Genomic DNA, 56,371 nt, shown 5'->3' with positions numbered 1-56,371 from the left:
AGGACGCCCCATGGCGGTGCGCCCGAGGCGTCAACATGGAGCACGCGCAGCGCAGCGAGCATGAACGACGTTGACACCGACCAGCACCGCCAGACCCTGGCCACCGAGGAAGGACCCACCCACCCCGATCACGTGCATAATGCCGCTGAGTTCGCGCATGCCAAATCAGCCGTAGCCTCAGGATATGAAGATCGAGAGGATCGACCCCCGCGATACTGAGTGGGAGGACGATCGGCCGGTCTACCGGGTGTACTTCTGGCACCAGCCTCCAGCACCACCCGGGATTCCTCAGGGCCAGATGGGCTATCACAGCGACGAATATCGCCTCAGTGGGGCCGAGGACGTGCACGCGATCCTCGCCTGGGCAGCGGACACGGCGCGGCCAGAGCAAACCTGCACGCTTTACATCGAGCGCATAGAGGACGGCTCCCCGGGGCTCATCCACCTAGCAGGTAGCGACCCAACGGAGGATGACTGATCCGCCCTCCTCTGCCGCTGGAAGTGCGGTGACGTGTGCCGATGTCGGCGCAGTCAACACGGTCAGCCCGATTGCCCAGGCGCTCCCGTCAGACCGGGATGGGACACTTCCACGGTGGAGACACTCGAGCTCGACGGCCGCCGGTTTAACGTCGCTCGCGCGAACGAGTCGGATATCCCGGCCTTGGCCGCCCTGTTAGCGGATGATGTCTTGGGTTGCAAGCGTGAGTCGACCGACCTGGAGCGCTACGCGGTGGCGTTCCAGGAGATCGACCGCGATCCAAACCACCTCCTCGTCGCGGTCCGCGATGCCGAGGACAACCTCGTCGGGACCATGCAATTGACTCTCATCCCCGGCCTGACACGCAACGGGGCCAAGAGACTCCAGATCGAGGGGGTGCGCCTTGCGTCCGGCACGCGCGGCACCGGACTGGGAACAGCTCTGTTCGAGTGGGCTCACGAGTATGGCCACCGGCATGGCGCGACCCTGGTCCAATTGACCACCGACAAGACGCGCACCGATGCCCACCGCTTCTACGACAGGCTTGGCTACCAAGCCACCCACGAGGGCTACAAACGACCCCTGTGAACATCCGGAATTGCCGCCATGGCGAACAACAGTCGACGCCACCGAAGTGAGCGGAGCAGACGTCTCAGTGATGCTGCTCGCGAACGGCTCAGTGCGGCGGCAGCTGTTGCGAGGACCCGCGGAGCACAAGAGCGAAATCTCGGACCTCAAGGTCTCCAACACCCGGTGCTCATGCATCCCGGCGGCACACTCTACGGAGACCCTGCAGTTATCTCTCCTCAACACATGCCGTTCGCAACGGAGGACTGAGAGCCGGAGCATGCTGGCGGCCCTCAGCGGACGGTGACCACGCTGTCGTGCACCTGCCCACGGTCGCGGCGCTCCTCCAGGCGGCGCTTCTGCGGGCCAACGGTGTATTTCGGGTCCGTGGCGGACTCGATCCCGGCCTCCACGATCCCGAACCGGGTCAGCGAGGAGGCGCTTGCCAGCGCCAGGCCGGAGGCGACAGCGGCGACCCGGCTGCGGCCGGCCAGCAGGGTGCCCAAGCCGCCGGCGACCGTCAGCGCCCTGGCCAGTCGCAGCTTGGACCCGCCCGCTCCGGTGCGGACCGGCTCGTCCAGGTCCAGCTCGGTCAGGTGCTCCTCGAGACGGTGCATGGCGAGCAGCTCGGTGACGACTCCGATGAGCGCGAACCGCCGGGCGGGGCCGGTCTGGTCGGTCGGGGTGAGCACCAGCTGGACCCCGGCGGAGGCCAGGGCGGCCGACCCGACGAAGACGAAGGGGAGCTCCCGCCGGCTCTCCAACCAGACGGGAATCACCGTGTCCGACAGGAGGACCGACGTGTAGGCAGCCAGCGGCGCCGCGAACAGCGCCTGCCCGACGCTCGCCGGGTTGTCAACCGCCCGCACCAACCGCGCCAGGACACCGACAGGACCACGCTCGGGCAGCGGCAGCATCCGGGCCACCTCCGAGGCGGTGGTCGCCCCCGCGAACGCGGCATAGCCGGACAGGATCCAGGTGCCGACCGACATCGGCGAGGTGAGCTTGACCGTGCGCATCATGTTGAGGAAGCGCTCGGGCCGACCCAGGTCGGCCACCAGCAGAGCCCCGCTGACCGCGACCCCGGCCATCGCGGTGAGGCGGCTGTTGCGCCGGAGCAGCTCCCTCCCGGTGGCTGCCGCGCCCGCCGCGATGATGCCCGACCCCGCCGCCACGCCGCCGACGAACAGGTAGGCGGGTATCTCGTGCTTCCACGGGACGGGTTTGATGATGGCCCGGCCGTAGTAGCTGGAGAACTCCGCGTCCGGGACGGCCGGGGCCTCGCGCCGACCGCCGCCGTCACGGTTGAGCCAGCTGGTCCGGCCTCTGCCCATCCCACGGGACGCGTCCGAGACGGCGCCGCTGACCGCACCGCGCACGCCACTGCGGCGTCGTCGTCGGCCACCCTCCTCGGGCGGCCGGTAGCTGTCGAACGGTGAGGTGGTCACCGGCGGCCACCCAGGAAGGCCACCGCTCCCGCGGCGAGCAGGCCCAGGCCCGCGACCCCTGCCGCGCGGAACATCTCGGGCAGCTTGGACGTGGCGCAGACCGGGTCGGGCGGCAGCCCGTAGACCTCCGGCTCGTCCAGCAGCAGGAAGACCGAGCCGGTGCCGCCGACACCGTCGTCATCGTTGGCGCCGTAGAGGCGGGCCTCGGTGAACCCCTGCTCGTGGAGCTGCGCGACACGGTCCTGCGCGGCGGCGACCATGTCGTCACGCGCGCCGAACCGGATCGAGGTCGTCGGGCAGGTCTGGGCACAGGCCGGCTCCTGGTCGTGCCCGATCCGGTCGTAGCAGAGCGTGCACTTTTGTGCCACACCGATATTGGGCACGTGACCGTCGCCCGTGACGGACACGGACGAGTCCGTGCGACGCTCGATGACGCCGAACGGGCAGGCGCCCACGCAGTAACCGCAGCCGTTGCACACATCCGCCTGCACGACGACCGTCCCGTGCTCACTGCGGAAGAGCGCGCCGGTCGGGCAGACGTCGAGGCACCCGGCGTGGGTGCAGTGCTTGCACACGTCGGAGGCCATCAGCCACCGGAACTCCGGCAGCGGTCCCACCATCGGGGTGCCCTCGAGCGTCGTGCCCAGGTCGCCGTTCTCCGCGGACGCCTTCTGCGACAACAGCTCACCGAGCGAGGGGCCGTGCTCCTCGGGCGGGGCGGGCAGCGTGCCGTAGCCCGCCGGCACACCCCGGGAGGCGGGGGCAGGTGAGGGGGAGGGAGAGCCGACTGTCGGCATACCGAGGTCGACCAGGCGCCTGCCCGACTCCCGGGCGGCGGTGATCCGCTCCTGGCTCTGCTCGACGAAGGCGACGTGGCGCCACGTGCTCGCGCCCAGGCCCCCGGTGTTGTCGTAGGAGTTGCCGGTCAGGTCAAGGGCCCCGTCCATGGGCAGCGCGTTCCACTCCTTGCACGCCACCTCGCAGGCCTTGCAGCCGATGCAGATCGAGGTGTCGGTGAAGAAGCCCTTGCGGCTGGGCGGGTCCGACCAGCCGGCGTCCGCGGCGGGGTCGGTCCGTCCGGCCAGCTGGCGGGCCAGGTATCCCATCACCGGTCTCCTTGCGTGAGTCGGGCGTTGCCGGTCTCCACGGTGGCACCCGAGCGGGACTGGTAGTCGGCGACGAGCCGCCGCAGGGCCTCGCCGCGCGGCCGCCTCCCGGCCCGGATGTCACACGATCCCACCTTCGACTCCTGGATCTGCACGTTGGGGTCCAGGACGATGCCGAGCAGGTCGTTGGCGCCGTCGCCCTCCACGACGGCGTCACCGCCGACACCCCAGTGGTAGGGCAGGCCGATCTGGTGCACGGTGCGCCCCTGGACCGTCAGGGGACGCATGCGGTCGGTGACGAGCACCCGCGCCTCGATCGCGCTGCGGGCCGAGATGATCGTGGCCCAGTCACCGTTGGTCAGGCCGCGCTCTGCGGCGAGCTCGGGGGAGACCTCGCAGAACATCTCCGGCTGCAGCTCGGAGAGGTAGGGCAGCCAGCGGCTCATCCCGCCGGCGGTGTGGTGCTCTGTGAGCCGGTAGGTGGTGAAGACGTAGGGATAGACCTCTGCCCCCGGCTCGGCCCCGGACGGGCTCCACAGGTTGTCCTTGCGCGGGTAGGTGAGCCGGCTCGGGTTGCTCTGCTGGGCGTAGAGCGGGTTGGTGACGGGTGACTCCTGGGCCTCGTAGTGGGTCGGCAGGGGACCGTCCACCATGCCCCTGGGCGCGAACAGCCAGCCCTTGCCATCGGCCTGCATGATGAACGGGTCGTCGCCGGCCAGCGCCGCCGGGCCGCCCACGTCGGGATCGGGACGGAACGACGGCTCCCGGTCCACGGGGAAGTCCGGGATGTCCTTGCCGGTCCAGCGACGCGCCTCCTCGTCCCACCACACGTAGGCCTTGCGCTCGCTCCACGGCCTGCCCTGCGGGTCGGCGGAGGCCCGGTTGTAGAGGATCCGGCGGTTCAGGGGCCAGGCCCAGCCCCAGTCGTGGGCGACCTCGCCCTGGTCCCTCCCCGGCACGCGGTTGGCCGACCGGTTGACACCGCCGGCATAGACGCCGGTGTAGATCCAGCACCCGCCGGAGGTCGAGCCGTCGGGCCGCATCTGCGTGAACGAGTCGAGCAGCTCACCGGCGCGCTCACCGGTGAGGTGGTAGCCGTTGATCTCGCGCAGCACGGCCTCGCTGTCGGTCTCGCCGTGCGCGTCCTTGGGGTAGTCCCAGGTGAGGTCGAGCAGCGGCCGGTCACGCTCGTCGGTCGACCCGGCCAGCCGCGCCCGGACCCGGACGCCCAGCTCGTGGAAGAACTCCAGCTCGCTCTGGGCGTCACCTGGCGGTTGGACGGCCTGGTGGCGCCACTGGAGCATCCGCTGGGTCTGGGTGAAGGTGCCGGCCTTCTCGACGTGGTTGGCCGCCGGGAAGAAGAACACCTCGGTGTCGATGTCCTCGGTGCGCAGCTCGCCGGTGGCGATCTCGGGGGAGTCCTTCCAGAAGGTGGCCGTCTCGACCAGCTGGAAGTCCCGCACCACCAGCCACTTGAGGTGGGCCAGCGCCAGGCGCTGCATCGTGCCGTGGGCCGACCCGACCGCAGGGTTCTGCCCGACCACGAAGTAGCCCTCCACCTCGTCGTCGAGCATCGCCAGCACGGTCTGGTAGGTCCCGTGGGCTCCGGTCAGCCGCGGCAGGTAGTCGTAGCAGAAGTCGTTCTCGGGGGTCGCCGCGTCGCCCCACCACGCCTTGAGCAGGCTCGCGGTGTAGCTCTCGGCCTCCGTCCAGTAGCCCTTCTGCAGTGGTGAGGAGATCTGGGCGAGGTAGTCCTGCAGGGTGTCGTGCTCACCGACGATCGGCATCGGCAGGTAGCCGGGCAGGATGTTGAACAACGTCGGGATGTCGGTGGACCCCTGGATGCTGGCGTGGCCGCGCAGCGCCATGATCCCGCCCCCCGGTCGACCCATGTTGCCCATCAGCAGCTGGAGGATGGCGGCGGTCCGGATGAACTGTGCACCCAGGCTGTGCTGGGTCCAACCGAGCGCGTAGGCGAAGCAGGTGGTCCGTTCCCGCCCGGAGTTCTCTGTCAGGGCGCGGGCGACCTCGTGGAACTGCTCGACGGGGATACCGCAGACGTCTCGCACCATCTCGGGCGTGTACCGCCGGTAGTGCTTCCTGAGGATCTGGAAGACGCTGCGCGGATGCTGGAGGGTCTCGTCCCGGAGGACGTTGGCGTGGGAGAGGGCCGGACCGGCGGCCCCGTGCTGACCGCCGGCTGCCCGGGCACGCCGGCTCGCGCCGTGCTCGTCGCCCGCCGGGCTCTCGATCCCGCCGTCCGGGGACGCGTCGTCGCCCGCCGGACCACCGGTCTCCGGTGACGGTCCCTCGGGGGCCTCGCGCTCGGCATACGACCAGGAGGAGGGGTCATAGGTGCCGGTCTCGGGATCGAAGCCGGAGAAGATGCCGTCGAGGTCCTCCGTGTCGACGAAGTCCTCGCTGACCAGGGTCGCTGCGTTGGTGTAGGCAACGACATAGTCGCGGAAGTAGAGGTCGTTGCTGAGCACGTGGTTGATGAGCGCACCGAGCAGGACCACGTCGGTGCCCGCCCGGATCGGGACGTGCGTGTCAGCGATCGCGGACGTGCGGGTGAAGCGCGGGTCGACGTGGATGACCCGGGCGCCGCGGGCCTTGGCCTCGGAGACCCACTGGAACCCCACCGGGTGGCACTCGGCCATGTTGGAGCCCTGGATGATGATGCAGTCCGCGTTGGCCATGTCCTGCAGGGACTGGGTGGCGCCGCCGCGCCCGAACGAGGTCCCCAGACTGGGAACCGTGGAGCTGTGTCATATGCGGGCCTGGTTCTCGATCTGGATCGCCCCCGCCGCCGTGAACAGCTTCTTCATGAGGTAGTTCTCCTCGTTGTCGAGGGTGGCTCCCCCGAGCGAGGCGATCCCCATGGTGCGGCGCAGCCGCCGGCCCCTGTCGTCCAGCTCCTGCCAGGTGTCGGCGCGGCTCCGCACGAAGCGGTCGGCCACCATGTCCAGTGCCTCGTCGCGGTCCATCCGCCGGAACTCGGTCGCCCCGGGGGCCCGGTAGAGGACGTGGGTCTGCCGGGTCGGAGAGTTCACGAGCTGCTCGCTCGCCGCGCCCTTCGGGCACAGCCGGCCACGACTGACGGGGGAGTCCGGGTCACCCTCGATCTGGACGACCTTCTCGTCCTTGACGAAGACCTTCTGGCCACAGCCGACGGCGCAGTACGGGCAGACGCTCTGCACGACGCGGTCGGCGGTGACCGTGCGGGGCTGGTGCTCGCGCGTCCGACGCGAGGTCGCGGCCGCACCGCGCCCCAGGAGGTCGCCGGTGGCCAGCTGTCGCAGCACGGGCCACCCGAGGAAGGTCGAGTCCCTTGGGGCCATGGACCTCAGGCTACTTCGCCGGGATAGACCACGCCCACCTGTCGCCGGATCTCGTCGGTGGTGGTGAGTATGCCGATCGTCTCGTCCGGGGGAAGCAGCGGCGACTCTGTGGTCCCGTCGGCGACGAGCTGGGCGAGGTGGGCAGCCTGGTAGACGAGCCCCTCGTGGCCCCGGATCGGCCCGGGGTCGGCCGTCAGTCGGGTCCTGCCGTCCGCGGATGTCAGTGTCAGGGGCACGGGCAGGTAGAAGTCTCCCGGCAGGTCCACCCGCGCGAGCTCACCGACCACGGCGGCCCTGGTGTGCGTCCGCTCGGCCAGCGTCGTGGTGAGGACGGCCTCCGCCCCACCGGCGTGCAGGACCGCGCGCACCTGCTCGTCGACACCGCTCGATGTCAGGGTGCCGGTGGCCGTGACCTCGTCGGGTGGACCGAGCACGAGCGACGCGAAGGAGACCGGATAGATGCCCAGGTCGAGCAGGGCACCTCCGGCCAGGGCCGGGTTGTGCAGACGGTCGGCGTCCTGCGCGCCGATGAGCTGTCCGTGGTCCGCCTCGACCGTGCGGACCGCGCCGAGCGCCCCGTCGGCGAGCAGCTGCCGCAGCACGTCGGCGGTCGGCAGGAAGCGGGACCACATCGCCTCGAGCACCACGACGCCGGCCGCGCGGGCAGCCTCGGCGACCTCGCGAGCCTCCGCCGCGTTGCGCGTGAACGCCTTCTCGACCAGGACGTGCTTGCCCGCCGCGATCGCCAGGAGGGCGTGCTCCCGGTGGTGGGAGTGCGGGGTCGCGACATAGACGACCTCGACGTCCGGGTTGCTCACCAGGGCCTCGTAGCCGCCGTGCACGTGGGTGATGCCGAACTCGGCGGCAAAGCCCCGGGCCCGCTGCACCGTCCGTGAGCCCACGGCCACGATCTGCTGGTGGGAGTGGGTGAGCAGGGCTCCGGCGAAGGCACGGGCGATGGTCCCGGGGCCGAGGACTCCCCAGCGCAGCGGGGGAGCGTCGGCAGGATCCGGGACCCGGCTGAGCGGCACGGAGGAGAGCACGCGCTCACCGTAGTCGCCTGTTCCGATCCTCCCTCAGAATGCGGATGCGACGTTCCGATCCTCCCCAAGAATGGGGGTCGGTAGGATCGGCGCGGTCGCGCGCTCGCTCGGCCCACGGCATACATCTGAGGTGCCGTCACCACCACCCTCGAGGAGACCAACGTGAAGCTGTGGACCGTGCACGGCGACGGCTACCGGATCAAGCCGGGCCAGGTGGTCTCACCCGGCGAACGCCTGGCGTGGGTGCCCACTATCGGCATCGGCATGCAGCACGTCGTGGCGATGTTCGGCGCGACCTTCCTGGTGCCGCTCATCACCGGCTTCCCGCCCAGCACCACGCTGCTGTTCAGCGGCATCGGCACGCTGCTGTTCCTGCTCATCACGGGCAACCGGGTGCCGTCCTACCTCGGGTCCTCCTTCGCCTTCCTGGCGCCCATCGCGGCCGCGCAGGGCCAGCACGGCCCGGCCGGTGCCCTCGGCGGCGTGGTGATGGCGGGCGCGACGCTCTTCCTGATCGGCCTCATCGTCCAGGCCGTGGGGCACGCGTGGATCAGCCGGCTCATGCCGCCGATGGTGACCGGCGCGATCGTCGCGCTGATCGGGCTCAACCTGGCACCGTCGGCGTGGAACAACGTCGAGCAGGCGCCGGTGACCGCCTTCGCGACGTTGCTGGCCATCGTCCTGTGCACCGTGCTGTTCCGCGGGCTCATTGGGCGCCTGTCGATCCTGCTGGGCGTCGTCGTCGGCTACGCCGTGGCGGCGCTCCGCGGCGAGGTCGACACGGCCGCGATCGGTGAGGCGGCCTGGGTGGGGGCTCCGGAGTTCCTGCTGCCGGACTTCCACTGGAACGTCGCCGGGCTCTTCCTGCCCGTGGTGCTGGTGCTCGTCGCGGAGAACATCGGCCACGTGAAGTCGGTGGCCCAGATGACGGACAGCTCGTCTGAGGCCCTGGACCCCTACATCGGGCGGACCCTCATGTCCGACGGCCTGGCCACCACCCTGGCCGGCGCGGGCGGCGGGTCCGGCACCACGACCTACGCCGAGAACATCGGCGTGATGGCGGGGACCAAGGTCTACTCGACCGCCGCCTACTGGGTGGCCGGCCTCACCGCGATCGGGCTGGCGTTCCTGCCCAAGTTCGGCGCCGCGATCCAGACCGTGCCGGTCGGGGTGCTCGGCGGTGCCGCGACCGTGCTCTACGGCATGATCGGCGTGCTGGGCTTCCGCATCTGGGTCGAGCACCGCGTGGACTTCAGCAACCCGATCAACCTGACCACGGGCGCCGTCGCGCTGATCGTGGGCATCGCCAACTACACGTGGGTCGTGGGAGACCTGGCCTTCGAGGGCATCGCGCTCGGCACGGCTGCGGCGCTGGTGCTCTACCACGGCATGCACGGCATCAACCGTGTCACCGGCGCGGTCGCCAGCGAGGGCGACCACCTGCAGGTCGGCGGCTCGACCCACCCGGCGCCGGAGCTGGCGACGCCGGACTGGAACGACCCGGGCCCGTCCCCGCGTTGAGGGACCACGCCTGACGCCACCCGGGACGCGGGTGGACGGTGACGGACTGCCCTGCCCTGAGCGTGGGCGGAGGGGGCGTCAGGCGCTGTGCCGCTCCGCCGCGCGGCGCAGCTCCGCCTCGTGGTTGGTGCGCTGCAGGTAGTCCCGGATCGTGTCGCGGCTGCGGGTGAGGCAGGCGATCCGCTCCTCGATGGGGACGAGCTCTGCGGCCAGCAGCTCGGCCGTCTCCTGCGGGCACGTCGGTTCGTCGTGGGCGGCCGCGTCCTCGGCCTCGATCAGGACCTTGACGAGCCGGGTCGGCAGTCCGGCCTGCACGAGGCCGGCGACCCGCTGGATCCGGTCGACGTGCTCCTCCCGGTAGCTGCGGTAGCCGTTCGACATGCGATCGGCCTCGAGCAGCCCCTGCTGTTCGTAGTAGCGGATGAGCCGGGGCGGCACCTGCGTGCGTCGTGCCACGTCACCGATCCTCACGGCTCTCACCTCATCCTTGACATTGACATTAGTGTCAAACTCTACCGTCGAAGGATGAACTCCTCCACCGGCCGCACCCGCCCCGCGAGCCCCCTCACGAGGCCCGTCACGCGCACCACCGGACCCGCGCCCCGGCTCCCGTGGCCACCACTGCTGGCGCTGGGCACCGCCACGCTGGTCATGGTCACCGCCGAGATGCTCCCCACCGCGGTCCTCGTCCCGATGAGCGAGGGCCTGGGGGTCGCGGAGTCCCGGATCGGCCAGCTCGTGGCCGCGTGGGCGCTCACGGTCGTCGTCGCCAGCATCCCGCTCACCCGCGTGACGCGGCGTCTCGACCGACGCGCCCTGATCCTCACCGGACTGGCCGTCGTGGCCGCCTCGTCGTTCGTCACCGCCACCTCCCCCACCTACGAGATCGCCTTCGCGGCCCGCCTGGCCGGCGCTGCGGCCGTCGGTCTGCTCTGGGCCACCGCCAACGCGCACGTCGCGGACCTGGTGCCCGGGGAGATCCTCGGGCCGGCGGTGGCGGTCCTGCTGGGTGGGGCGACCTTCGGACTGGTGCTGGGCACGCCCGCCGCCCGCCTGGTCGCCGACCTGTGGGGGTGGCGCTCGGCCTTCGCGATGCTCGGCGCGGGGGCGCTCCTCACCCTCGCCCTGGTGCGGTGGACGGTGCCGGCGCAGCCGCGGAAGGTCCCCGAGGTCCGTGCGGTGGACGGTGTGCGGGCACCGCTGACTCCGATTCTGGCCGTGACGGGGCTGGTGGGCATGCTGCTCGTCGGGTTCTACGGCACCTACACCTTCATCACGCGCCTCGGTGAGCCGGCGGCCGGCATCGTGCCCGGCGGCATGAGCGGCCTCCTCCTCGCCTTCGGCGTCGCGTCGGCCCTGGGGGTGGCCGCCGCCGGGCGGGTCAGGGGGCACGCGACCTGGCTGGCAGTGGCCGGCGCGGCGACCGCGCTCGCGCTGTTCGCCCTGCACTGGGCCGACCGTTCCCCGGTGGGTGTCGCGGTCGTCATCGGGCTCGGCCTCGTGACCGGTGCACTGCCCCCGCTCGCCCAGACCGAGATCCTGCAGCGTGCCGGTGAGGCACACCGGGATCTCGCCGCCGTGCTCATCCCGGTCGTCTTCAACGGAGGCATCGCCGTCGGTGCGGCGGTGGCGAGCCTGCTGGTCGCGCAGCACGGCACCTGGGCGCTGCCCGGGCCGGCCGCCCTCACGGCTGCGGTCGCCGCCCTCGGGTTGTGGGTCGTCCGTCGCAGACCGGGTCCGTGACCGTCCACGGGTCGCGCGTGACACACGCTGTCAGGAGGTGGCCTCGGCCAACAGCTCCAGGACGTGGCGGTAGGGCTGGCCGGTCGCGCGGGTCATCCCGATCTCGCAGGTCCGGTTGCAGGAGACGTATGCCGTCTCACCCGGGCGCTGCGCCGCGGCCAGGGCGACCTCGGTCGCCTCGGCGGCGGTCGCCGAGGCGGTGAGCTCGGGGTGCAGCAGGCCGCGGTCCCCGGCGAAGGCGCAGCAGCCCCAGGCCACCGGGACCACGACGTCGTCGGACACCGCTCGGGCCAGGTCGATGAGCGCACCGGTCGTGCCCGCACGCTCGGTGGAGCAGGTCGGGTGGACGACAACCGACGGACGCGAGCGCGTCACCGAGAGGCGGGGGAGCACGGTGTCGCGGACGAACTCCACGGCGTCCACGACCCTCAGCTCCGGGGCGCGCGAGGTCAGCATCGTGACCAGGCCCTCCGCGCAGGACGACGCCTCGACGACGACGGGCAGACGGCCGTCGTCGGTGGCGGCGCGCAGGGCGGGCACGACGCGGTCGGCCATCAGCTCGTAGCCGCTCGTCAGGCCCTTGGACTTCCACGGTGTGCCGCAGCAGAGCCCGCCCAGACCCTCTGGCGTGCGCAGCGGCACCTCGGCCCGGACACACAGGTCCACCAGGGCACCGGTGGCACCGGAGCCGTGGCGGTGGACCGGGGCGCCGGGCTCCGTGCCGAACATCTCCCCGATGCAGGCGCTGAACAGGACGGCCTCCGGGGCCTGCGGTGACAACCGCGGACGGGACGTGCCTCCCCGAGGCAACCGGGCGTCATACTCGGGGACCCGGTCGTGGCTCACCACGGTCCGCACCGCGCGGGTCGCACTGACCGGCAGGCCGGAGGGGAGGATCTTGGCGGCGGTCAGGGCCGCGCCACCGAGCGGACTCAGCGCGCCCCAGGAGCGGGCCGCGAGGGCCCAGGCGCGGTCGGCGAGGCGCGACTGCGACTCCCGCCGCAGTCGTCGCGTGAGGTCGCCGGTGTCGATGAGCACCGGGCACGCGGTCTGGCACATGCCGTCGACGGCGCACGTCTGGTTGCCGTCGTAGTCGTAGTCGCGCTCCAGGGCGTCGGCGAGGGCGTGGTCGCCGGAGGCCCGGGCGGTCTGGATGTCGCGGCGCACGACGATCCGCTGCCGCGGGGTGAGCGTGAGGTCCTTGGAGGGGCAGACCGGCTCGCAGTAGCCGCACTCGACGCAGCGGTCGACCTCCTCCTCGACACGCGGGTTGGGCTTGAGGTCGCGCAGGTATGACGTGGGGTCGTCGGAGAGGACGGCGCCCGGGTTGAGCAGTCCGCGGGGGTCGATGAGCCGCTTGAGCTGCCACATCACCTGGTAGAGCTCGTCGCCGTACTGGCGGCGCACGAACGGCGCCATGATGCGACCGGTCCCGTGCTCGGCCTTCAGGGACCCGCCGTGGCCGAGGACCAGGTCGACCATGTCGTGCGTGAACGCCTCGTAGCGGCGCAGCGAGGCCGGGTCGTCGAACCGCTCGTTGAGCATGAAGTGGACGTTGCCGTCACGGGCGTGACCGAAGATCACCGACTCCTCGTAGGAGTGCGCCGCGAACAGCTCGGTCAGGGCGACGCAGGTCTCGCCGAGGACGTCGACCCCCACGACGACGTCCTCCAGGAGGGCGTTCGTGCCGGCCGGGCGGGCGCCGGCGACGGCGGAGAACAGTCCCTTGCGGACCCGCCACAGGCCGGCCCGCGCCGAGGTGTCACGGGTGAGCTCGAGGGCGGTGGAGAGGGGCAGGTCCTCCAGCGTCGGCGTGGCCGCCGCGACCGCGTCCTCGAGCTCCTCCCCGGTGCTGCCCTGCCACTCGACCAGGAGGGCCGCGTGGTCGACCACCGAGAGCGCGGCGATCTGTGCGGGGCAGGTGGGGTCCTGTTGCGCCACCTTCAGCGAGGCGGCGTCGAGCAGCTCCGCGGTGCCGGTGCCCGTGCCCACGAGGGCGGGGACGGAGCCGGTGGCGGCGGCGACCGAGTCGAACACCAGCAGGCCCGTGCTGACGTGGGGATAGACCGGGACGGTGCGGAAGGTCGCCGAGGCGACGAAGCCGAGGGTCCCCTCGCTGCCGATCATCAGGTGCACGAGCATGTCCAGCGGGGACTCGAAGTCCACCAGGGCGTTGAGGCCGTAGCCCATGGTGTTCTTCATCGCGAAGAGACGCGTGATCGTCGCCACCGACTCGGCGTTGTCGAGGACCCGTCGCCGCAGCGCGAGCAGGCCGGCGACGAGCTCCGGCTCTCGGGCGGCCAGCTCGGCCTCCGCGTCGGGAGCGGCTGAGTCGATCGTGGTGCCCGTCGGCAGGACCAGCACCATCGACTCGAGGGTGGCGTAGGTGTTGAGCTCCGTGCCGCAGTGCATGCCGCTGGAGTTGTTGGCGACCACCCCGCCGATGGTGCAGGCGCCCTCGCTGGCCGGGTCGGGGCCGAGCTTGCGCCGGTACGGCGCCAGCCGGGCGTTGACCGCCCGCACCGTGACACCCGGCTGGACACGCACGCGGGCGCCGCCGTCCAGCACCTCGACCTGCGTGAAGTGACGTCGCGTGTCGACCAGCACGGCGTCGGTGATCGCCTGCCCGGACAGGCTGGTCCCTCCGGAGCGGAACGTCACCGGCGCGCCGGCGACGTCGCAGGCTGCCAGCACCGCGGCCACCTGCGCGGTCGAGGTCGGCCGGACCAGGAGCTCCGGGGTCAGCAGGTAGTGCGAGGCGTCGTGCGCCATCGCGTGCAGGTCCAGCGGTCGCCGGCTGACGGCCGCCTCACCGAGCACCTCGGTGAGATCGGTCGCCAGCGTGGTGAGGTCAGGCGCCGCAACGACTGCTCGTGGGGTCATGATCGCGTATGCCGACAGTCGCCTCAGCCGAGCGCCGCACCGCCGCAGACGCGGAGCGTCTGGCCGGTGACGTAGCCCGCGCCGGGGGAGGCCAGGTAGGTCACGGCCGCGCCGATCTCCTCCGGCGTGCCCATCCGCTGCAGCAGCTGCTGGCTGAAGTCGTAGCTCACCGTGCCGGTCATCGGCGTGGCCACCGGCCCCGGGGCCACCGAGTTGACGGTGACACCGTGCCTGCCGACCTCCTTGGCCAGCCACGTGGTGAGCGCGATGATGCCACCCTTGGAGGCTGCGTAGGCGGGACCGGAGCGACCACCGCCCTCACCACCGGACGTGGGACCGCCCATGATCCCGCTGATCGAGCTGATGTTGATGATCGTCCCTGCCCCGCGCTCGACCATGTGCGGGTGCAGCGCGGCCTGGCAGAACAGGAACGTCCCACGCAGGTTGGTGTCGATGTCGCGGAACCACTCCTCGTCGGTGAACTCCGGCAGGCCGCTGCGACTGGCCGTGCCGGCGTTGTTGACCAGGATGTCCAGCTGACCGAACTGGGCCACGGTCTCGTTGACGACGGCCTCGACCTCGGCCCGCTCGCGGACGTCGACGACCCGTCCCTCGAAGGTGCTCGACGGGTAGGCGGCGCGCAGGGCCTCGACGGTCTCCGCCGGGTCGAGCACGTCGACCACGACCACACTGGCGCCGCGCTGGGCCAGCTGCTCGGCGATCGAGCGCCCGATGCCGCGGGCGGCGCCGGTGACCAGCGCCACCCGGCCGGTCAGGTCGAACAGGTCGACGGGTGCGACCCGCTCAGGTGCGGTGGTCGTCATGTCAGACTCCTAGGAGGTCGGGTAGCCAGTTGGACAGTGCCGGGATGAAGGTCACCAGGGTGAGGACGATCAGCACGGCGGACAGGAAGGGCATGATGCCCTTCACGACCTCGGACAGGGGTGCTCGGGCGATGCCGGCGGCGACGAACAGGTTGACGCCGACGGGTGGGGTGATCATGCCGACGGCCAGGTTGACGACCATGAGCACGCCCATCGTCGTGACGTCCACGCCCACGTGCAGCAGGACCGGGGCCAGGAGCGGCACGAAGAGGTAGAGGGCGGAGACGGCGTCGATGAACATGCCGACGATGAGCAGCAGGACCATCACGATGAGCAGGATGAGGTACTTGTTCTCGGTGATGCCCAGGAGCGCGTCGGAGACGGTCTGGGCCACCTGCTGGCGGGTGATCACGTAGGCGAACACCGAGGCGCAGCCGACGATGAGCATGACGACGGCGGACTGCACCGCGGCGACGGTGAACACCCGCGGGAGGCGGGTGATCTTGATCTCCCGGTAGATGAACAGGCCGACGATGAGCGCGTAGACCGAGGCGACGACCGCGGACTCGGTGGGGGTGAAGATGCCGCCGTAGATGCCGCCGAGGATGATGATCGGGACCAGCAGGCCGGGGATGGCCCGCAGGAACGCGCTGGCCCAGTGCTGTCGGGCCGTGCCGTCGCCGACGTGCTCGGCGACCTCTGCCTCGGCCTCGGAGAACGGCTCGGCCTCCGGGGCGGTGTAGGCACCGGCGCCCAGGCCGTCGGTGTCGGCAGTAGCCGGGGTGTCGCTCGTGCCGGTGCCACCGCGGGCGCCGGCCAGGGCCGGTTGGGCGGTCCGGGCGGCCACCTGGGGCATGACGCGCGGTAGGAAGAACGCGGCGACGATCAGGGCGATGGCCATGAGGATGCCGGGCACGATGCCGGCGATGAACAGGCGGCCGATGGAGACCCGTTGGTACTCCGAGACGACCACGGCGAAGATGATGAACGCGATGCTGGGGGGCACCACGATGCCCATCGAGCCGGCGGCGGCGACCATGGAGGCGGCGTGCCGCCGGGCGTAGCCGCGGCGGATGAGCGCGGGGATCAGGATGGACCCGATCGCCGCGACGGTGGCCGGGCCGGAGCCGGAGATCGCGGAGAAGAAGAACGCGGAGATGACCACGACCATGGCCAGGCCGTGCTTGAACTTGCCGACCACGGCGTCGGCGAAGTCGATGAGTCGGGCGCTGATCCCGGCGTACTCCATGATCGCGCCGGCCAGGATGAAGAACGGGATGGCCAGCAGGGTCTCCGAGGACAGCGAGGCGAAGACCACGCTGGGCACCACGGACAGCTGGTCGGCGCCGGAGGCGTAGACGATGGTGGCCACGGCCGCCAGGCCCAGGGAGAAGGCCACCGGCACGCCCAGGGCCAGGAGCACCAGGAAGGAACCGAACAGGATGAGCTCGATCATGCGATCGCCTGCCCCTGGGTCAGTCCCTCACCGGTGGACTGGCCCCGCAGACCGCGCACCGTCACCTGCACGGTGCGCAGGATGCCCAGTACCGAGCCGACCGGCAGGGCCAGGGTGAACACCCACTGGGGCATCCGCATCGCCGGGGTGGCCCGGCCGCTCTGCAGCTGGGAGGCCACCTGGTCCCACCCGTAGCGGGCCAGGATGAGGAAGAACAGGATGATGGCCACGCCGATGAGCACGGTGAGGACCTGCTGGGCCCGGCCGCGCAGCTTCTCCTGCAACAGGCTGAACCCCAGGTGGCTGCCCTCCCGGATGCCGATGACGGCACCCAGCATGGTCAGCCACACCGCGACGTTGATGGTGACCTCGGTGGTGAAGGCCAGGGAGGCGTCCAGGAAGTAGCGGGTCACGACGTTGAGGAACGCCACGGAGGTGATCGTGGCGAACGCCAGCGCCGTCAACCCGTTCTCGACCGCCGACAGTGCGCGGTCCACGCCTCAGCCCTCCGGGGTGACTGCCGTGGCGAGGTCCTCGCCCCAGATGTCCTGGTACTGCTCGTAGACGGGGTTCATCGCCTCGCGGAAGGCCGTGGCCTCTTCCTCGGTCAGCTCGATGACCTCCATGCTGGAGCGCAGCTCCTCCAGCTCGCCGTCCTCCTTCTCCCGGTTGTTCGTGATCTGGAGCTCCGCGGCGGCCTTGGCAGCCTCCTCCACGATGGCCTGGTCCTCAGGGGACATGGAGTCGTAGACGTCCTTGTTCATCCCGAGGATCAGCGGGTCGTAGACGTAGTTCCACACCGTCAGGTGGTCCTGGACCTCGTTGAGGCCGGAGGTGTAGATGATGTCGATCGGGTTCTCCTGGCCATCGATCGTGCCCTGCTGCAGCGAGGTGAACACCTCGGAGAAGGTCATCGTGGTCGGGTTGGCACCCAGCTGCTTGTAGATGTCGTCGAACAGGCCGATGCCGGGAATGCGGATCTTGAGGGCCTTCAGGTCCTCGGGGGTGCGCACGGGGCCGCGGCTGTTGGTCAGCTGGCGGAAGCCGCTCTCACCCATGGCGAGGAGCTGCACGCCGTGCTCGGCCGAGGCCTCCTTGTAGGCCTCGATCCCGGTGGCCTCCAGCGTGGCGCGGGCCTGCTCGAGGTCGGTGTAGAGGAACGGTGCGTTCACGGCGCCGAACTTGGGGTCGATGCTGGCGTAGATGATCGTCGAGTTGAACGAGAGGTCCTTCTCGCCGTTCATCAGCTGCTCCAGCCCGGCCACGGTGTTGCCGTTGGAGAGCTGCTCGTTGGGGAAGATGTTGACCTTCATGCGCCCGCCGGACTTCTCCTCGACCTGGTCGGCGAAGAGCTCGGCGCCCTCGAACCAGGTGGACGTGTTGCCGGTCGTGACGGTGAAGTCCCATTCATAGGTCTCGCCGTCGGCGCTGGCGCCGTCGCCCCCGCCGCAGGCGGTGAGGACGAGACCGGACGCGAGGACCACCGACATCAGGCCCAGGGTGTTGCGTGCTTTCACGAGTGTTCTCCTGCCGTAAGGGGACGCCGCTCTGCGCCCAGTGCGTGGCGCTGCTGTGCGCCGTGGGGTTGGCACCGGCGGGAGTCCTCGAGAGGCACCCCGTCGTGTCCACTGGTCGATGTTGCGCGGCCGACGGGGGCCGTGTCAACGTTCCACCCCTTGATTCGCAATATTGCCGGTCCACTATGTGGTCCGGACTTTACGTCTTAGGTCGCGGTCTGCATACTGCATCTATGCGCGATGATGCGGCTGTTGACCCACTGGACCGAGTCCGTGACAGAGGCCAGATACTGAGACGTTCTGCAACGTGGAACGTCGCTCATGCCATGGACGAGTCCGCTGCCGGCTCCGGTGCCCAGAGCATCCACCGCGCCCTGACCCTGCTCAACCTGCTCGGTGTCATGGCCCGTGACCGGCCCGACGGCGTCACTCTGGCCGACCTCGCGCACGTCAGCGGCCGCCCCAAGGCGAGCGTCCACCGCGTCCTCAACGCCCTGGTGCAGCTGGGCTACGCCGAGCGCATCGAGCCCTCCGGGCGCTACCGGCTCGGCCTGCAGTCGCAGATCCTGGGCGAGCTGGCCGGCGAGCGCACCGACCCGCTCATCCGCACCGCGAGCCCGAGCCTGGTCCGGATCGCCGAGCTCTCCGAGGACACCACCTTCCTCACCGTGCGACAGGGGTCGTTCTCGGTGTGTGCCCGCCGCGAGGAGGGGTTCGGGGAGATCCGCAACAACGCTCTCGCGGTCGGCGACCGGCACCCCCTGGGGGTGGGCGCCGGGAGCCTGGCCATCCTCGCCGCGCTCGAGGACGACGAGGTCGAGCAGGTCATCGACGTCAACGACGAGATCATGAGCCGCCGCTATCCCCGCATCTCGGCGGACCTGCTGCGCAACGTGGTCGACCGGACCCGCCGTGAGGGTTACGCCCTCAACGAGGGCCTGGTGGCGCCCGGCTCGTGGGCGGTCGCGGTCATCATCAACGTCCCCGGACGCGGACCGACGGCGGCGCTGTCGGTCGCCAGCATCGAGCCGCGACTCAGCGGCGCACGCCGCGACGAGCTCGTGGCGGTCATGAAGAAGGAGGCCTCGGTCATCGAGGCCTCCCTCGCCAACCAGCAGAACGACGAGGGCACCGGACCGGTGACCCCGCACGCACAGGCTCCGAGGAGGACCTCTTGAACGCATCACCCGTGATCACCGGTTGGGCACACAGCCAGTTCGGCAAGTCGCAGGAACCGGACGTGGAGACGCTCCTGGCGGGGGTGACGGCGCAGGCGCTGGAGCACGCCGAGGTGGACCCGGCAGACCTGGACGGCATCTTCGTCGGCGTCTTCAACGCAGGCTTCTCCCAGCAGGGCTTCGAGGCCGGGCTCGTGGGTGTGGGTCAGCCGTCGCTGGGCCGGGTGCCGTCGGTGCGTCTGGAGAACGCCTGCGCCACCGGCTCGGCCGCCCTCTACGCGGCCCTCGACTTCGTGCAGTCGGGCCGCGGCAAGGTCGCCCTGGTGGCGGGGGCGGAGAAGATGACCGCGTCGCCGCACGAGGTGGTGAACAACGCCCTGCTCCACGCGTCCTACCGCGCCGAGGAGGAGCAGGCCGGGAGCTTCGCGGGCATCTTCGGGCAGATCGCCGAGGAGTACTTCGCCCGCTACGGCGACCACGGCGACACCCTGGCCCGTATCGCCGCCAAGAACCACGCCAACGGCATCGACAACCCCTACGCGCACCTGCGCAAGGACTTCGGCTTCGAGTTCTGCAACACGGTCTCCGACAAGAACCCGCAGGTCGCCGGCCCCCTGCGCCGCACGGACTGCTCGATGGTCTCCGACGGCGCCGCCGCACTCGTCATCACCTCCGCAGACCTCGTCGACTCCGCCCCCCGGGCCATCACCTTCCGCGGACGGGCGAACGCCAACGACTACCTCCCGCTGAGCCGGCGCGCCGACGTGCTGGAGTTCGTCGGCGCGAAGGACGCCTTCACGCGCGCGATGGCCGAGGCCGGCACCACGCTGGAGGACCTGTCCCTGCTGGAGACGCACGACTGCTTCACCGTCGCCGAGCTGCTGGAGTACGAGGCCTTCGGTCTGGCCGAGCCGGGCAAGGGTGCCACCGCCATCGAGAGCGGCCGCACGACCCGGGACGGTGACCTGCCGGTCAACCCGTCCGGTGGGCTCAAGTCCAAGGGGCACCCCATCGGCGCCACCGGCGTCAGCCAGCACATCATGGCCGCCATGCAGCTGGTCGGCGAGGCCGGCGACATGCAGATCGCGGACGCGGACGTCGCCGGTGTCTTCAACATGGGCGGTGCCGCCGTCGCCAACTACTTCTCGGTGCTGGAGCGCGCCAAGTGAGCGCCCCTGTCCAGGAGGTGCGGGCCAGCCAGCCGGTGCCGTTCGCAGAGCTCGCCCCGGCGGCGTCGTCACGCCCGCAGGTGCGGGCCGTCAGCCTGGCGCAGGCCCTGCGCCACAACGCGAGGCGCTTCCCCGACCGTGACGCGGTCGTGCACGGGGAGACCCGGATCAGCTGGGCGCAGCTGGACCGGATGGTCGATGACCTCGGCGCCGAGCTCCAGGCCGGCGGCATCGGCCGCGGGGACGTGGTGCTCGTGCACTCGCCCAACCACATCGAGCTGATCCAGGTCATGTACGCCACGTGGCGCATCGGCGCGGTCTTCGCGCCCACGAACTTCCGGCTCACAGCCGGTGAGGCGGCCGGCCTGGCCGACCTGTGCCGTCCCAAGGCCCTCATCTGCCACGTGGACTACGCCGACCACGCCGCGGCCGTCGGCGCCGAGGTCGACCTGACCGCCGGGACCTGGTGGATCGGGGCAGGTGAGGGACAGGAGCGGGCGATTGCCGGCATACCGGCCGGTGGAGAGCCGACCGTCCCCGATCTGCTCCCCGGAGACCACGCCTGGTACTTCTTCACCTCCGGCACCAGCGGGCGGCCCAAGGCCGCCGTGCTGACGCACGACCAGATGGGCTTCGTGCTCACCAACCACCTGTGCGACCTGATGCCCGGCACGACTGAGGAGGACGCCCACCTCGTCGTGGCGCCGCTGTCGCACGGGGCCGGGATCCACCACGCCGCACAGGTGGCGCGGGCCGCCAAGACCGTGCTGCCGACATCCTCGAGCATGGACACCGACGAGCTGTGGTCGCTGGTCGAGCGCGAGCGGGTGACCAACATGTTCACCGTGCCGACCATCCTCAAGACGCTCGCGGAGGCACCCGAGGCCACCAGGTACGACCACTCGTCGCTGCGCTACGTGATCTACGCCGGTGCGCCGATGTACACGGCCGACCGCGACCACGCCCGGGCGGTGCTCGGCGAGGTGCTGGTGCAGTACTACGGGCTCGGCGAGGTGACCGGCAACATCACGGTGCTGCCGCCGCACCTGCACGGGCGTCCGTCACCGGAGGGCGTGGAGTTCGGCACCTGTGGCTACCCCCGGACCGGCATGGAGATCAGCATCCGCGCCGAGGACGGCACGGAGGTCGCGACCCGCGAGCAGGGCGAGATCTGTGTCGCCGGCCCCGCGGTGTTCGCCGGCTACCTCAACAACGACACGGCCAACGCCGAGGCGTTCCGGGACGGCTGGTTCCGCACGGGCGACCTGGGCATGCTGGACGAGGAGGGGTTCCTCTACGTCACCGGCCGCGCGTCCGACATGTTCATCAGCGGCGGCTCCAACATCTACCCCCGGGAGATCGAGGAGAAGCTGCTCAAGCACCCGGCGGTGGGGGAGTGCGCGGTCCTGGGCCTGCCCGACCCCAAGTGGGGCGAGGTCGGTGTCGCCGTCTGCGTGCCGAAGGCCGGTGCGCAGGTCGACGAGGCCGAGCTCCGGGCCTTCCTCGAGCCGCTCATGGCGCGCTACAAGATGCCGAAGACGTTCGTCTTCTGGGAGACCATGCCCAAGTCGGGGTACGGCAAGATCGTCAAGCGCACCATCCGGGAGACGCTGCTCGGGCAGGACGGCGCCGTATGACGCGTGCCACCTCGGCCACGACCGTCACCGGCCGTGCGGGAGAGCCGCTGGTCTACACGGGGCCGGCCCCGGCTCAGCGGCTGGCCTCGGTGCCCAGCCCGGTGGTCGTGGTCCGTGGTGAGCTGGCCGCTGGTGAGCTGCTGACCGACGCGCTGTGGGCGCTGCTGGAGCCGACGGGCGCGCAGGCCGCGAGCGTCGAGCTCGGCACGGGGACCTTCGGGCACCTGCCGTTCGTCTACCCGGCCATCAGCGAGGACCCTGCCCAGCCGGTGTCCTTCAGCGAGCCGCACGTCGCCCCGGGGCCCGCTATGGTGCTGAGCGGGTCCGGGACGGTGGGTCACCGGTTCGGTGAGCGGTTCACCCACACCCACGCGGCCTGGCTGGACGCCCGCGGACGACTGCGGGGCGGACACCTGCTGCCCGACGCCCGGGTCGGGGACGTCCCGATCGAGGTCGTGCTGCGGGCGCTCCCGGGGGCCGAGCAGGTCAGCGCCGACGACCCGGAGACCGGCATGCCGGCCTTCACCCCGCGGCCGTACACCGGGCCCGCCCTGGACGTGCCGGCCGACGCACCCCGCGCAGTCATCTCGCGGGTCCTGCCGGGGGTCTACCTCGACGAGGCAGTCCTGCGGGTATGCCGTGAGGCCGGGTTCGGGCGCGCCCGCGTCCGGGCGAGCCTGGGCAGCACCGTCGGTGCCCGGCTGCTCGCCGAGGACGGCGAGGTCCACGAGGTCGCCTGGCCGGCGGTCGAGTACACGCAGCTGCTCGGCGGCGCCGACCTCAGCGGCCCGGAGCCCGTCGTGGAGCTCCAGGGGACCCTGGTCGACATCTACAGCGAGGTGCACAACGGTGTGATCGCCCTCGGGGAGAACCCCGTGGCGGTCACCTTCGAGCTCTATGTGGAGGAGGTCCTCTGATGACCGGACGTGTGGAGGGACGGGTCGCCCTCGTCGTCGGTGCCGGATCCGTCGGCGACGGGGTCAGCAACGGACAGGCGGCCGCGGTGACCTACGCCCGGGAGGGCGCCCTCGTCGGGTGCGTCGACATCGCTCTGGAGGCCGCGCAGGCCACCGTCGCGATGATCGAGCAGGAGGGCGGCCGTGCCGTCGCGCTCTCCGCCGACGTGACCGACGAGGCGCAGGTGGCGAGCGCCGTGTCCGGCGCCGTGTCCGCTCTCGGGCCGATCGACATACTGCACAACAATGTCGGTGCCACCTTCCTGGGTGGGCCCACCGAGATCTCGCTCGAGGCCTGGCACAAGGCCTTCGCGGTCAACGTCGACTCGGTGCTGCTGACCACCAAGTACGTCCTGCCGTCGATGATCGAGCGCGGTGGTGGGGCGATCGTCAACATCTCCTCGGTCGCCTCCCTGCGCGACGTCGGCTACGACTACCCGGCCTACATGGCGGCCAAGGCCGCGGTGAACCAGCTCACGGTGTCCATCGCGCTGCGCAACGCCGCGCACGGCGTCCGCGCCAACTCGGTCGCGCCCGGCTTCATCGACACGCCGCTGGTGCGCGCCCAGCTGCACTCGCAGGCGGACTCCATCGAGGAGCTGCTGGCCGTGCGCCACGCCGCCTGCCCGCCTGGCAGGATGGGCACACCCTGGGACGTCGCCAACGCGGCGCTGTTCCTCGCCTCGGACGAGGCGGCGTATGTCAACGGAGTGTGCCTGCCGGTCGACGGCGGCCTGACGATGAGAGCGGTGTGACGATGGAGAACCCTGCGGCAACCCCCGATCGCGCGCGCCCGGGTGGCGGGCTGGTCCTGCCCCTCGGTGACCGTGTGCCGGCCGTGCACCCGGAGGCCTGGCTGGCTCCGCACAGCGTCGTCTCCGGCCGCGTGACCGTCGACGCCGGCACGAGCTTCTGGTACGGCGCCTCAGCACGCGGCGACGCCGAGGACATCACCGTCGGGCGTGACTCGAACCTCCAGGACAACGCGGTGATCCACGCCGACCCCGGCTTCCCCGCCACGGTCGGTGACAACGTGTCGATCGGCCACGGCGCGGTCCTGCACGGGTGCACCGTCGGTGAGGGCACGGTCGTCGGGATGGGCTCGGTGATCCTCAACGGTGCCGTGATCGGTGCCGGTTGCCTCGTCGCGGCCGGGGCCGTCGTGCTGGAGGGGACCCAGGTCCCGCCCGGCTCCCTGGTGGCCGGGGTCCCCGGCAAGGTGCGCCGCGAGCTCACCGAGGAGGAGCGCGCCGGCCTGCGCGAGTCGATCGGCCACTACCCGCAGCTGGCGGCGATGCACCGCGCCGCGCTGGAGGCCTGAGGCGCTGCTCGCGCCCTCCGGCCCCTGGGCTACCTTGAGGGCGTGGATACGGACGGGATGCTCGCCCTGCTGCAGGAGGTGGCCGAGGAGGTCATCAACCCCCGGTTCCGGGCGCTGGCCGAGCACCAGGTCATCGAGAAGAACCCGGGCGACCTGGTCACGGTGGCCGACCGGGAGGCCGAGGTCCTGATCACCCGGCGGCTGCAGGACGCCTACCCGGGGGCCGTCGTCCTGGGGGAGGAGCACTTCCAGGCGAACCCCGCGGTGCTCGAGGACTACGCAGCGGCCCCGCACGCCTTCACCGTCGACCCGATCGACGGCACCAAGAACTTCGTCAACGGCTCCAAGGACCATGGCGTGATGGTCGCCGAGCTCGACGGGCCGGACGTCGTGCGCAGCTGGATCTGGCAGCCGCAGCACGAGGTGGCCTACGTCGCCGAGCGGGGCGCCGGCGCGTTCCGCAACGGGGAGCGGCTCACCCGTCCGCCGGTGGCGGATCCCGAGGCACCGCGCGGCGTGACCTCGCACCGTCGGTGGATCGGGACGAGCCTGGGCGAGCTGCCACCACTGGAGCTCACCTGGATCTGCTGCGCCGTCGACTACCCGATGCTCGTGGAGGGCGCGGCCGACTACATCGTCTACAAGGGGCGCCAGCCCTGGGACCACGCGCCGGGGTCGTTGCTGCTCAGCGAGGCCGGCGCCTTCCTCGGCACCTTCGCCGGTCAGCCCTACGACGCCCGGACGGTGCCCGCGGGCGGGCTGGTGGGCGCCGCCGACCAGAGCCTGTATGCGGCGCTGTTGCCCCTGATCCCGTAGCCGGCCCCTCCTCGCACGACTCAGAGGTGCGCCCTCGGCATGGGGTGCACTCGGTCGGCTGAAGTCCCGCGTCACGATGCGCCCGGTGGCGTGGATTCTCGCGTCACGTCGCGCCCGGTCGGGGAGCGGATCGGGGCGCCGTGACCACATCGTGACCCGCGTCGTCGTTGACTTCTGCCCGGGACGTCACTAGGTTTCTGCCGAAACCTGAATCACCTTTCAAGTTCACGTCCCACAAAGGAGTGCTCGATGTCCCGCTCGTCCCTCACGGCCCTGTCGCTGGCCACGGTCCTGGCGCTGGCAGCCTGCGCCCCGTCCACCTCTGACGACTCCGACGACAACGACGCACCGGAGGCCGGTGGCGACGGCAACGTGGCCACCGCCGAGGACGCCGGCGGCGGCGAGCCGTTCCAGGTCGGCATCATCTACTCCGAGACCGGCCCCCTGGCGGCCTACGGGGCGCAGTACCGGTCGGGCCTGGAGGCCGGCATCGACTACGCCACCGGCGGCACGGGCGCGATCGACGGTCGCGAGATCGAGATCACCTACCGCGACGACGCCGGCAACCAGGACACGGCCGTCGCCGCGGCCAAGGACCTCATCGGGCAGGACTTCAAGGTCCTGGGCGGCACGATCGTCTCCGGGATCGCCGTCGCGATGGCCGACCAGGCCGAGCAGAACGAGATCCTCTACATCTCCGGCCCGGCGGCCGTCGACGCGCTCACCGGGGTCAACGACTACACCTTCCGTTCCGGCCGGCAGAGCCTGCAGGACGTCGCTGCCGCCGGGGCGTTCCTGGACGGTGAGGCCAACAAGGTCGTCGTCTACGCCCAGGACAACGCCTTCGGTCAGGGCAACCTGGCCGCCGTCGAGGCGGTGCTGGGTGCGGGCGGGGCCGAGGTCAGCAGCGTGCTCGTCCCCGAGGACGCCACCGAGTTCACCCCCTTCGCCGCGCAGCTGAAGGAGGCCGACCCGGACATGATCTTCGTGGCCTGGGCCGGCGCCACCTCGGCCAACATGTGGCAGGCGCTGGACCAGCAGGACGTCTTCGAGGTGGCACCCGTCGTCACCGGCCTGGGCGACTCGGTCACCTTCGACGCCTACGGTCCGGTCGCCGAGAACATCAGCTTCCTCAACCACTACTTCCCCGGTGCACCGGACAACGAGGTCAACACCGCGATGATCGAGGCCGTCGAGGAGGCCGGCGGAACCCCCGACCTGTTCACTCCGGACGGCTTCGTCGCGGGTCAGATGATCGTGCAGGCACTGACCGAGGGCGACGGCGACGTCAACGCGATGATCGACGCGCTGGAGGGCTGGGAGTTCCAGGGCCCCAAGGGTGACTACACGATCCGCGAGAGCGACCACGCGCTCATCCAGGACATGTACACCGCCAAGCTGGTCGCGGACGGCGACACCTGGGTGCCCGAGCTCATCGACACCGTGCCGGCCGCCGACGTCGCACCGCCGGAGGCGTCCGGCAAGTGACGGTCGCACAGCAGGGCTCCGGCGCGGGAGCGGGCACCGTCGCTCCCGCGCTGGAGGTCCGGGACCTGTCGCTGAAGATCGGTGGCGCCCAGATCCTGGAGAACATCTCCTTCACCGTGCCGACCGGTCAGATCGTCGGCGTGATCGGCCCCAACGGTGCCGGCAAGACGACGCTGTTCAACCTGGTCTCGGGCGTGCTCCGGCCGACCGCGGGCACGGTCCTGCTCGACGGCCGGGACGTCACCGGCCGCTCGGTCACCCAGCGGGCCGTCGCCGGTCTCGGGCGCACCTTCCAGACGTCCTCGGTGTTCCCCGCGCTCTCGGTGGAGGAGAACGTGCGGCTCGCGGCCCAGGTGGCCGAGGGGAGGGCCATCTCCCTGCTCACCTTCCCGCGCCGGGGCGACCGTGCCTCCGACCGGGCGCGCCACCTGCTCCGTGAGGTGGGTCTGGGGGACCGGATGGGGTTCCGCGCCGGTGACCTGCCGCACGGGGACAAGCGCAAGCTGGAGATCGCCATGCTGCTCGCCACGGACCCCTCGGTGGTCCTGCTGGACGAGCCGATGGCCGGCGTCGCCTCCGGGGACGTGGCCGGACTGACCGAGGTGATCCGCAGCCTCCACACCGACCACGGGTGCACCGTGCTCATGGTCGAGCACCACATGGAGGTCCTGCTCGGGCTGGTGGAGCGGGTCGCCGTGCTCCACTTCGGCCACCTGCTCGCGCTGGACAGCCCGGACGCGGTGATGGCCGACCCTACTGTCCAGAGTGCCTACCTGGGAGAGACCGTATGACGCGCGCCCCCGTCCCCGACGCGGTCCTGACAGTGCGCGGGCTGGCAGCCCACGTCGCCGGCCAGCAGGTCGTCGAGCACGTCGACCTCGAGGTGGCCGCCAACGGGGTCACGGCCCTGCTCGGGCGCAACGGCGTCGGCAAGACCTCGACGATCAAGGCGGTCATGGGCCTGATCGACCGGGCCGGCACGATCGAGCTCGACGGCCAGGACATCGGCACCCTGCCCACCCACCGGGTGGCCCAGCTGGGTGTCGGCTACGTGCCGGAGGACCGGGAGGTCTTCTCCGCCCTCAGCGTCAGCGAGAACCTGCGCATCGCCGAGCGCAGGGGACATCAGCACCGCTACGACCTGGTCTATGACCTGTTCCCGGAGCTCAGGCAGCGCGCTGGTCAGGCCGCCGGCACCCTGTCCGGCGGTCAGCAGCAGATGGTCTCCCTGGCCCGGGCCCTCCTCAACGACAACCGGGTCCTGCTCGTCGACGAGCCCACCAAGGGCCTGGCGCCACGCCTGGTCCACGAGGTCGGGCGGGCCCTGGCCCGGGCCGCCGAGGTGGTCCCGGTCCTGCTCGTCGAGCAGAACCTGCAGGTGGTGCGCGACCTCGCCCACCACGCCGTCGTCCTCACCGGCGGCCGGAGCGTCCACCACGGGCCCGCCGCCGAGTTCCTCGACGACCCTGACCTGACCCAGCGGCTGCTGGGGGTCTCCACCGGATCGGAGCGAGCCGTATGAGCACCGTGATCCTCCTGGCGGTCACCGGCGTCGGTCTCGGCGCGATCTACTTCCTGGTCGCCTGCGGCCTGTCCCTGATCTACGGCCTGATGGGTGTGCTGAACTTCGCCCACGGCGTGTTCCTGTCCCTGGGCGCCTTCCTCGGCCTGGAGGTCGCCCAGCTCCTGGGGGCCTCGACGTGGACCGGCTTCGCCGTGTCCCTGCTGGTGGGCGCACTGGCCGGGGCGGTCTTCGCCGCGGCGACCGAGCGGATCCTGGTCCAGAGGCTGTACAACCGGCACATCGAGCAGGTGCTGGTCACCGTCGGCCTCGGGCTGGCTGCGGTCGCCCTGTTCGACGGCATCTGGGGCACCGACCCGCGCTTCCCCAGGGGCCCGTCCTGGCTCGGTGAGACCACGGGCGTCGCTGGTGCGAGCATCCCCAACGTCGTCTTCATCGCGATCGTGTCCGCGGCAGCCGTGCTCGCGTCGATCGTCCTGTTCCTCAAGCACACCCGCTACGGCATGATCATCCGCGCCGGGGTGGAGAACCGGTCCATGGTGACGGCGCTGGGCATCGACGTCCGCACCGCCTTCACCCTGGTCTTCACCATCGGTGGTGCCGCCGCGGGGATCGGTGGCGTGCTGGCCTCCCACCACTTCGGCTACGTCTCGCCGATGCTCGGACAGACCCTGCTGATCTTCGCCTTCATCGTGACCGTGATCGGTGGCCTCGGCTCGCTGATCGGTGCGGCCGTCGCCTCCGTCCTCGTGGCCCTGCTGCAGCAGTTCGCCAACTTCTACCTGTGGGGCACCGGGGACTTCGCCGTGGTCGTCCTGCTGGCGCTCGTGCTGCTCACCCGACCCTCCGGCCTGATGGGGAGGAAGGCATGACTGCGATGAACACACGGGGGACCGAGCAGGTCGTCCAGGACAAGGTCGCGGCGATGCGCCACGCCGCCCGACCGCCGGAGGGCGGGCCGGGCGCGAGCGGTCTCCGCTCCCGTCTGCCGGGCCTGGTCGTGCCGGTCGGCCTGGTCGTGCTGCTGGCCTGCCTGCCGCTGCTCGACCTCTCGCTCCCGGGGGTGCTGCCGGGGGCGACGTACACCCCGGGAACGCTGCACCTGCTGGCCCTGGCGATGGTCATGGCCGGCGCCGCGCTCTCCTACCACCTGCTCTTCGGCGTGGCCGGGCTGCTCTCCTTCGGGCACGCGCTCTACTTCGGCCTCGGCGCCTACGGACTGGGCATCGTGATGGAGGGGCTCGGGCTGGGTCTGGTCCCGGCGGCGGTGCTCGTCCTGGTGGTCGGCCTCGTCATGGCGACGCTCCTGGGCGCGGTGTCCCTGCAGGTCACCGGCATCCCGTTCGCGATGGTCACCCTGGCCTTCGCGCAGGCCGGCTTCGTGCTGGTGCGCAAGAACCCCGGGAAGCTGACCGGCGGCGAGGAGGGCCTTCGGCTGCCGACCGACTACGTGCCCGACTGGCTGGTGGGCGTGGCCGACACCCGCAACCTGTACTGGGTGGCGCTGGCCGCCCTCGTGCTGGCCTTCGCCGTGGTGACCTGGGTGCAGCGGAGCCGGGCCGGGCACGTCGCCGAGGCGGTCCGTGAGAACGAGCTGCGCGTGCAGGTGCTGGGCATGCGGCCGTTCCTGGTCAAGCTGGCGATCTTCGTCGCCGCGTCGGTGATCGCCTCCGGCATGGGCATGGTGCACCTGCTGCTCAACTCCGGTGCCGTGCCGCACACCCTGAGCGCGGAGTTCACCATCTCGTTGCTGCTGATGGTCGTGCTCGGCGGTGTCGGCTCCCGCTGGGGCGCTGTCGCCGGCGCCTTCGTCTACGTAGTCCTCAGCCAGCGACTGGCCGTGCTCGCCCAGTCCTCGGCGATCGACGACCTGCCCGCCGTGCTGCGGATACCCCTGTCCGAACCGATGTTCATCCTGGGCACCATCTTCATCCTCGTGGTGATGTTCCTGCCGGGCGGGCTCGCCGCTCTGGGGCTGCGGGTGCGCGCGCTGTTCTCCCGCCGCGCGGCCGCGCCACCCGAGGACCGTTCCGGCACGCCCGGGGCGCTCGTGCAGGAGGATGATCAGCAGCGATGACCGATGACGTGACCGCCCACCACTCGGCCGCCGGGCCCCACACCCTGGGTCGCTGGCCCACCGACCGCGCCCGGCTCCACCCCGACCGGGTCGCCATCGTCGACCGCGGGGTCGAGCTGACCTACCGCGAGCTGGACGAGCGCTCCCGGGCGCTGGCCCGGGCCTGGCGGGACGCGGGCTACCGGCGGGGTGACCGGGTGGCGACGCTCGTCGGCAACAGCGCCGAGCACGTCATCGCGTTCTTCTCCTGCGCGCGGGCCGGCCTGGTGCTGGTGCCGCTGTCCTGGCGGCTCACCGCGACCGAGCTCGCCGACCAGGTCGGCCGGGCCGACCCGGCCGTCCTGCTCGTGGAGGACGAGACCGAGACCCTGGCCCGCAGCGCCCTGGCCCGGGTCGCCGCCCCCGTCCCCACGGCATACCTGGGGCAGGTCGGCACCGAGCAGCCGGTGCCCGCCCCCTGGCACGGCGCGCACCTGCAGGAGCCGTATGCCGTCGGGCCGGGTCAGCCCGGCACCGACCAGCTCGGCGGTCGGCCGGGATCGCTGCTCGACCGGGCCGGGCCGGTGCAGGACCGGGACCGGCTGCTCATGGTCTTCACCTCCGGCAGCTCCGCCCGGCCCAAGGCGGCCGTGCTCACGCACGCCTCGTGCTTCTGGACCAACCTCTCGCTCTCGCGGACGCTGGAGCTGGACGAGACCGACGTGGTCCTCAGCGTGCTGCCACAGTTCCACGTGGGCGGGTGGAACATCCAGCCGCTCCTGGCCTGGTGGACCGGCGCGACGGTCGTGCTGGAGCGCTCCTTCGACCCGGGGCGCGCCCTGCGTCTGATCGCCGAGCACCGGGTCACCACGATGATGGGCGTCCCCACGCACTACGCCCGGCTGGCCGAGCACCCGGGCTTCGACCGGACCGACCTCAGCGCCCTGCGCAGCGCGGTCGTCGGCGGTGCCCCGATGCCCGCCCCCCTGCTGCGGATCTTCCACCAGCACGGCGTCGCGCTCACCCAGGGCTACGGGCTCACCGAGGCCGGCCCGAACGTGCTGTGCGTCCCGCCGCGCGAGGCGATGCGGCGGGTCGGCTGGGCGGGCGTGCCCTACCCGCACGTCGAGGTGCAGCTGGCCGACCCGGTCACGGGGGAGCACCTGACCGGTCCGGGCACGGGCGAGCTGCTGGTGCGCGGGCCGGGAATGTTCGCCGGCTACTTCCGCGACGAGGCCGCCACCCGCGCCATCTGGCGGGACGGGTGGCTGGCCACGGGTGATGTCGCGACCCGGGACGAGGCGGGCTACCTGCGGATCGTGGACCGGTTGCGCAACATCTACATCTCCGGCGGGGAGAATGTCGCACCCGCGGAGGTGGAGGCCGCGCTGCGGCTCCACCCGGCGGTCGCTGACGCCGTCGTCGTGGGCGTGCCGGACGAGCGGTGGGGCGAGCGTGGCGTGGCCCTCGTCGTCCGCCGACCCGGCGTGGTCACCGACGCCGTCGAGCTCACCGAGCACTGCCGGGACCGGCTCGCGTCCTTCAAGGTGCCGAGCGCCGTGCACCTGGTCAGCGAGCTGCCCTACGGCTCGCTGGGCAAGGTGGCCCGCCAGGCGGCGCTCGCGGCCGCGCTGCGCGCCGAGGACGCGGGCCGTGGCGCACCCGGGACCACCGGCCAACCGGCCGATCACGCATCAGCCCAGCACACGGCATACGGAGGTCAGTCATGAGCACCGGGGAACTCGCCCCACACGTCGACCGGACCGCCCGCACCCCACGGGGTGCGCGGACCCGGGCCAAGCTGCTGGAGGCGGCCGAGCACGTGTTCGCGACGGTCGGCTACCACGAGGCCTCGATCGTCAAGATCACCGAGCAGGCCGGGGTGGCCCTCGGCACCTTCTACACCCACTTCGAGGGCAAGAAGGAGATCTTCGACGAGGTCGTGGCCGACCTCTCCCACCGGGTGCGGCTCGCGATGAGCGAGGCCTCGACCGGGGTCGAGGACCGGATCGAGGCCGAGCGTGCCGGGTTCCGCGCGTTCTTCACCTTCACCGCGCAGCACCCGGCGCTCTACCGCATCATCCGGCAGGCCGAGTTCGTCTCGCCGGAGTCGATGCGCCGGCACTACGACAACATCGTCGACGGCTATGCCGCCGGGCTCGCGGCTGCGCGATCCCGCGGCGACATCCGGGACGTGGACCCGGTCGTCGCCGCGTGGGCGCTGATGGGTGCCGGTGAGCTGATCGGGATGCGGTGGGTCCTCTGGGAGGGCGCCGACGAGATCCCCGAGGGCATCTACGAGGGACTGATGGACGTCATCCGTGGGGCACTGGCGCCGACGGACCTCGGCGATCCCGGTCCGAACCTCCCCAAGAAGGCGCACGGGGCGGTCCAAACCTCCCCAAGAATGGAAGGGACCCAGCGATGACGCGCAAGGCACTGGTGACCGGAGGGGGCAGCGGCATCGGGGCCGCGATCGCCCGGCGGCTGGCCACGGACGGCCTGCACGTCGTGGTCGCCGACCGCGACCGCGGGGCCGCGGAGGCGCTGGCCGCCGAGGTCGGCGGCGAGGCCTGGGTCGCCGACCTGTCGGACACGGCGGCGCTCGAGGACCTGCGCCTGGACTGCGACGTGCTGGTGAACAACGCGGGCATCCAGCGGGTGGCGCCGATCCACGAGCTCGACCCGGAGGACTTCCGGCTGATCCACCGGCTCATGCTGGAGTCGCCGTTCCTGCTGGTCCGGGCCGCGCTGCCGCACATGTATGCGCGGGGCTGGGGTCGGGTCATCAACGTCTCCTCCGCGCACGGCCTGCGGGCCTCGGAGTTCAAGGTGGCCTACGTGTCGGCCAAGCACGGCCTGGAGGGGCTGTCCAAGGTGACCGCGCTCGAGGGCGCACCACACGGGGTGACATCCAACTGCATCAACCCGGGCTATGTGCGGACCCCGTTGGTGGAGAAGCAGATCGCCGACCAGGCGAGCACCCACGGGATCCCGGAGGACGAGGTCATCGAGAAGGTCATGCTGACCCGCTCGGCCATCAAGGCGCTCATCGAACCCGGGGACGTCGGGGCCCTGGCCGGTTTCCTGGCCAGCGACGCCGCAGGCATGGTCACCGGCGCCTCCTACGCGATGGACGGCGGGTGGACGGCCCAGTGACCACGACGGAGCTCCTGCCCTCCCTGGCCACGGTGGTCGGCGACCGCTACAGCACCCACGAGGTGCCGGTCCGCGGCGGCACCATGCACGTCGGCGTCTGGGAGCCCGCGAACGGCGACCCGGAGGCCCCGACGGTCCTGGCGATCCACGGCATCACGGCCTCCCACGTCGCGTGGCCGCTGCTGGCGCGGGCCCTGCCGGACGTGCGGGTGATCGCGCCCGACCTGCGCGGTCGGGGCCGGTCACGGGACCTGCCGCCGCCCTACGGCATGCCCAGTCACGCCGACGACGTGGCTGCGGTGCTGGACTCGCTGGGGGTCCGCACAGCGGTCGTCGTCGGGCACTCGATGGGCGGGTTCGTCTCCCTCGTGCTCGCCGACCGGCACCCCGAGCGGGTGAGCTCCCTGGTGCTGGTGGATGGTGGTATGCCGCTGCTGCCGCCCCCCGGCCTGGCGCCGGAGGCGCTGTCCATGGCGATCCTCGGCCCGGCCGCCGAGCGGCTCCGGATGACCTTCCCGGACCACGCGGCCTACCGCGAGATGTGGCGCAGCCACCCCGCGTTCACCGAGTGGGTGGACCTGACGACCGCCTACGTGGACTACGACCTGGTGCCGGCCGGGGAGGACGGCCTGCGACCGGCCACCCGGGTGGAGGCGCTCAACGAGGACATCCGGGAGCTGGTGGACGGTGACTCCCTGCTCAGGGCGCTGGCCCACCGGCGGCACCCGGCGTCGTGGCTCGTGGCGCCGCGCGGGTTGCTGGACGAGGAGCCCCCGCTCTATCCGCGGGAGGCGCGCGATCGCTGGAGCGCCGAGCACCCCGACCTGCAGGTCAGCGTGGTCGAGGACGTCAACCACTACACGATCGTCATGCTGCCCCGCGGGGTCGAGCAGGTGGTCCCGCACGTGCGCGCGGCCCTGGCCCGGTGACGATCTGGTAACGACGGGCCGTGCGGGGGCCGCACGCACGTAGCCTGTGCAGCGATGTCCACCACGACCAGGATCGGCGGCTGGGTCGCCGTGGTGGCACTCGGCCTCTTTCTGGCGCTCACGGTCCTGCCGCCACCCGGTGGCCCGGTTCCGGTGCCCCGCAGCCTGAACACGGACCTCACCCACCTCTTGTGGCCCTGGACCTGGCACCGGGCCGACCCGCGCCTGGTGCTCGTGCTGCCGCTGCTCGTGACCGGCCTGGCGCTCTGGCGCCGTCCCGCCTGGCTGGCGACGGTGGCCGTCCTGCCGGTGGCGGTGGAGGCCTGGCAGTATGCCGTGCCCGGGCTGGGGCAGACCGCCGCGGCCCGGGACCTGGCCCACGCCTGGATCGGGCTGACGACCGGCGCCCTCCTCGGGGTCGCGGCGGCAGCCGTCGTCCGCTGCGGTGCGAGGGTGCTCCGCGGCCGGCGGCGCCCGGTCCGGGTGCTGGTGCCGGTCGCCACGGTGACCCTGGTGCTCCTGGTGGTCTCGTCGGCCTGGCCCTCGGGGGAGACCGAGGCGGTGGCCGACCCCGTTCCCGGAGCCCAGGGTCCCCTGCTCGGCGCGGACCGGCACGGCGAGCCAGTGCCCGCCGAGGTCACGGCGTGGATCGGCGCCGGCACGGTGCCGGGAGCCGGCACGACGCACGAGGACATGGCCAGGGCCGCCCTCCGGGACCTCCGGCTCCTCACGGAGGATCTCGAGGAGGGCAGTCTGCCCGCCGCGGGCCCGGCTCCCCGGTGGGACTTCTTCTGGCCGCGCGACGGCGCGTTCGTCGCCGTCGCCCTCGGCCGGACGGGCCACGCCGCCGACGCGGCGGTGCTCCTGGACAGGGTGTCGGTGCTCTCTCTCGACCCGCTCTACGGCTTCGACGCCCGCTACCTGGTGGACGGTGACCGCGTCGTCGATGACCCGCGCGGCGCACAGGTCGACGGCTGCGGCTGGGTCCTCTGGGCGATCCACGAGACCGCTCGGCTCACCCCGGTGTCGGCCGAGGTGCACGACCTGCGGGACCGGTGCACCGACCAGCTGCTGCGCGTGACCGGTGGAGGTGCCCAACTGGCGGCGCCCAGCCCGGACTACTGGGAGCGGGCCACCTACGAGCGGCTCCTCGGGGCCAACGCCCCCCTGGTGCTCGGGCTGCGGTCGGCCGCAGCCGACTACCGGGCCCAGGGGGCTGTGGAGCGCGCGAGCGTGGTGGGGCGTGCCGCGAGCGAGCTCCGGGAGGTCGTCGGCGACCACTTCGGCCCCGACTTCCAGCGCACCCGGCACGGTGGTGGGCTGGACGCGGCCACGGCGATGCTCATGCCACCGTTCGACCCGCAGCCGTTGCCCGGGGTCCGTGAGGCGTGGCTCGGTTACCAGGAGAGCGCGTCCCGCCCGGCGGGTGGTCTGGCACCCGGCGCCGCGTGGAAGCAGGACGGGGTCTCCTGGACCCCGGAGGTCGCGCTGGTGGCCTACACCGCCGCGGCCGACGGGCAGGACACGCTCGCGCTGGAGTGGCTGGACTGGCTCGACGCCCACCGTGCGCCGTGGGGATCACTGCCGGAGAAGGTCGGCCCCGCGGGTGAGCCGGGTGGCCCGGCACCCCTGGGGTGGACGAGTGCCCTGGTGCTGTTGACGCTCAGCGAGCTCGCGTGAGCCGCTGCGACGGCGCCTGACCCGCCGCGCACGAGCACGAGGGCACCGCCGTCGCCGGCGCGCTCGTCCTGGCCCTCGGCATACTGCCCTCCGTGGCCAGCACCTCGCCCCACGTGCCCACCCTCGCCGTGCCCGCGGCCTACGTGCAGCCCGAGCCGGTCACGCTCGCCGCCGAGCCGGCAGGCGAGCTCGCCGCCCGGGACGCCAACCAGGGCGTCGCCGTCGACGACACGCACGCCTACGCCATCAACAACCGCAGCATCACGAAGATCGACCGGAGCACGGGGGAGCGTGTGCTGCAGTTCGTCGGTGACCCCGAGGGACCCATCCAGCACCTCGACAGCGGGGTCGTCGTGCGCGGCACGATCTACGCCGCGCACTCCAACTACCCGGAATGGCCGATGGAGAGCTCGATCGAGGTCTTCGACGCGCGCACCCTGGAGCACCTCGACAGTCACCCGATCGGGATCGACCGCGGGTCACTGACCTGGCTGGACTTCCACGACGGGTCCTGGTGGGCCGGGTTCGCGAACTATGACAACGTGCACGACGGCCGGGTCTACGGCGAGAACCCGAACGCCCAGATCGTGCGGATGGACGACAGCTTCCAGGTGGAGGCGGGGTATGTCGTGCCGCGGCCGATCCTCGACCGGTTCGCCCCGATGTCCAACAGTGGGGGTTCGTGGGGACCGGACGGCAACCTGTACCTCACCGGGCACGACCTGCCGGAGGCCTATGTGATGCAGCTGCCGATGGCCGGTGCCGAGCTCGAGTGGCTGGCCACGGTGGAGCTGCCTGGCATCGAGGGGCAGGGCATCGCCTGGGACCGTCCCTCGAAGGGACAGGGCAAGGACCCGCACCTGTTCGGGATCGACCGGCCGAGCAGGGAGATCAAGGAGTTCGACATGCCGCTGGACGGTGCGGTCCCCGAGCCCGTCCCCGCCCAGTGGACCGTCCGGTCGGCTGACGAGATCAGCGGCTGAACCACGCACCGGGCGGGTGGTCGTCCGGTCCGCGGGTCCGCGCGGACCGGAAAACCATCCGGCACAGCCGGCTCAGTCGGCGGAGTCCGCGGCGTAGAGCACGCTGAAGCGCTCGAGGACGATCGGCAGGTCGTCGGTCACCGGTGCGCGCTGCGCCGACCGCTCGAAGAAGCGGCGGTGCACGTCGCGCCAGTGCCCCAGGCTGAGGTCGCCCTCGCCCTCGGCGGCGGCGTGGGCTGCATCGACCTCACCGAACGGCACGGTGCGCACCGAGGTGGTCTGGATGAGTGCTCGGGGCCGGCCCCGGCCGTCCGTGATGATCGACAGGTCGCCCTCCTCCGGCTCGCGCTCGCCCGTGGCGACGAAGTCCCGCTGCGCCGACGAGGTCGCGGTCTTGGTGCCGGCCAGGACCAGCGCCAGGAGTGCATCGGCGTCCTCCGGGCCGGCCCCGAAGGACCAGGCCGGGGGAGCCAGCGCCTCGCGTGCGTTGACCCCGAGGTAGCCGGGCACCCGGTTGACCTTGGCCCGCAGGCGGGCGTCCTCCCAGAAGGACTGGATCGCGTCCTCAGTCGTCATCACGGCTCCTCATCACGGGTTGCACGGTGAGCCCCGACCCTACTGGGAGGCGTCGGGGGAGCCCCCGTCGTGCCCGTGGCGGGCGTCGTGCACCGCGTGGTTGAGAGCCAGCTGGCGGGCCAGCACGGTGTTCTGCTGCTCGAGCTGGCGCATCCTGCGGTAGCTCGCGGCCACGTAGCCCAGGAAGGTGATGGTCAGCCCGTAGAGCAGCAGGTCCGCGCCGCGGCCGACACCGACAGCCCGGGCCACCTGGGTCAACAGGGGCGGGAACAGGATCGCCATGGCCGCCAGCAGGACGAAGCCGACCAACAGCAGCCGTCGGATCGCCTGGTGGCGCGCCCCCGCGGTCGAGCGGGTCAGCAGCACGGTCACTCCGACGATGCCCACCAGCAGGATGACCTTGATCAGTGGTTGGTCCAGCACGGCTGCCTCACTTCACGATCGTGTCGATCAGGATGTTGATGGAGTTCATCAGCGACTGTCCCTTGGAGCGGGAGTAGTCGGTGTAGATGATGAGGACCGGGTGCTCCACCCACGGCAGCCTGGTCCGGGCCAGCTGCAGGACGATCTCGGTCGCGTGGGCCATCCGGTTCTGCTCCAGGGCGATGGCCCGCGCCGCGTCCCGCCGGATGACGCGGAGCCCGTTGTGTGCGTCGGACAGCCGCAGACCGGTCTGCTGGTTGGTGATCCAGACAGCGCCCTTGAGGATGAGCCGCCGCAGCAGACCGGGTTTGGTCCGGTCGTCGAGGAACCGCGAGCCGAACACGATCGCCACGTCCTCGTCCTTGGCCCGGCGGACCATCGCCGCGGCGTCCTCCACCCGGTGCTGCCCGTCGGCGTCGAACGTCACGACGTAGGCGGCGTCGGTCGCCTGCAGGACGTAGCTGATGCCGGTCTGCAGTGCCGCGCCCTGCCCGAGGTTGAACGGGTGGGTCACCACGACCGCGCCGGCCGCCCGGGCTGCCACCCCCGACCCGTCGGTGGACGCGTCGTCCACACAGACGACGTGGGGGAAGGTCTCGCGTGCCGCGGTGATGACGTCAGCGATGACCGTCGCCTCGTTGTAGAGCGGGATCACGAGCCAGGCGTCCTCGATCGGACCGGTGTCCGGTGGCGTTAGGCTCATGCCTGGCATTGTCTCCCACACCACAGGAGGACACGGTGGCGACGCGCATCGTCGACAGCGCAGAGGTCTCGCAGGACGCCACCGTCGGGGACGGCACCGCGGTCTGGCACCTGGCCCAGGTCCGTGAGGGCGCCGTCCTCGGAGCGGGCTGCATCATCGGCCGCGGTGCCTACATCGGCGCCGGGGTGCGCCTCGGCGACCACTGCAAGGTGCAGAACTACGCCCTCGTCTACGAGCCCGCCGTGCTGGCCGACGGGGTGTTCATCGGCCCCGCCGTGGTGCTCACCAACGACACCTTCCCGCGGGCCATCAACGCGGACGGCAGCCTCAAGAGCGCGGACGACTGGGAGCCGGTCGGCGTCACCATCGGCCGCGGGGCCTCGGTCGGGGCCCGGGCGGTCTGCGTGGCGCCGGTGACGATCGGCGCCTGGGCCACGGTCGCCGCCGGCGCCGTGGTCACCAGGGACGTGCCGGACCACGCCCTGGTCGCCGGCGTCCCCGCGCGGCGGATCGGGTGGGTCGGCGAGGCCGGACACCCGTTGCGCGACGATGGGGACGGACGGTGGACCTGCCCGGTGAGCGGCACGGCATACGAGGAGTCCGAGCAGACCCTGCGGAAGGTGGAGCAATGAGTGAACTGGCCATGATCCCGGCGGCCAAGCCGATCATCGGTGACGAGGAGCGCGAGGCGGTCGACCGGGTGATGCGCTCGGGGATGGTCGCCCAGGGGCCCGAGGTCGCGGCCTTCGAGCGGGAGTTCGCCGACGAGCTGGTGGGCGGACGGACGTGCGTGGCCGTCAACTCGGGCACCTCGGGCCTGCACCTGGGCCTGCTGGCCGCGGGCGTCGGGCCGGGGGACGAGGTCATCGTGCCGTCGTTCACCTTTGCCGCGACCGCCAACTCGGTCGCCCTCACCGGCGCGACCCCGGTGTTCGCCGACATCGAGCCGGACACCTTCAACCTGTCCCCCGAGAGCGTGCGGGCCGCCATCACGGACAACACGGCAGCGATCATGCCGGTCCACCTCTACGGGCACCCGGCCGACCTGACCTCACTGGGGGAGATCGCCGACGAGGCGGGCGTGCAGCTGTTCGAGGACGCCGCCCAGGCCCACGGCGCGCAGTATGCCGGCAGACCGGTCGGGAGCTTCGGCACCTTCGCCATGTTCAGTCTCTATCCCACCAAGAACATGACCTCGGGGGAGGGCGGCATGGTCGCCTGCGAGGACGAGGAGATGGCTCGCGGGATCCGGCTGCTGCGCAACCAGGGCATGGAGCAGCAGTACGCCAACGAGATCGTCGGGCTGAACAACCGGATGACCGACATCCACGCCGCCATCGGGCGCGTGCAGCTCACCAAGGTCGGGGCCTGGACCGCGCAGCGGCAGGAGAACGCCGCGTGGCTGGACGCCAACCTGGAGGGCGTCGTCGTGCCACCGGTGCGCGAGGGCTGCACCCACGTCTACCACCAGTACACGATCCGTCTCGACGGTGCGAGCGCCGCGGAACGGGACCGGGTGGTCACCGCCCTGCGTGAGGAGCACCGGGTGGGATGCGGTGTCTACTACCCGACGCCCAACCACGAGCTGGTCTCGCTGCACCGGTTCGCGCCGGCCCACGAGCTGCCGGAGACAGCCCGGGCCGCTGCCGAGGTGATCAGCCTGCCGGTGCACCCCTCGCTGTCCCCGGAGGACCTGGAGCGGATCGCCGCCGGGGTCGCTGCGGCCGTGCGGGCGGGCGCCTGATGAGCCGCCCGGACGGGGCCGCGCTGCCCGAGGGGAAGACCATCCGGATGGGCCTGATCGGTCTCGGGGCGATGGGCCGCCACCACGCCCGGGTCATCCGGGAGGTCGACGGCATGGACCTGGTCGCCGTCGCCGACGCCCAGGGGGACAAGCACGGCGTCGCCGGTGACCTCGAGGTGCTGCCGGACGTCGGGGCGCTGATCGGCGCGGGCATCGACGCGGCGATGGTGGCCGTGCCGACCTACCTGCACGAGCGGGTCGCCCTCGAGCTCGCCGCCGCCGGGGTGCACGCGATGATCGAGAAGCCGATCGCCGCGACCGTCGAGGAGGGGGAGCGGGTGGCCCGGGCGTTCGAGGACGCCGGCCTGGTCGGCTGCGTCGGCTACGTCGAGCGCTGCAACCCCGCCCTGCTGGAGATGCGGCACCGCATCGAGGCCGGCGAGCTGGGCAGCGTCTACCAGATCACCACGTCCCGCCAGGGGCCCTTCCCGGCCCGCATCGCCGACGTGGGGGTGGTCAAGGACCTGGCCACGCACGACGTCGACCTGACCTCCTGGATCGCCCAGTCGCCCTACGCGATGATCAGTGCCCAGGTGGCCCACCGGTCCGGCCGCGAGCACGAGGACATGGTGGTGGCCTCCGGTCGGCTGGCGAACGGCATCATCGTCAACCATGTCGTCAACTGGCTCTCCCCGCTCAAGGTCCGGGAGACGGTCGCGACGGGTGAGAAGGGCTCGTTCATCGCCAACACCCTGTCCGGTGACCTGACCTTCGTGGCCAACGGCGACGTCCGCTCCGACTGGGAGCGGGTCGCGGTCTTCCGCGGCGTGTCCGAGGGCGACTCGATCCGCTATGCCATCGCCAAGCGCGAGCCGCTGCGGGTGGAGCAGGAGAACTTCCGGGACCGGTTGTGGGGGAGGGCCTCGGAGGCGGTGAGCATGTCGGAGGGTGTGCACGCGCTGAAGGTCGTCGAGGCGGTGCTCGAGTCCGCGGCGACGGGCACCACCGTCGCACTGTGACGGCCCGCCGGTCGCTCCGCGTGGTGCTCGCCTCCCGGATCTTTGCACCGGAGGCGGCGGCTGCGACCTTCCGGCTGACGGAGGTCGTGCGCGCCCTCGTCGCGCGCGGGGCCAGTGTCCGGGTGCTCACGAGCACCCCGCCACCGGGGCTGACCGCCCAGGATGCCGCCGACGCGCCGGGCGCCGAGGTCCGCCGGTCGCCCGTGATGCGGGACGCCAGCGGCTACGTCCGGGGCTACGTGCCGTACCTGTCCTTCGACGTGCCCCTCGTGCTGCGGCTCCTGAGGACCCGGCGTCCCGACGTCGTGCTCGTCGAGCCCCCACCCACCACGGGCGCCGTCGTGCGGGTCGTGACCGGTCTGCGCTCGCTGGCCGGGCGCCGGGTCCCCTACGTCTACTACGCCGCCGACGTGTGGTCCGACGCCTCGGCGTCGGTGGGCGCACCGCGCGTGGTGGTGAGCCTCCTGCGGACCGTCGAGCGGTTCGCCCTGCGCGGCGCAGGTCAGGTGCTCGCCGTGTCCGACGGCGTGGCCGACCGGGTCCGCGAGCTGGGTGCCGACCCGGTGACCGTGGTGCGCAACGGGATCGACACCGGGCTCTTCACCCCGGACGGACCGGTCCCACCGGATGCACCGCGCGAGCCGTTCCTCGTCTATGCCGGCACCGCGTCCGAGTGGCAGGGTGCCGAGGTCTTCGCCGAGGCGATGCGCGAGGTGGTGGCCCGGGTGCCGGGCGCCCGGCTGGTGTTCCTGGGGCAGGGCAGCTCCTGGCCCGCGCTGCAGCGGATCGCGGCGCAGCTGCCGGCGGGCACGATCGAGCTGCGTCCGCTGGTGCCGCCCGAGCAGGCGGCCGCCTGGCAGCGCGCCGCGGCCGGGGCCGTCGTCTCGATCAGGCCGGGGCTCGGCTACGACTTCGCCTACCCCACCAAGGTGCTCGCGGCCCTGGCGTGCGGCACCCCCGTGGTCTATGCCGGCCCGGGGCCCGCGGCAGCCGACCTGCGCGACAACAGGCTGGGTGAGGCCGTGGAGTATGCCGTGGGGCCGGTGGCCGACGCGATGGCCCGGGTGCTCGCCGCCCACCCGTCGCCGGACGAGGAGCGGCGCCGGCGCGCCGCGTGGGTGCTGGAGCACCGGTCCCTGGCGCGGACCGGAGCCGAGGCCGCCGGTGCGGTGCTCGCCGCCGCCGACTGACGGCATACGCGTCCCGTCCTGCCACCGCACGGTTCTTATCCGCTGGTCAGAACCGTGGGTCGTGGTCTCGATGCATTCCTTGATCGTCGGTGGTGGCGCGCTCCTGGCCCGCGCGCTAGAAGCTCAGGCCCCGGGGCACGGGGCGTCAGGGCGTGCAAGCCCAGCGGTCCCCGCTGGCAGCGCCAACCCACCGGCCGCCTAGCAGCCGAGAATCCTCGGACCTCCATCCGGGGAGGATGTCAAGGCATACTTCATCCATGTTCGGGTCCCGACGCCGCAGGCAGCGTGAGATGGAGCGGCGCCTGCGCGAGCTGGACTGGCTGGACCAGACCTACGGGATGGGCGCCTACGGTCAGCCACCGCCGCCGCGCCGGAGGTCCTCGCCGGCCTCCGGGGTCGTCTCCCTGGTGGTCGTGGCCGCGGTGACCGTCTCGGCGGTCTTCGCGATCCAGCCCCAGATCTTTCCCGACCGCGTGCACGACCTCCTCGGCACGACACCCGAGCGGCTCCTGCCTGCTCGGGACATCCCCAGCGGACCCGGTGACTACAGCTTCATGGCGACCCAGGCCGACACCGGCGAGCCGGTCGGCTACAACCCTTGTGAGGTGATCGAGGTCGCGATCAACCCCGACGGGGCGCCCGGTGACCACCAGGAGCTGGTGGAGACCGCCATCGCCCGCACGAGCGAGGCGACCGGCCTGCAGTTCGAGCTGGTCGGCACCACCGAGGACCGTGAGTTCGAGTCGATGAGCATGGACGACCCCGTGCTGGTCATGTGGGCCGACGAGACCGAGGCGCCGGACCTGGAGGGGGACATCGCCGGTGTCGGTGGCAGCTACCGCGTCTCGGCTTATGGGGGAGGCCGGGAGCGCTATGTCACCGGCTTCGTCATCCTTGACCGCGACGCCTACGAGGACATGCGGTCCGGTGACATCAGACAGGCCATCGTGGACCACGAGTTCGGCCACCTCGTCGGGCTCGGCCACGTCGACGACCCGCGCCAGCTGATGCACGAGCGGGGCGGCTTCGCCACCAGCTACGGCGACGGTGACCTCGCCGGGCTCGCCGAGCTCGGAGCCATCGGGTGCCGGTAGGCAGCGACAGCGGGTAGCCGTGCCGGGCGCAGGGCACGTCACGCGGCCCGCGGCCGAGGCCCTCCGACGCGGCACTGCCGGGCACACTGGGGGCCCGCAGGAGATGGTTGCTTGGATAGGGGTATGACGAGCGCGACCTGGGACCCGGGCCAGTACCTTCGCTACGCGGACGAGCGCGGCCGCCCCTTCGTCGACCTCGTCGCCCGCATCCCCGGTGAGGCGACCAGCGTGGTCGACCTGGGCTGCGGGCCGGGACAGTTGACCCCCGTCCTGCGCCAGCGCTGGCCGGAGGCGCACATCACGGGGCTGGACTCGTCGGCGGAGATGATCGCCCGGGCACAGGCGGAGAACACCGACCCGCTGACCACCTATGACGTCGTCGATGCGGCGCAGTGGACGCCGGAGCGGCCCGTCGACGTGCTGGTGTCCAACGCGATGCTGCAGTGGATCCCCGACCATGCCGACCTGCTGCTGCCGTGGACCCGGCACATCGCACCCGGCGGTGCCCTCGCCTTCCAGGTCCCGGGCAACTTCGACGCGCCCAGCCACCGGCTCCTGTGGGAGACCGCCGCGCGCCCGGCCTACTCCCGCTTCACCGCAGCCCTCGGTCCCCGGGCGGGCGTCCTCGAGCCGGCCGACTACCTGGCGCTGCTGACCCGACCGGGCTGGCAGGTCGAGGCGTGGGAGACGACCTACCTGCACGTGCTGCAGGGGGAGGACCCCGTGTTCGAGTGGATCTCGGGGACGGGTGCCCGACCGGTGCTGCAGGCGCTGCCCGCCGGTGTGCGCGAGGAGTTCGTGGCGGACTACCGGGCGGAGCTCCGGGCGGCCTACCCGCGGCAGGAGCTGGGCACCGTGCTGCCGTTCCGGCGAATCTTCGTGGTGGCACACCGCTCCGGTTTGTAGACTCGTGACCACGGACGGGAGGCGACGTGGCGGACCTGGTGAGTGACTACGCACTCGGGATGCCGGGTGCCTGGCCCGACGAGCCGTGGGAGGGCGACCGGGTCGCCAAGGTGGGCCCGGATGGCGCCGGCAAGATCTTCGCCTTCCTCGGTCACGCCACCGTCGGCGTGAAGTGCGGGACCCGCGAGGAGGCCGATGAGTGGCTCGAGCGCTACCCCGATGACGCGAGCGTGATGGCCTACCTCGGCCGGTCCGGCTGGAACACGCTGCGCCGCGGCGGGGCGATCGGGGACGACGAGCTGTGTGAGGCGATCGCGGACAGCTACGCCATGGTCGTGGCCAAGCTCCCCCAGAAGCACCGACCGGAGGGATGGGACCAGTGAGTATGCCGAGCAGCGGGGGCGTCTTCCCCGACCGGGGCGGCGGTGGGCGGCCGAGCGACGGGCAGGGTCATCCCGGGTCGACGGAGGAGTCCGCGCACGTCGAGTCCGTCGCCGAGGCCGAGGAACGACTCCGCCGTTCGCAGGCGCAGGACGCCCGGCCACGCATGAACATCCAGCAGATCCACTCCTGGGTGGACCTGGAGATCGAGCAGGCCCTGCGCCGCGGTGACTTCGACAACCTGCCGGGGGCGGGCAAGCCGCTGAGGAACCTCGACCAGAACGACCCCGACTGGTGGGTCAAGGGGCTGATCGAGCGGGAGAAGCTGGACCTGAGCTCGGCGCTGCCCACGGTCCTGGCGCTGCGGCAGGAGCGGCGCGGGTTCCCGGAGTCGCTCGCCGGGATCGCCGACGAGGTCGCGGTCCGTGAGCGGTTGGAGGACTACAACGCCCGGGTGATCGAGGACCGTCGCAAGCCGGTGGTCGGGCCGAACCCGCCAGCGATCGCGGGCCGCGTGGACGTCGACGAGATGGTGGTGCGGTGGCGGGAGCTGCGGGCTGACCGCGAGCGCCGGGTCGTCGAGGTGCCGTCCGAGACGGTCCACCATGACGCCACGCCGGAGCTGTCCGGGGCAGCCGACCTGGGCGAGAGCCCGCGGCAGAAGGCGTGGGTGCGGGCCCTGGCTCTGACCCTCGTGGTCTGCCTGGTCGCCATGCTGGTGTGGACCGCCCTGTGACGGACGGTGCGAGGGCGCCGGGACAGGCGGAGCGCGCGCGACGAGCGCCCGCGTCCTGCAGGGCGGGCGCTCATCGGACCTGGCCTCAGTGGGAGGCGTAGACCTCCTGGGCGAAGTGACTGATCCGGCTGTCGTCGAGCTGGCGTGTCACGTCCGACTCGCTGATCATGCCGACCAGTCGGTGGTCCCTCATGACCGGCAGGCGCTTGACCTGGTGCTCCTGCATCACGGCGAGCGCGTCGTCCACGTCGCTGTCGGCGTCGATCCAGTAGATCGTGCCCTGGGCCAGGGAGCCGGCCGTCATCGTGCTGCAGTCGCCGTCCTCGGCCAGACAGCGCACGACGATGTCGCGATCCGTGATCATGCCGTGCAGCTTGTCGTCCTTGCCGCAGATCGGCAGTGACCCGACGTCCAGGTCACGCATCATCTTCCCGGCCTCGAGCAGGGACTGGTCCTCCTTGATGCACTCGGCACCGGAGCTCATCACGTCCTGTGCTTTCATCTTCTCGATGCACCTCCTTGGGTGGGTGTGGGCACCCTCCAGCATCCTCCGCGTCGGGCGGATGCGCCACCGGCGGAGCGGACCGCGACCCGACGAGCGTCACGATGACCGGACCTCGGCCATTAGGCTGGGACGGCCCGGCAGGGACGGAGGGGCCGGCGCCGGCACACGGCATACGACTGACTGACCGAGAGAGACGAGGAGCAGATGCTCGCCCTGTTCCGCACGGTCCGCGAGCTCCTGACGGTCCTCCCCGCGGGGACCCGACGGTTCTTCCTGACCTTTGCGGTGCTGCAGAGCATGCTCGCGATGCTGGACGTCGCCGCCCTGGGTCTGCTGGCCGTCGTGCTGGCCCCGATGCTCGCGCAGAGCGCCGCGACGATCCCCGTGCTCGGCGCCGTCCTGGACGAGCCCCACGAGTTCGCCGTCGTGCTGCTGCTCGTCGGTGGGCTGATCATCGGCAAGTCGGTGTTCGCCATCGGACTGCAGTGGTGGGCGACGCGACGGTTCGCGCGGTTCGAGCAGACCCTGGGCGCCCAGCTGCTGGAGGGCACGTTCCGGGCACCGTGGGCCGAGCGGTTGCAGCGCAACTCCACCGACATCGCCCGCTCCACCGACGTCGGCGTGGGCGCGACCGTCTCAGGCGTGCTCATCCCGTTCGCCCAGCTGTCCGGCGAGGTCTTCACCTTCCTGGCCGTCCTGGTCGTGCTGGTGGTCGCCCAACCGGTCCTGGCGCTGGCCACCATCATCTACTTCGGCGTCGTCGCCGTGATCCTGTTCTCGGTGGTGCACAAGCGGGCGGTGCGGGCCGGCGAGGAGAACCGCGAGTCGTCGCGGCGGGCGGTCCGGCTGGTCAGCGAGATGGTCCACTCGCTCAAGGAGATCACGCTGCGGGACAAGTCCCACGAGGTCGCCGAGATCGTGCTCCGGGTCCGTGGCCGTGCCTCACGGGCGCGGGCCAACCAGAGCTTCCTCGGGGTGATCCCGCGCTACGTCCTGGAGGCCGGTCTCATCGGCGGCCTGGCCCTCGGCGCCGTGATCGGCTACCTCCAGGCCCAGGCCGCGGGGGACCCCGACCCGGTCAACGGTGCGTTGGCCGCGGTGGCGCTGTTCGGCGTCGCCGGTTTCCGCCTCGTGCCCTCGCTCACCAGGTTCCAGACCATCATGGGTCAGACCGGGGCCAACCTGCCCTACGCGCAGGAGGTGATCGGGGAGATCGAGCGTGGCCGGACGTATGCCGAGGCGGACCGGCAGCTGGGCCGCGAACCACTGCCGGACGACGCCCGGACGCTGCGGCTGGAGAACGTGTCCTTCACCTACCCGGGCGCGGGGGTGCCGGCCGTCCTCGACGTGAGCCTCGAGCTCCCCTTCGGGGAGACCCTCGCTCTGGTCGGTGCCTCGGGGTCCGGGAAGTCGACGCTGGTCGACCTGGTGCTGGGGCTCCTGGAGCCACAGCGCGGCCAGATCCTGGTGGACGACTACCCCCTGACCGACGTGATGCGCGCCTGGCAGAGCCGGGTCGGCTACGTGCCGCAGGAGGTCTCGCTCTTCGACGCCTCGGTGGCCCGCAACGTCGCGCTCAGCTGGAAGGACGAGGACGTCGACGAGGAGCGGGTCCGCCGTGCCCTGGCCAGGGCGCAGCTGCTGGATGTCATCGAGGCCCGGCCCGACGGCATACACGGCAGGGTCGGGGAGCGCGGTCTGAGCCTCTCCGGCGGGCAGCGCCAACGCCTCGGCGTGGCCCGTGCCCTCTACAACGAGCCCCTCGTCCTGGTCATGGACGAGGCCACGTCCGCGCTGGACACCTCGACCGAGGCAGCCGTCACCAACGCGATCCGGGAGCTGCAGGGAGAGGTCTCGGTCATCGTCGTGGCCCACCGGCTGGCCACGATCCGCCACAGCAACCAGGTCTGCTTCATGCGCGACGGTCGGATGGTCGCCACCGGCACCTTCGACGAGGTGGTTGCGGCCGAACCCGACTTCGCCGCCCAGGCCGCGCTCGCCGGGCTGCACAGCACGGAGGGCGACCAGGTCACCGAGCCCGCAGCCCCGGTGGGGGAGGAACCGTGAGCATCCCGCAGCTGCCCCGCCTCGACGGCCGCGCACCACGCGTCGTCTCCCTCGTCTACAACGACGCCAGCACCGACTCCCGCGTCCTGAAGACCACCGCGACCCTGCGGGCGGCCGGCGCCGACGCCCGCATCGTCGCCTCGGCGCGCGACCTGGCCGGACACCCCGCGGGCACCGGTCAGGTCGGCGACCTGGAGGTGCACCGCGCCCCGGACCTCAACCTCACCCGGATGCTGCCGGGCCTCACCCGTGCCTGGCGGCGGTTCCGTGGCAAGGACCTGAGAGAGCAGGCCACGGCACCCAGCGCGGTGCCCCTGCCACAGGCACAGACACCGCCGGCTGCGACCGGCCGCAGGGAGAGCGAGACCGCACCGACCGTGCCCTCGGGGCGCGACCGGCTCGTCGCCCGGGCCGCGGACGTCTGGATGCGCACCTACCAGACCGCTCGTCTCGGCTACTGGTGGCTCGGTGCGGTCCGCGAGGGGCGCAGCCTGGAGCCGGACGTGGTGCACGCCAACGACGCCAACGCGCTCGTCCCCGCCGTGCTGATCACGCTCGGCACGCCGGGCCGCGTCGTCTACGACTCGCACGAGCTGTGGCGGCGCCGCAACATCCGTCAGGACCGCTGGCTGGCGCCGGCTGTCGAGGCTCTGATCGAGTCTGTCGGGGTCCGTGTCGCCGCGGGGGTCATCACCGTGTCCCCGTCGATCGCCGAGTGGCTACAGCGCACCTACTCGCTCACGGTCCGGCCCACGCTGGTCCGCAACATCCCGACGGCACGTGCCCTGCCCGACCCTGCGGGCGGGCGGCTGCGTGAGCTGGCCGGGCTGGCGGCGCAGGACAAGGTCGTCTCCTACGTCGGGGGCATCACCACCGGCCGCGGGCTCGAGGAGACGGTCGACGCCATGGCCCTCCTGCCCCCGGACACCCACCTGGTGCTGCTCGGCTACGGCGACGAGCGCTACATCGCCGGCCTGCTCGAGCGGGCCCGCGGCGCCGGTGTCAGCGATCGGGTGCACCTGGCCGGCAGCGTGCCGTCGCCGCAGGTGCCGCAGACCCTCGCCGACGCCGACGTCGCGGTCGTCTATGTCCGACCGATCTGCCTGTCCTACCGCTACTCCCTGCCCAACAAGCTCTTCGAGTCGATCCACGCCGGGCTCCCGATCGTCGCCGCCGACCTGCCGGACACCTCGGCGATCGTCCGTCACTACGGCGTGGGTGAGGTCTTCGACGCCACCACCCCGGCCGAGCTCGCGGCGGCGATCGAGCAGGTCCTGGCCGACCCCACGACCTACCGCGCGGCGGCCCGCGAGGCTGCCGCCGAGCTCACGTGGGAGCACGAGGCGGCCGACCTGGTCGGTCTATACACCCGCGTCCTGGAGGGCCGCCGTGGCTGACCGGCCCACCCTGCTCATCATGTCGTTCAGCCCGTTGGTCTCGGACGCGCGCGTGCTGCGGCAGATCCGTCTCTTCGAGCGGGAGTATGCCGTCACGACGCTGGGCTACGGACCCTCGCCCGAGGGGGTGGTCGAGCACCTCCGGCTGCCGGATGAGGCGGTCAGCTGGCACAAGGACCGCAGGCTGCTCCTGCTCCGGCGCTACGAGGCGGCCTACCGGACGTCGCCGGTGGTCGCCGCCGCAACGGCGCTGCTGGAGGGACACACGGGGCGCTACGACGTGGTGCTCGCCGACGATATCGACACCGTGCCGCTCGCGCTCGACCTCGCCCCGCGCGGGGGAGTCCACGCCGACCTGCACGAGTACCACCCTCGGCAGAACGAGGAGCTGCGGCGGTGGCGGCTGTTCGTAGCCCCCTACTTCCGCTGGCTGGTGCGCACCTATGGTGTCCGCGCCGACTCGGTGACAACCGTCGGGCAGGGCATCGCCGCGGAGTACCACCGGGTGTTCGGGCTGGACTGCGGTGTGGTGATGAACGCCCCGCACCGCCGGGAGCTGGAGCCGACGCCGGTCGCGTGGCCGCCCAGGCTGGTCCACGCCGGGAACGGGGTGGCGACCCGGCTCGACGTGATGCTCGAGGCGATGGGCCAGGTCAGGAACGGGGCAACGCTGGACCTCTACCTGATCGACCAGGGCGACGGCTACGTCCCGGGTCTGCGCGAGCGGTTCGCCACCGACCCGGCGGTCACGATCCACGACCCCGTGCCGACGGACCAGATCGTCGCGACCCTCAGTGCCTACGACGTGGGGGTCTACTCACTGCCGCCGATCTCGTTCAACTTCCGCTGGGCCCTGCCCAACAAGTTCTTCGACTTCGTGCAGGCGCGGCTCGCCCTGATGATCGGTCCGAGCCCGGAGATGGCGTCGCTGGTGGAGGAGCACGACCTGGGTGTCGTCGCTCAGGACTTCACGCCGGAGGCGTTCGCCGCAGCCATCAACGCGCTGACTCCGGAGGGTGTGGCCGCAGCCAAGGCCGCCAGTGACCGCGCGGCGAGCGTGCTGTGCGCCGAGGAGCAGGTGCACGGCTGGGCCGAGCCGGTCGCGGCCCTGGCCGAGCGTGCCCGGGCGACACGCTGAGGGAGCCATCCCCCTGGCCCGAGGCGTGACGCGGGCCCGCCCAGTGCTCAGGTGGGTTGTGCAGGAACGCACCCGGCGACGTTTCCCTCAGCTGGTGAGCGCGTCCAGCACCAGGGCTGCGGCCCGGCCGGTGCCGTAGGGCGCGGCGTCGGTCGACGGAGGGGCGGTGCGGGAGGCGGCGGCCGCCACGGCGGGGCCGGGCTCGACCAGCACGTTCCACCCCAGCTCGACGGTCTCCACCCACTCGGTCTCGGTGCGCACCGTCGTGCAGGGCGTCCGCAGCACGAAGGCCTCCTTCTGCAGGCCGCCGGAGTCGGTGATGACGCCGCGGGCGGCGTCGACCGCGGCCACCAGGTCCGGGTAGGCGAGCGGGTCGCGGGTCGTCAGCGAGCCGCCGTCCAGGTCCAGTCCGTGCTCGGCGGCCCTGACGCGCAGCCGCGGGTGGGCCAGGAGGACCACGGGGTGGTCCACCTGCTGCAGCGCGGTGACGATCGCCGAGAGGCGGGCCGGGTCGTCGGTGTTCTCGGCGCGGTGGATCGTCGCCACGGAGAACTCGCCGGACGACAGGCCCAGGCGCTCCAGCACCGCGCCGGTGTCGGCGAGCCGCTCCCGCACCAGCATCAGCACGTCGACCATCACGTCGCCCACCAGGACGGCCCGCGCGGACAGGCCCTCGGCCGCCAGGTGGTCCATCGCCACCTGGGTCGGCGCGAGCAGCAGGTCCGCCGCGTGGTCGGTGAGCACCCGGTTGTGCTCCTCGGGCATCCTCCGGTTGAACGAGCGCAGCCCGGCCTCCAGGTGCGCGACCGGCATGTGCAGCTTCACCGCCGACAGCGCGCCGGCCAGCGTGGAGTTGGTGTCGCCGTAGACCAGCACCCAGTCGGGCCGGTGCTCCTCCACCACCGCGTCCATCGCGCCGAGGATGGCACCGGTCTGCTGGCCGTGGCTGCCGGAGCCCACGCCGAGGTGCACGTCCGGGGCGGGGATGCCGAGATCGCTGAAGAAGACGTCGGACAGCATCGGGTCGTAGTGCTGCCCCGTGTGCACGATCACGTGCTCCACCCCGCGGCGCCGGCACTCGTCGGCCACGGGCGCGAGCTTGACGAACTGCGGGCGGGCACCGACGACGCTGAGGATCTTCACGCAGCCCACCCTACGGTCGGGCGGGCACGGATCAGTGCGTGCGGGAGTGGACGTGGACCCGCGCGTCGTGACTGGTGCCGGCGAGCTTGGCGTCGCAGGTGTGCAGGGGCGCGTTCAGGGCCTCCGCCAGTGCCAGGTATGCCGCGTCGTAGGCGGTGTGCTGATGGCGCAGCTCCCAGATGCGCTCGGCGAGGGGTGCCGTGTCGTGTCGGAGGATGTGCAGGTCGAAGTGGTCGATCCGTGCAGCGTCAGCGCGTTCGCGTGCCAGCTTGCGGCCGAGCTCGAGGCCACGGAGCACCGAGAGGACCTCGACGTCGAGAAGATGGGGCGCGGCCACCTCGGAGCCCAGCGCGTCCAGCAGCTCCTCGTCCACCTCGCGTCCCACCAGAGCCTCGACCATCGCCGAGGCGTCGATGACGATCACCGCCGGGACTCCCGGAGGGCCTCGACGATGTCAGTGCCGCTCGGCCCGTCCGAACGGTCACGTTGGCGCAGTCGAGCCACGATCTCGGCATTGGTGGGGCGTGCGGCCACCCGCCCCAGCTCGGCGACCACGTAGGCGGACAGCGACTTGCCCTCCGCAGCAGCACGCTCCTTGAGGGTTTGTGCCACCTCCGGCGGCACGTCCCGGACATACAGTGTCGTCATGGCTCGATGCTAGCAGTCTGCAAGCGAAACTTCAGCGTCTGGTCGTGCGCGCTCCGGGCGGCGGAGCCGGATAGTTTGGAGGCCATGCGCATCCTCGCCGTCAGCACGTGGCTCCCGACGCCCGGCAGCCCGTCCACGGGCGCCTTCGTGGTCCGGGACGCCCAGGCGATCGCCGGGCTGGGGCACGACGTGCGCCTGGTCCACCTCGTCCCGCCGGTGCAGTATGCCGAGGGGCTCGCCGAGCGGGACACGATCGGTGGGCTGCCGGTCACCCGGGTGCCGATGGGGACCAGCAACCCGGTGCAGATCGCGCGGGCAGGCCGAGTGGTCCGAGGGATGGCCGAGCACGCCGACCTCGTCCACACCATGGCGTTCTCCAGCCTGCTGCCGCTGGCGACCCGGCGTCCGCGAGCCCCGTGGGTGCACACCGAGCACTGGTCCGGGCTGACCGCTCCGGACACGCTGCCGACGAGCTGGCAGGCGGCGCTGCCCGTGCTCAAGCGGCTGCTCGCCCGACCGGACGTGGTGACGGCCGTGTGTGACTACCTCGCGACTCCGATCCGCGACGTGCGGGGCCCGAAGCTGACGACCGTGGTGCCGTGCATCGTGCCGGTCCCCGACCCGGTGCCCCCGCGCTCGAACGACGGACGGAGGCTGCGGATGGTCTCCGTCGGGGGACTCATCGACCGCAAGGACCCGCTGCTCGCCGTCGACATCCTCGCCGAGCTGCTGGTGCGCGGCCACGACGCCCGGCTGACCTTCGTCGGCCAGGGTCCGCTCGAGGCCGAGGTCCGGGACAGGGCCGCGCTGCTGGACATCGGGGACCGGGTCCGCCTCACCGGGTCGCTGGACCGCGACGGCGTGCTCGACCAGCTCGGTCGGGCCCACCTGTTCCTCGGACCGACACGCGGCGACAACTTCTTCGTCTCCTGCGCGGAGGCGCTCGTGGCCGGCCGCCCGGTCGTCGTCGGCTCGACGGGCGGGCAGGGGGAGTACATCGACCCCGCCGTCGGGGAGACCGTCCCCACCCAGAGCGCCACCGCCTACGCGGACGCCGTCGAGTCCGTGCTGGAGCGCACGGGCGGTCTCAGCGCCCAGGAGGTCTCCGACACCGTCGGCCAGCGCTTCTCGGTGGCCGCCGTCGCGGAGGGCTACCAGGACGCCTACGACCGCGCCGGGCCCGGGCGACGATGAGGGTCGAGGTCGTCATCGCCGTGCACAGCACGAGCCGGCCGATCGGCCGGGCGGTGGCGAGCATCCTGGACGACAACGGGAGCCAGACCGCCGTCACCGTCGTCTGTCACAACCTCGGTGCGGACCAGATCCTCCCGGGGATCGCGCCGCAGCACCGAGACAGGGTGCGACTCCTGGAGCACCACGACGGGATCCGCTCGGCCGCAGGCCCGTTCAATGCCGGCATGCGCGCCGCCCGCGGCGACTTCGTCTCGATCATGGGCAGCGACGACACGCTGCAGCCCGGGGCCGTCGACGCCTGGCTCGACCTGGCCGACCGCACCGGGGCGGACACCGTCATCTCGCGCCTGCTGCGGGGCAGTGGCGCAGTCCCGACGCCACCGGCCAGGCCGTGGCTGCGCGGCCTGGCCGACCCGGTCGCCGACCGGCTGAGTTACCGCAGCGCGCCGCTGGGACTGGTGAGCAACGCGGCCCGAGAGCGCCTCGGCGTCGAGCTGGCGGAGGGTTTCGTCGTGGGGGACGACGTCCCCTACGTCACCCGCCTCTGGTTCGAGACGCGGGTCGCCTGCCAGCGCACCGGGCCCGGCTACCTCATCGGTGAGGACGCCACCGACCGGATCACCCTGGACCCCAGGCCGGTCCGTGAGGAGCTCGCGTTCGTGCACCACCTGCTCGACCAGGAGTCGTTCACCAGCTATCCGGCCGCGGCGCGCGAGGCGGTCGCGGTCAAGCTGACCCGGATCCACCTGTTCGGGGCGGTGTTCTACCGCTCCGACCCGACCTTCTGGACGGGGACCGAGCGCGCTGACCTCGCGGCGGTCGCCGAGCACCTGGAGCGTCGCGCTCCCGGGCACACCGCCGTCCTGTCGCGGGCAGACCGCCGCCTGCTGGACGGCATACTCGATCTGTCCGTGCCCGCCGAGCGGCTCCTGCACCACGCCCGTGTCCGGCGCCGTCACGGCACGCCGGCCACGGTGCTGACCCGCGACCTGCGCCACCTCCTGCGCAGGGAGGCGCCCCCACGCCTCATGGCCGCCTCCCTCCTCACGCGCTGACCCCGTGCCCTGCGTCCTGCAGTGCCAGGGTGGTGACCCCGGGAGTGCCTGACACAAGGGGCCGGTGGGGACGCCTAAACTCGTGGGCCGGGGGCCAGCCTCCCGGAACACCCGCGCTGAGCCGCGCGTTGGACCGCCGGCTCGATTCGTCGACCACAGGAGAGCCATGAAGATCGCCGTTGTCGCCCTGGGCAAGATCGGCCTGCCGCTCGCCGTGCAGTTCGCCGACGCGGACCCGAGCCACGAGGTCGTCGGCGTGGACGTCAACCAGACCGTGGTCGACCTGGTCAACGAGGGCACCGAGCCGTTCCCGGGGGAGGCGCACCTGGCCGAGAAGCTCGCCGAGCTGGTGCCGGCGGGGCGGCTGCGGGCCACGACGGAGTATGCCGACGCGATCCCGGGCGCGGACGCGGTGGTCCTCGTCGTCCCCCTGTTCGTCGACGAGGCGACCGGCCAGCCGGACTTCGGCTGGATGGACGACGCGACCCGGAGCCTGGCGCAGCACCTGACGCCCGGCACCCTGGTGTCCTACGAGACGACCCTGCCGGTCGGCACCACCCGGGGGAGGTGGAAGCCGATGATCGAGGAGATCTCGGGCCTCACCGAGGGCAGTGAGGCGGGGTTCCACCTCGTCTTCAGCCCCGAGCGGGTGCTCACCGGGCGCGTCTTCGAGGACCTGCGCCGCTATCCCAAACTGGTCGGTGGGCTGACCGCGTCCGGCACCGAGCGTGCCGTGGCGTTCTACGAGGCCGTCCTGACCTTCGACCCGCGTGAGGACCTGCCCCGTCCCAACGGCGTGTGGGACATGGGGACCGCCGAGGCGGCCGAGATGGCCAAGCTCGCCGAGACGACCTACCGGGACGTCAACATCGGGCTGGCCAACCAGTTCGCCCGCTACGCCGACACCGTCGGGATCGACGTCCAGCGCGTCATCGAGGCCTGCAACTCCCAGCCGTTCAGCCACATCCACAACCCCGGCATCGCCGTGGGTGGCCACTGCATCCCGGTCTACCCGCGGCTCTACCTGTCCACCGACGCCGACGCGACGGTCGTGCGCACCGCACGGGAGGCCAACGCCGCGATGCCGGAGTACGCCGTCGCCCGCGCGGAGTCGCTGCTCGGGTCCCTGTCCGGGCTACGGGTGGTCGTGCTCGGCGCCTCCTACCGCGGCAGGGTCAAGGAGACCGCCTTCTCCGGGGTCTTCGGGACCGTCGAGGCGCTGCGCCAGCGGGGCGCGCGGGTGCTCGTGCACGACCCGATGTTCAGTGACGAGGAGCTGGCCGCGCACGGCTGGGACGCCTACCGCCTCGGCGAGGACGTCGACGTCGCGATCGTCCAGGCCGACCACCCGGAGTACGCCGGTCTGACGCCGGCCGACCTGCCGGGCCTGAAGCTCCTGCTCGACGGCCGCCGCATCACCGATCCTGCCGCGTTCACCGGGGTGCCCCGGCTGACCATCGGCGGGGGTGAGCCGGTCACCGCATGAGCTGGTGGGGGGTGCTGCCCGGCATCGTGCTCATGGCCGGGCTCTGGGTGGCACCGGGCTATCTGTTCCTGCGCGCCCTCGGGGTGCGCGGGCTGCTGGCCCTCGGGGCCGGCGGCGGGGTCACCTCCGGGTTGGCCGGGGTCCT

54 protein-coding genes (1 of these 54 running past the window's edge) are annotated in these 56,371 nt (G+C 71.8%); 37 read left to right on the top strand and 17 right to left on the bottom strand.

The annotated features are described in order from the left end of the window. The first annotated feature begins 184 nt into the window (after positions 1 to 184). Together DA085_RS14890 and DA085_RS14885 are read left to right on the top strand one after the other, a co-directional pair. Positions 185 to 478 carry a hypothetical protein gene (locus tag DA085_RS14890; protein ID WP_109473752.1) on the top strand — a complete coding sequence of 98 codons (294 nt, stop codon included), beginning with the start codon at positions 185 to 187 and terminating at the stop codon, positions 476 to 478. A gap of 114 nt (positions 479 to 592) precedes the next feature. Further along, positions 593 to 1,066: a GNAT family N-acetyltransferase gene (locus tag DA085_RS14885; RefSeq protein ID WP_109473751.1), complete on the top strand. Its 474-nt coding sequence runs from the start codon at positions 593 to 595 to the stop codon at positions 1,064 to 1,066. 272 nt (positions 1,067 to 1,338) lie between these two features. Here DA085_RS14885 and nrfD read toward each other — a convergent pair whose 3' ends face one another. From nrfD to DA085_RS14860, 4 genes are read right to left on the bottom strand one after another with little or no spacing between them, the layout of a single operon-like run. Beyond that, positions 1,339 to 2,493: an NrfD/PsrC family molybdoenzyme membrane anchor subunit gene (gene nrfD / locus DA085_RS14880; RefSeq protein ID WP_109473750.1), complete on the bottom strand. Its 1,155-nt coding sequence runs from the start codon at positions 2,491 to 2,493 to the stop codon at positions 1,339 to 1,341. Beyond that, positions 2,490 to 3,599, bottom strand: a complete 1,110-nt coding sequence (locus tag DA085_RS14875; protein ID WP_109473749.1) for a 4Fe-4S dicluster domain-containing protein — start codon at positions 3,597 to 3,599, stop codon at positions 2,490 to 2,492. The genes nrfD and DA085_RS14875 overlap by 4 nt, the downstream gene beginning before the upstream one ends. Next, complete coding sequence (fdh, locus tag DA085_RS14870) at positions 3,599 to 6,940, bottom strand: formate dehydrogenase (protein WP_237565545.1); 3,342 nt, start codon at positions 6,938 to 6,940, stop codon at positions 3,599 to 3,601. The genes DA085_RS14875 and fdh overlap by 1 nt, the downstream gene beginning before the upstream one ends. Positions 6,941 to 6,945: 5 nt before the next feature. After that, a complete protein-coding gene (locus tag DA085_RS14860) occupies positions 6,946 to 7,983 on the bottom strand; it encodes a Gfo/Idh/MocA family protein (protein ID WP_202619258.1) in 1,038 nt (345 codons plus the stop codon). Between the two features lie 168 nt (positions 7,984 to 8,151). Between DA085_RS14860 and DA085_RS14855 the strand changes: the two genes are divergently transcribed. After that, entirely contained in the window at positions 8,152 to 9,504 is a 1,353-nt protein-coding gene (locus DA085_RS14855) for a uracil-xanthine permease family protein (protein WP_202619261.1), read from the top strand. 78 nt (positions 9,505 to 9,582) lie between these two features. On the opposite strand, the gene DA085_RS14850 is transcribed toward DA085_RS14855, so the two are convergent. Continuing rightward, on the bottom strand, positions 9,583 to 9,975 hold the full coding sequence (locus tag DA085_RS14850) for a MerR family transcriptional regulator (protein WP_109473745.1): 393 nt from the start codon (positions 9,973 to 9,975) through the stop codon (positions 9,583 to 9,585). A 54-nt stretch (positions 9,976 to 10,029) separates the two neighbouring features. Here DA085_RS14850 and DA085_RS14845 point away from each other — a divergent pair, with 54 nt between their 5' ends. Continuing rightward, positions 10,030 to 11,247: an MFS transporter gene (locus tag DA085_RS14845; protein ID WP_109473744.1), complete on the top strand. Its 1,218-nt coding sequence runs from the start codon at positions 10,030 to 10,032 to the stop codon at positions 11,245 to 11,247. Positions 11,248 to 11,277: 30 nt separating this feature from the next. On the opposite strand, the gene DA085_RS14840 is transcribed toward DA085_RS14845, so the two are convergent. The 5 genes from DA085_RS14840 to DA085_RS14820 are packed head-to-tail and all read right to left on the bottom strand — an operon-like array spanning position 11,278 to position 17,927. Next, on the bottom strand, positions 11,278 to 14,130 hold the full coding sequence (locus DA085_RS14840; protein ID WP_109473743.1) for an FAD-binding and (Fe-S)-binding domain-containing protein: 2,853 nt from the start codon (positions 14,128 to 14,130) through the stop codon (positions 11,278 to 11,280). Positions 14,131 to 14,153: 23 nt separating this feature from the next. Continuing rightward, the gene (locus DA085_RS14835; protein WP_109473742.1) at positions 14,154 to 14,954 is read right to left on the bottom strand and encodes an SDR family NAD(P)-dependent oxidoreductase; all 801 of its coding nucleotides are present in this window, start codon (positions 14,952 to 14,954) and stop codon (positions 14,154 to 14,156) included. Between the two features lies 1 nt (position 14,955). Next, the gene (locus DA085_RS14830) at positions 14,956 to 16,410 is read right to left on the bottom strand and encodes a TRAP transporter large permease (protein ID WP_109473741.1); all 1,455 of its coding nucleotides are present in this window, start codon (positions 16,408 to 16,410) and stop codon (positions 14,956 to 14,958) included. Further along, on the bottom strand, positions 16,407 to 16,907 hold the full coding sequence (locus tag DA085_RS14825) for a TRAP transporter small permease (RefSeq protein ID WP_109473740.1): 501 nt from the start codon (positions 16,905 to 16,907) through the stop codon (positions 16,407 to 16,409). The genes DA085_RS14830 and DA085_RS14825 overlap by 4 nt, the downstream gene beginning before the upstream one ends. Before the next feature lie 3 nt (positions 16,908 to 16,910). Continuing rightward, positions 16,911 to 17,927 (bottom strand): DctP family TRAP transporter solute-binding subunit, encoded by a 1,017-nt coding sequence (locus DA085_RS14820; protein WP_237565544.1) that lies wholly within the window; start codon positions 17,925 to 17,927, stop codon positions 16,911 to 16,913. Positions 17,928 to 18,253: 326 nt separating this feature from the next. Here DA085_RS14820 and DA085_RS14815 point away from each other — a divergent pair, with 326 nt between their 5' ends. From DA085_RS14815 to DA085_RS14730, 18 genes are all read left to right on the top strand, one after another. Continuing rightward, positions 18,254 to 19,105: an IclR family transcriptional regulator gene (locus DA085_RS14815; RefSeq protein ID WP_237565543.1), complete on the top strand. Its 852-nt coding sequence runs from the start codon at positions 18,254 to 18,256 to the stop codon at positions 19,103 to 19,105. Next, the gene (locus tag DA085_RS14810; RefSeq protein WP_109473738.1) at positions 19,102 to 20,274 is read left to right on the top strand and encodes an acetyl-CoA acetyltransferase; all 1,173 of its coding nucleotides are present in this window, start codon (positions 19,102 to 19,104) and stop codon (positions 20,272 to 20,274) included. Before DA085_RS14815 ends, DA085_RS14810 begins: the two co-directional genes overlap by 4 nt. Next, positions 20,271 to 21,911, top strand: coding sequence for an acyl-CoA synthetase (locus DA085_RS14805; protein WP_202619257.1), 1,641 nt, complete (start codon positions 20,271 to 20,273; stop codon positions 21,909 to 21,911). The genes DA085_RS14810 and DA085_RS14805 overlap by 4 nt, the downstream gene beginning before the upstream one ends. Then, the gene (locus DA085_RS14800) at positions 21,908 to 22,828 is read left to right on the top strand and encodes a PCC domain-containing protein (RefSeq protein ID WP_109473737.1); all 921 of its coding nucleotides are present in this window, start codon (positions 21,908 to 21,910) and stop codon (positions 22,826 to 22,828) included. Before DA085_RS14805 ends, DA085_RS14800 begins: the two co-directional genes overlap by 4 nt. Continuing rightward, a complete protein-coding gene (locus DA085_RS14795) occupies positions 22,828 to 23,622 on the top strand; it encodes an SDR family NAD(P)-dependent oxidoreductase (RefSeq protein ID WP_109473736.1) in 795 nt (264 codons plus the stop codon). Before DA085_RS14800 ends, DA085_RS14795 begins: the two co-directional genes overlap by 1 nt. 2 nt (positions 23,623 to 23,624) lie before the next feature. Further along, a complete protein-coding gene (locus DA085_RS14790; RefSeq protein WP_109473775.1) occupies positions 23,625 to 24,188 on the top strand; it encodes a gamma carbonic anhydrase family protein in 564 nt (187 codons plus the stop codon). A 42-nt stretch (positions 24,189 to 24,230) separates the two neighbouring features. Beyond that, entirely contained in the window at positions 24,231 to 25,004 is a 774-nt protein-coding gene (locus DA085_RS14785) for an inositol monophosphatase family protein (protein WP_109473735.1), read from the top strand. Positions 25,005 to 25,253: 249 nt separating this feature from the next. Continuing rightward, the gene (locus tag DA085_RS14780) at positions 25,254 to 26,492 is read left to right on the top strand and encodes a substrate-binding domain-containing protein (RefSeq protein WP_109473734.1); all 1,239 of its coding nucleotides are present in this window, start codon (positions 25,254 to 25,256) and stop codon (positions 26,490 to 26,492) included. Beyond that, positions 26,489 to 27,283: an ABC transporter ATP-binding protein gene (locus DA085_RS14775; protein ID WP_419866514.1), complete on the top strand. Its 795-nt coding sequence runs from the start codon at positions 26,489 to 26,491 to the stop codon at positions 27,281 to 27,283. The genes DA085_RS14780 and DA085_RS14775 overlap by 4 nt, the downstream gene beginning before the upstream one ends. After that, complete coding sequence (locus DA085_RS14770; RefSeq protein ID WP_109473733.1) at positions 27,280 to 28,014, top strand: ABC transporter ATP-binding protein; 735 nt, start codon at positions 27,280 to 27,282, stop codon at positions 28,012 to 28,014. The genes DA085_RS14775 and DA085_RS14770 overlap by 4 nt, the downstream gene beginning before the upstream one ends. Next, positions 28,011 to 28,886 (top strand): branched-chain amino acid ABC transporter permease, encoded by an 876-nt coding sequence (locus DA085_RS14765; RefSeq protein WP_109473732.1) that lies wholly within the window; start codon positions 28,011 to 28,013, stop codon positions 28,884 to 28,886. Before DA085_RS14770 ends, DA085_RS14765 begins: the two co-directional genes overlap by 4 nt. Beyond that, positions 28,883 to 30,091 (top strand): branched-chain amino acid ABC transporter permease, encoded by a 1,209-nt coding sequence (locus DA085_RS14760; RefSeq protein ID WP_237565542.1) that lies wholly within the window; start codon positions 28,883 to 28,885, stop codon positions 30,089 to 30,091. Before DA085_RS14765 ends, DA085_RS14760 begins: the two co-directional genes overlap by 4 nt. Next, entirely contained in the window at positions 30,088 to 31,800 is a 1,713-nt protein-coding gene (locus tag DA085_RS14755; protein WP_109473731.1) for a class I adenylate-forming enzyme family protein, read from the top strand. The genes DA085_RS14760 and DA085_RS14755 overlap by 4 nt, the downstream gene beginning before the upstream one ends. After that, on the top strand, positions 31,797 to 32,498 hold the full coding sequence (locus DA085_RS14750) for a TetR/AcrR family transcriptional regulator (RefSeq protein WP_109473730.1): 702 nt from the start codon (positions 31,797 to 31,799) through the stop codon (positions 32,496 to 32,498). The genes DA085_RS14755 and DA085_RS14750 overlap by 4 nt, the downstream gene beginning before the upstream one ends. Then, on the top strand, positions 32,495 to 33,229 hold the full coding sequence (locus tag DA085_RS14745; protein WP_109473729.1) for a 3-hydroxybutyrate dehydrogenase: 735 nt from the start codon (positions 32,495 to 32,497) through the stop codon (positions 33,227 to 33,229). Before DA085_RS14750 ends, DA085_RS14745 begins: the two co-directional genes overlap by 4 nt. Continuing rightward, on the top strand, positions 33,226 to 34,158 hold the full coding sequence (locus DA085_RS14740; RefSeq protein ID WP_237565541.1) for an alpha/beta fold hydrolase: 933 nt from the start codon (positions 33,226 to 33,228) through the stop codon (positions 34,156 to 34,158). Before DA085_RS14745 ends, DA085_RS14740 begins: the two co-directional genes overlap by 4 nt. 54 nt (positions 34,159 to 34,212) lie before the next feature. After that, positions 34,213 to 35,838, top strand: a complete 1,626-nt coding sequence (locus tag DA085_RS14735; RefSeq protein WP_109473728.1) for a glycoside hydrolase family 15 protein — start codon at positions 34,213 to 34,215, stop codon at positions 35,836 to 35,838. 92 nt (positions 35,839 to 35,930) lie between these two features. Further along, the gene (locus tag DA085_RS14730) at positions 35,931 to 36,821 is read left to right on the top strand and encodes a hypothetical protein (protein WP_109473727.1); all 891 of its coding nucleotides are present in this window, start codon (positions 35,931 to 35,933) and stop codon (positions 36,819 to 36,821) included. A gap of 72 nt (positions 36,822 to 36,893) precedes the next feature. Here DA085_RS14730 and DA085_RS14725 read toward each other — a convergent pair whose 3' ends face one another. Genes DA085_RS14725 through DA085_RS14715 form a run of 3 tightly spaced genes read right to left on the bottom strand, consistent with a single transcriptional unit; the run spans position 36,894 to position 38,532 of the window. Then, entirely contained in the window at positions 36,894 to 37,397 is a 504-nt protein-coding gene (locus tag DA085_RS14725) for an ASCH domain-containing protein (protein WP_109473726.1), read from the bottom strand. Positions 37,398 to 37,436: 39 nt separating this feature from the next. Then, positions 37,437 to 37,820 (bottom strand): DUF2304 domain-containing protein, encoded by a 384-nt coding sequence (locus DA085_RS14720; RefSeq protein ID WP_237565540.1) that lies wholly within the window; start codon positions 37,818 to 37,820, stop codon positions 37,437 to 37,439. Between the two features lie 7 nt (positions 37,821 to 37,827). Then, on the bottom strand, positions 37,828 to 38,532 hold the full coding sequence (locus DA085_RS14715) for a glycosyltransferase family 2 protein (protein WP_419866513.1): 705 nt from the start codon (positions 38,530 to 38,532) through the stop codon (positions 37,828 to 37,830). 26 nt (positions 38,533 to 38,558) lie between these two features. On the opposite strand from DA085_RS14715, the gene DA085_RS14710 reads away from it, so the two are divergent. From DA085_RS14710 to DA085_RS14675, 8 genes are all read left to right on the top strand, one after another. Further along, positions 38,559 to 39,155 (top strand): acyltransferase, encoded by a 597-nt coding sequence (locus tag DA085_RS14710; RefSeq protein ID WP_109473724.1) that lies wholly within the window; start codon positions 38,559 to 38,561, stop codon positions 39,153 to 39,155. Further along, complete coding sequence (locus tag DA085_RS14705) at positions 39,152 to 40,267, top strand: DegT/DnrJ/EryC1/StrS family aminotransferase (protein WP_109473723.1); 1,116 nt, start codon at positions 39,152 to 39,154, stop codon at positions 40,265 to 40,267. The genes DA085_RS14710 and DA085_RS14705 overlap by 4 nt, the downstream gene beginning before the upstream one ends. Next, positions 40,267 to 41,286, top strand: coding sequence for a Gfo/Idh/MocA family protein (locus DA085_RS14700; protein ID WP_109473722.1), 1,020 nt, complete (start codon positions 40,267 to 40,269; stop codon positions 41,284 to 41,286). Before DA085_RS14705 ends, DA085_RS14700 begins: the two co-directional genes overlap by 1 nt. Beyond that, complete coding sequence (locus tag DA085_RS14695) at positions 41,283 to 42,476, top strand: glycosyltransferase family 4 protein (RefSeq protein WP_109473721.1); 1,194 nt, start codon at positions 41,283 to 41,285, stop codon at positions 42,474 to 42,476. Before DA085_RS14700 ends, DA085_RS14695 begins: the two co-directional genes overlap by 4 nt. Positions 42,477 to 42,733: 257 nt before the next feature. Continuing rightward, positions 42,734 to 43,570: a zinc metalloprotease gene (locus tag DA085_RS14690; RefSeq protein WP_109473720.1), complete on the top strand. Its 837-nt coding sequence runs from the start codon at positions 42,734 to 42,736 to the stop codon at positions 43,568 to 43,570. A 123-nt stretch (positions 43,571 to 43,693) separates the two neighbouring features. Further along, on the top strand, positions 43,694 to 44,476 hold the full coding sequence (locus DA085_RS14685) for a methyltransferase domain-containing protein (RefSeq protein WP_109473719.1): 783 nt from the start codon (positions 43,694 to 43,696) through the stop codon (positions 44,474 to 44,476). Positions 44,477 to 44,502: 26 nt separating this feature from the next. Then, a complete protein-coding gene (locus DA085_RS14680; RefSeq protein ID WP_237565539.1) occupies positions 44,503 to 44,859 on the top strand; it encodes an MmcQ/YjbR family DNA-binding protein in 357 nt (118 codons plus the stop codon). A gap of 2 nt (positions 44,860 to 44,861) precedes the next feature. Continuing rightward, the gene (locus DA085_RS14675) at positions 44,862 to 45,593 is read left to right on the top strand and encodes a DnaJ family domain-containing protein (RefSeq protein WP_237565548.1); all 732 of its coding nucleotides are present in this window, start codon (positions 44,862 to 44,864) and stop codon (positions 45,591 to 45,593) included. 85 nt (positions 45,594 to 45,678) lie between these two features. Here DA085_RS14675 and DA085_RS14670 read toward each other — a convergent pair whose 3' ends face one another. Further along, entirely contained in the window at positions 45,679 to 46,095 is a 417-nt protein-coding gene (locus DA085_RS14670; protein ID WP_109473718.1) for a CBS domain-containing protein, read from the bottom strand. 207 nt (positions 46,096 to 46,302) lie between these two features. On the opposite strand from DA085_RS14670, the gene DA085_RS14665 reads away from it, so the two are divergent. The 3 genes from DA085_RS14665 to DA085_RS14655 are packed head-to-tail and all read left to right on the top strand — an operon-like array spanning position 46,303 to position 50,700. Further along, positions 46,303 to 48,165 (top strand): ABC transporter ATP-binding protein, encoded by a 1,863-nt coding sequence (locus DA085_RS14665; protein WP_109473717.1) that lies wholly within the window; start codon positions 46,303 to 46,305, stop codon positions 48,163 to 48,165. Next, positions 48,162 to 49,562 (top strand): glycosyltransferase, encoded by a 1,401-nt coding sequence (locus DA085_RS14660; protein ID WP_109473716.1) that lies wholly within the window; start codon positions 48,162 to 48,164, stop codon positions 49,560 to 49,562. The genes DA085_RS14665 and DA085_RS14660 overlap by 4 nt, the downstream gene beginning before the upstream one ends. Next, positions 49,555 to 50,700: a glycosyltransferase family protein gene (locus tag DA085_RS14655; protein ID WP_202619256.1), complete on the top strand. Its 1,146-nt coding sequence runs from the start codon at positions 49,555 to 49,557 to the stop codon at positions 50,698 to 50,700. Before DA085_RS14660 ends, DA085_RS14655 begins: the two co-directional genes overlap by 8 nt. An 87-nt stretch (positions 50,701 to 50,787) precedes the next feature. On the opposite strand, the gene wecB is transcribed toward DA085_RS14655, so the two are convergent. Genes wecB through DA085_RS14640 form a run of 3 tightly spaced genes read right to left on the bottom strand, consistent with a single transcriptional unit; the run spans position 50,788 to position 52,491 of the window. Beyond that, the gene (wecB, locus tag DA085_RS14650; protein WP_109473715.1) at positions 50,788 to 51,843 is read right to left on the bottom strand and encodes a non-hydrolyzing UDP-N-acetylglucosamine 2-epimerase; all 1,056 of its coding nucleotides are present in this window, start codon (positions 51,841 to 51,843) and stop codon (positions 50,788 to 50,790) included. A gap of 31 nt (positions 51,844 to 51,874) precedes the next feature. After that, positions 51,875 to 52,267: a type II toxin-antitoxin system VapC family toxin gene (locus DA085_RS14645; RefSeq protein ID WP_109473714.1), complete on the bottom strand. Its 393-nt coding sequence runs from the start codon at positions 52,265 to 52,267 to the stop codon at positions 51,875 to 51,877. Next, on the bottom strand, positions 52,264 to 52,491 hold the full coding sequence (locus tag DA085_RS14640; RefSeq protein WP_109473713.1) for a FitA-like ribbon-helix-helix domain-containing protein: 228 nt from the start codon (positions 52,489 to 52,491) through the stop codon (positions 52,264 to 52,266). Before DA085_RS14640 ends, DA085_RS14645 begins: the two co-directional genes overlap by 4 nt. A gap of 84 nt (positions 52,492 to 52,575) precedes the next feature. Between DA085_RS14640 and DA085_RS14635 the strand changes: the two genes are divergently transcribed. The 4 genes from DA085_RS14635 to DA085_RS14620 all read left to right on the top strand — a co-directional run. Next, entirely contained in the window at positions 52,576 to 53,685 is a 1,110-nt protein-coding gene (locus tag DA085_RS14635; RefSeq protein ID WP_109473712.1) for a glycosyltransferase, read from the top strand. After that, positions 53,682 to 54,740 carry a glycosyltransferase gene (locus DA085_RS14630; RefSeq protein WP_109473711.1) on the top strand — a complete coding sequence of 353 codons (1,059 nt, stop codon included), beginning with the start codon at positions 53,682 to 53,684 and terminating at the stop codon, positions 54,738 to 54,740. Before DA085_RS14635 ends, DA085_RS14630 begins: the two co-directional genes overlap by 4 nt. Before the next feature lie 166 nt (positions 54,741 to 54,906). Beyond that, entirely contained in the window at positions 54,907 to 56,226 is a 1,320-nt protein-coding gene (locus DA085_RS14625; protein WP_109473710.1) for a nucleotide sugar dehydrogenase, read from the top strand. Next, on the top strand, positions 56,223 to 56,371 hold the 5' end (the start) of the coding sequence (locus tag DA085_RS14620) for a DUF6541 family protein (RefSeq protein ID WP_109473709.1). 1,840 nt of this gene lie beyond the right edge of the window; only the first 149 of its 1,989 coding nucleotides appear in the window; its start codon is at positions 56,223 to 56,225; its stop codon lies beyond the right edge, outside the window. Before DA085_RS14625 ends, DA085_RS14620 begins: the two co-directional genes overlap by 4 nt.

The sequence above is a fragment of the Ornithinimicrobium cavernae genome, from assembly GCF_003121625.1.
In the GTDB taxonomy this organism is placed as follows: Bacteria; Actinomycetota; Actinomycetes; order Actinomycetales; family Dermatophilaceae; genus Ornithinicoccus; species Ornithinicoccus cavernae.
The sequence above is the reverse complement of the archived record's forward strand: the minus strand, read 5'-3'. Positions and strand labels throughout refer to the sequence as shown.

What these genes read in the sequence shown, in the direction of transcription:
- DA085_RS14890 (WP_109473752.1), top strand. Translation starts at nt 185, where the DNA reads ATGAAGATCGAGAGGATCGACCCCCGCGATACTGAGTGGGAGGACGAT.
- DA085_RS14875 (WP_109473749.1), bottom strand. Translation starts at nt 3,599, where the DNA reads ATGGGATACCTGGCCCGCCAGCTGGCCGGACGGACCGACCCCGCCGCG.
- DA085_RS14845 (WP_109473744.1), top strand. Translation starts at nt 10,030, where the DNA reads ATGAACTCCTCCACCGGCCGCACCCGCCCCGCGAGCCCCCTCACGAGG.
- DA085_RS14840 (WP_109473743.1), bottom strand. Translation starts at nt 14,130, where the DNA reads ATGACCCCACGAGCAGTCGTTGCGGCGCCTGACCTCACCACGCTGGCG.
- DA085_RS14835 (WP_109473742.1), bottom strand. Translation starts at nt 14,954, where the DNA reads ATGACGACCACCGCACCTGAGCGGGTCGCACCCGTCGACCTGTTCGAC.
- DA085_RS14830 (WP_109473741.1), bottom strand. Translation starts at nt 16,410, where the DNA reads ATGATCGAGCTCATCCTGTTCGGTTCCTTCCTGGTGCTCCTGGCCCTG.
- DA085_RS14815 (WP_237565543.1), top strand. Translation starts at nt 18,254, where the DNA reads ATGGACGAGTCCGCTGCCGGCTCCGGTGCCCAGAGCATCCACCGCGCC.
- DA085_RS14800 (WP_109473737.1), top strand. Translation starts at nt 21,908, where the DNA reads ATGACGCGTGCCACCTCGGCCACGACCGTCACCGGCCGTGCGGGAGAG.
- DA085_RS14795 (WP_109473736.1), top strand. Translation starts at nt 22,828, where the DNA reads ATGACCGGACGTGTGGAGGGACGGGTCGCCCTCGTCGTCGGTGCCGGA.
- DA085_RS14790 (WP_109473775.1), top strand. Translation starts at nt 23,625, where the DNA reads ATGGAGAACCCTGCGGCAACCCCCGATCGCGCGCGCCCGGGTGGCGGG.
- DA085_RS14780 (WP_109473734.1), top strand. Translation starts at nt 25,254, where the DNA reads ATGTCCCGCTCGTCCCTCACGGCCCTGTCGCTGGCCACGGTCCTGGCG.
- DA085_RS14770 (WP_109473733.1), top strand. Translation starts at nt 27,280, where the DNA reads ATGACGCGCGCCCCCGTCCCCGACGCGGTCCTGACAGTGCGCGGGCTG.
- DA085_RS14765 (WP_109473732.1), top strand. Translation starts at nt 28,011, where the DNA reads ATGAGCACCGTGATCCTCCTGGCGGTCACCGGCGTCGGTCTCGGCGCG.
- DA085_RS14760 (WP_237565542.1), top strand. Translation starts at nt 28,883, where the DNA reads ATGACTGCGATGAACACACGGGGGACCGAGCAGGTCGTCCAGGACAAG.
- DA085_RS14755 (WP_109473731.1), top strand. Translation starts at nt 30,088, where the DNA reads ATGACCGATGACGTGACCGCCCACCACTCGGCCGCCGGGCCCCACACC.
- DA085_RS14750 (WP_109473730.1), top strand. Translation starts at nt 31,797, where the DNA reads ATGAGCACCGGGGAACTCGCCCCACACGTCGACCGGACCGCCCGCACC.
- DA085_RS14745 (WP_109473729.1), top strand. Translation starts at nt 32,495, where the DNA reads ATGACGCGCAAGGCACTGGTGACCGGAGGGGGCAGCGGCATCGGGGCC.
- DA085_RS14735 (WP_109473728.1), top strand. Translation starts at nt 34,213, where the DNA reads ATGTCCACCACGACCAGGATCGGCGGCTGGGTCGCCGTGGTGGCACTC.
- DA085_RS14725 (WP_109473726.1), bottom strand. Translation starts at nt 37,397, where the DNA reads ATGACGACTGAGGACGCGATCCAGTCCTTCTGGGAGGACGCCCGCCTG.
- DA085_RS14715 (WP_419866513.1), bottom strand. Translation starts at nt 38,532, where the DNA reads ATGCCAGGCATGAGCCTAACGCCACCGGACACCGGTCCGATCGAGGAC.
- DA085_RS14705 (WP_109473723.1), top strand. Translation starts at nt 39,152, where the DNA reads ATGAGTGAACTGGCCATGATCCCGGCGGCCAAGCCGATCATCGGTGAC.
- DA085_RS14700 (WP_109473722.1), top strand. Translation starts at nt 40,267, where the DNA reads ATGAGCCGCCCGGACGGGGCCGCGCTGCCCGAGGGGAAGACCATCCGG.
- DA085_RS14690 (WP_109473720.1), top strand. Translation starts at nt 42,734, where the DNA reads ATGTTCGGGTCCCGACGCCGCAGGCAGCGTGAGATGGAGCGGCGCCTG.
- DA085_RS14685 (WP_109473719.1), top strand. Translation starts at nt 43,694, where the DNA reads ATGACGAGCGCGACCTGGGACCCGGGCCAGTACCTTCGCTACGCGGAC.
- DA085_RS14675 (WP_237565548.1), top strand. Translation starts at nt 44,862, where the DNA reads ATGCCGAGCAGCGGGGGCGTCTTCCCCGACCGGGGCGGCGGTGGGCGG.
- DA085_RS14670 (WP_109473718.1), bottom strand. Translation starts at nt 46,095, where the DNA reads ATGAAAGCACAGGACGTGATGAGCTCCGGTGCCGAGTGCATCAAGGAG.
- DA085_RS14665 (WP_109473717.1), top strand. Translation starts at nt 46,303, where the DNA reads ATGCTCGCCCTGTTCCGCACGGTCCGCGAGCTCCTGACGGTCCTCCCC.
- DA085_RS14640 (WP_109473713.1), bottom strand. Translation starts at nt 52,491, where the DNA reads ATGACGACACTGTATGTCCGGGACGTGCCGCCGGAGGTGGCACAAACC.
- DA085_RS14635 (WP_109473712.1), top strand. Translation starts at nt 52,576, where the DNA reads ATGCGCATCCTCGCCGTCAGCACGTGGCTCCCGACGCCCGGCAGCCCG.
- DA085_RS14630 (WP_109473711.1), top strand. Translation starts at nt 53,682, where the DNA reads ATGAGGGTCGAGGTCGTCATCGCCGTGCACAGCACGAGCCGGCCGATC.
- DA085_RS14625 (WP_109473710.1), top strand. Translation starts at nt 54,907, where the DNA reads ATGAAGATCGCCGTTGTCGCCCTGGGCAAGATCGGCCTGCCGCTCGCC.